Here is a 56367-nt window from a genome sequence, read left to right as displayed (position 1 = left end):
ACACATCCGGTGTCTTACCATCGCTCTCAGGAAGCGGAATTGAAACCGCAAATGCTGTGGGATATAGTTCATAGGCAAGCAGCAAATCGGCTATGGACTTTGCTCCAGGAACGGAGTACTTCCCGTAATCTCCGGCATCATGCCAGCCGCCGCAGCTATCCAGCGTCAGCTCCGGTTGTCCGTATACGATGCCTTCTGCCGTATGGCACGCTCCGTGGGCCCATGGACCGGCAAATTCTCCGGTCAGCTCTACACCGCAGCGGTAATAATAAAAAGCTTTCAAAAGTCCCTGCTGCAGCTCCCCATAGGGCTTGTCCCCGATCACAAAGGAGGCAGATACATGACCATCGTCTCCTTCAAGATGATACCGGCCGGCCGTTCTGACCCCGGAGAAATCTGCCACATGAACGATAGCACCGCTGGGTTTATCCACGATTGCTTTTCCGGACTTACCGGTATACACCATGGCCCCTGTCTCTTCATTGATTACCCGGAAGCCATGCCCTTCTCCGCTGAATATGGCAATTTTTGCTCCTTCTGTGGCATAACCGATTTGATTCACAGCAATGTGACGATGATCAGGCGTACTCAAAGTGTTCATATCTCCTCTATACATATGACTTTATAGAAAATAATCATCCTCTATGTAAAATCTATGCTGCCTCCTGAAACCGCTCCTCACCAGCCCATGTAAAACCCTTTTATTCGCCTAACAGCTTAATGAAACTGGCCGGCAGGTTAAACTGCTGGTTGTTGATCATGATCTGGCGCAGCTCTGCATCGGAATCGTCGCCTTGCGCATCCTTGATTTCCTTAATTTCACGGTGGAGACGCTCCATCTGCAGATCCAGCTCATATGCCTTATCGGCTGCATTCTTCAGTTCACGGGTCAGATGCTCGGGAACAGCTTGGCTGTACTTGTAAAAAATCTTGTGCTCCAGGCTGGCCCAGAAATCCATAGCAATCGTGCGGATCTGCACCTCTACACATACATGCTCCTGGCAGTCTGACAAAAAGACCGGAACCTCCACCAGCAAATGCAGGCTCTGATATCCATTCGGCTTGGGGTTCTTGATATAATCCTTCACGCCAAGCACCTTTAGATCATCCTGCTTCTGCAGCATGGCACTGACCTGATAGATATCGGAGATAAAGGAGCAGGTAATCCGTAGCCCGGCGATATCCTTAATGCTGGATTTAATCGCATCCAGCGACAACTCGCTGTTTTTGCGCAGCATTTTGTTCATAATGCTCTCTGGGGATTTAATCCGCGATTTCGTATGCTCGATCGGGCTATAGTCATGGAGCATCTGAAATTCCTGTTTTAGGATATCGATTTTGGTCTCAATTTCCTCCAGTGCAAACTTGTAAATCATCATAAAACGGGTCAATTCATATTTAATCTGTTTGAATTTCTCGATCTGATCTTGGGTGTTCATCCTCAGTTCTCCTATCTTAATCTTTCATTCATCATAGCTAATCTGCTAGCTGAATTCAAATTCCCGGCAATCAAAAAGGCCATCCCGAACTTCCGCTGTGAAACGGATGGGATAACCTTTTGTCATGTCTCGTTATTGCTCAGGCTATAAAATGATTTCTTCAACCGACAGGCTGCGTTCGCGTGACAAATCCTTGAATACATTATCCACTTTAACAAGCGGCTTGAACATGTCAAGCGGGTTATTCATCACGATCGTCCCGATTTCCCCATTGGAAAGCTGAACATTTTTGCCGACAAAACCTGGAAGGAGATGTCCTGTAAGCGCCTGGACCACCGTTCCGTTCAGCTTGCCGAAGCCCATTTCATGAACTTTGCGCAAGACGGCAACGAGCCCTTGCTTCGGCTGATTCAGCCTGGAGGTAGTCAGCCCCATATAAATATTCGCCACAGTAACAATTTCAGTGTACGGATGAATCTCATTCTTAAGAATCTGGTTCGGATACCCTGTTCCATCCTCAAATTCATGATGCTGAAGGGCCACGAGTGCTGTCTTCTCATCCATCTTGGAGCCGCGGATAATATCATATCCATAGGTGGTATGGCGTTTCAGCTCTTCCTCCTCGGCAGGAGTAAGGACTCCGGCTTTGTTCAATATGGACAGAGGCACTTGGCTCTTGCCGATATCATGCAGGTAACCTGCACGGCTGATCTCATAACGCTCCTCTTTGGAGTGGCCGAGCCAAGCAGCGATATAATACGACAGCAGGCCAACTTGCAGCGAGTGATGATATGTATCAATGTCGTCGCGCTCCAGCAATAATAGCAAGGAAACGACATCTTTCTGCGCATCCAGCGTTTCGAGCAGCGGCTGCAGCGTGTCGTCCACCATGGTTTGAGTGAAGGAGCCTTGGGCCAAAGCTTCCAGGAAAATCGATTCATAATTCTGGATGGTATGGTCGAAATTGTCATTCAGGTTGTGACTGAGTCCGTTTCCGCTCTCAGCATGGCTTATCGTGCGCGGCTCAATATCAACATACTCTATTTTGTGCCGGATCAGGATGGTGATTTCCTCACGCTGAACAACTGTTCTCTTGGGGAGAACGTGCAGGCCTACACTATTGAAAGTGTCTGTCAGAAGACAGTCGCCGTGTTTAAGATCCGTGACATGAACTTTCAAGTCTCAGCACCCCTTTTTATGTATAGGAATATTTCCCTCAATCTTTACTTGATCATAGCCCAAAAGCTGGCAAAGTAACAATATGGTTAAAGTCACGTTCCCTGTACCAGAGTAGGTATATTGAATCCCCGACTTTAGCCTCTTCTACATCCATTTCACGAATCTTTTATAGGTCAGCTTGACCCCGTTCGCTTCTGCCCAGCGGGTCAATTCTTTCATCGACTGGGCGCGGTCATCTATAAAACGAAAGGTTAGACGCATAGGAGCAATCCATTTGCCAACCGGTTGGATGCCCACTACTGGTCCGTCAATTTGGATGGCTTGGATCCTCTGTGCGTAGATGGTTTCACCACGGATTTGCAGCGAATCGGTACCCCATTTGATTTCTGCAGCTGGCCGAAGGGCATTCACAATCGACAGCACAAGGAGAACAATAAGCATAACAAGCAAGACTACTATAATATAATCCACAGTAGAATAAGGACGATATGGATTGTGTGAATTCAACGTCCAAGATTCTATTGTAATAAGTAATATAAATGACAGCATTGTACGCAAACTCAACGGAGTTTTGATTCTGGATACAGGTAATTTGTCCTGCATAATATTTTTCCTTTCACGAATCGGAATGATGGAACCCTATCCTTGAGCAGGTTATACAGCTATAATCGAAATAAAAACCTCGGGAGGACACAAAATGATGTATGAGCATCTTGTTGTTTTTAAATTTAATGAGCAATATACGTCCGAAACCGGAGAACATCTCGTACAGACGCTTATGGCGCTGAAGAATTCGATTCCCGGGATTGTGGAGCTTACGGCAGGTGTGAACAAAACGGAAGAAACGGAGAATATCCATGGATATACGCTGGGGCTTCGTGTGACCTTCAGAGATCAGGAAGCCCTGCGCAAATATGGACCCCATCCTGCACATCAGCATTTTGTGGGGCTGCTTGAGGGGATCATTGAGAATGTCGTAGTGGTGGATTACCCAATTTATTAGAAAAGATTATTAACATCCACCAGAACTTTGCCGATCAGCTTATCTTTGGCTACAAAAGGTGTGCTCCACAGATGGGCATCATAGCTCGTATTCCGGTTGTCGCCCAGAAAAAAATAGTGGTCTGCAGGAACTGTGACCGGCCCGAACGCGTAGTTCATCTTTTCCTGAAGATAAGGCTCTTCGACCCTGTCGCCGTTTCTGTACAAAGCCCCGTCCTTGATCTCAATCGTATCTCCCGGCAGCCCCATGAGGCGTTTGACATACTTTTTCTGTTCATCGCCGGGCACTGGCGGGTTAAATACGACAATATCACCATGCTTCAGTGTGGTTAACCAGAGCATTTTCTCCACCACCAGCCGGTCGTTGATCTGTATCGTCGGAATCATCGAACCGGTTGGGACTTTCATGGCTTCAGCTACATATGTACGGATAAACAATGACAAAATAATCCCGATGGCTATGCTCGGCACCCATTGCTTGAGAAATTTCTTCATATTATATCTTCCTTTCAGTTCACGAATTATATATCAAAACGTTCAAGAATCAGGGCCATTTCGGCCTCAACGTCAACTTCAGAGTACTTGGAAATATGGATCACCAGCAGACCGCCAAAGATTTGCTCCCATTTGCCCTCATATGTTGTAATCCGGTGCTTGAACTCATGGATCTCCCGCGATTCTGCAGCCTCCTTGCTCAGCAGCCAGGCATATCTGGCATAGCCCGATTTCTGCACCGTTTCCACATAGTACGCAATCCCCTGCTTCTCCTCGACCCGAATGATGTCCCCAAGGGCGATGCACGGGTTGAAAATCGGCGTTTCTTCAATACGGTATTTGCCACGCGCCACCGGCGTCACATCCAGAATCTCAATATCCCGGCCAAGCTCATCAAAGCAAATATGCAGTCCCACCTTATCCGGCATTAGGCACACCTCCATTCTTGTCAGACATCATCCTGCCTGTAATTCACTTCATGTTCTTAAGAGATTTGGCGATAATCCCTTCGAACACTTTCCAGGGCAGCAGTGTTTTACCAATCACCAGCAGACGGGAGCCCTTGCCGACTGGGTACCGCAGCCTTGGGGCCTGCATTGCTGTGATCCGTGCTATCAGTTCGGCAACCTGATCCGGTTCGGGTGCGGTCTCGGCGCTCTGCCGGGAATAACGCAGCACATCGGCAAGCTGCTTCTGATAGGGAGAATTCTCGTGGGTATGCATCCCCTCCAACCCTTTGCCCCAGATCGGTGTACGGAATGAAGCAGGCTCCACCAGTACAACCCGAATCCCAAATGGAAGCAGTTCCTGGCGCAGGCTTTCACTGAAGCCCTCCACGGCGTATTTGGAGGCGGCATAAGGGGCATATCCGGGAAATCCGGTCAAACCGCTGACGCTGCTGACATTGACAATCAGGCCCGCCCGCTGACTCCGCATCATAGGCAGAACAGTCTTAGTAACTTCAATTAGACCAAAAAAGTTCGTGTCCATCTGCCGCCGCCATTCATCCATGCCCACCTCTTCCACAAAGCCGCCGACGGCAAAACCTGCATTGTTGACCAATACATCAATTCTTCCGAATATCTCCATAGCCGCTGCTACTGCGAACTTAATGGATGCTGAGTCCGTAACATCCAGGGCCAGTACATGTATCCGCTCTGATACCCCGGCTTCTTCAGCCTGCTGCAACAACTCTCCTTGGCGGCCCAGGTCCCGCATGGTGGCTGCGACTTGGTAGCCTTTGCGGGCCAGCGCCAGGGCAGTCAGCAGACCGAAGCCGGAGGAGGCACCGGTGATGAGGGCGATTTTATTTGCATTCCGCCCGTTTTCGCTGTTCATAATTGCACCTCTTAAAAGTTTTGTAGCTTCGCTTCTTAGATTTCACTTCGTACAAAACTTGCTTCGAAAGCATACACTTTTGTTTTGTGAGCTTCGCTTCTTAGATTTCACTTCGTACAAAACTTGCTGTGACAGCTTAAGCGTAAAACAAATCCGTTACAGCTTCAACTTTTGGATCAAGGGTATGCCCACCCGCCGGAGCAGCAGCCCCAGAAAGGCCCAACCGGAACGGTTCAGCCAGGATGTGCCTTTGTCATACACTGCCGAGAACTCTGTGGCGGCCACAGCTCCGCGGTTGCGTTTGAATTGACCTACCCCGGAGCTCTCATGCAGCAGTTCTCCCCGGCTGGCAGCAAGATCAATCAGCACAGCAGACAGCATCCGGTACAGTCCGGTCGACTGCGGCAGCGAAGTATCATAGCCGAACAGCGGCGCCGTCATCGCACCCTCCCGGCTGTAGAAGCCGAGTACGGCGTCTAGCCTGCCGTTTTTGCGCAGACCGTGTACATGGAGTGTGCGCTTCTCCAGGGCAAGGCGGATGTAGGCTGCGGTGAACTTCGGATTATGTTCTGAATATTTATGGATATACAGCAGCTCATAGAGCTCCACTATGCGGGGGATGTCTTCCTCCGTAATCTGATCGGGTCCTTCAACCGTATAGCCATGCTTGTCCAGCAATGCCCGATCACGCTTGACCAGCCATTTGGCCTTCGACCCCGCAGGATGCTGCAGCAGATAAATCTGGCGGCTCGGCACCCATTTACAGCCATAGCTGCTAAGTGCGTCCATTATCGGCCCGGATGTTTCCTGGCTTAGGGAGCGAAAGAGAAGCGTATAGCCGGGATACTCGCAGCGGAGAAAGTCCAGCACCTTCAGTAACTGGTCCGGATTCACCGGAGGATACAGGTTGGTGGACAGCAGCCAGTTATTGACCTGAACCACCCGGTTGAACCTGGCAGTCCTCAGCAGATGGCCCATTCCCCGCAGAAGAGCAGCCAAGGTTCCCTCCAACAGCTGGTTATTCAGCAAAGCAAGCTCTTCACGGGCATAGCTGACATAATGCGTGTACGGAGAGCAAACATAGGAGTTAGCATACTCGGCTTCATTTACGCTGATCGGTATGGGCAAGCCGTCAACCGCAACCACCTTGACCGCAGTACGCACATTGGCAATAAAATGTTCTACCGAATGCTCCAGCAGGGCTGAAACGTATTGCTGCGCATAGCGGCCATATTCCGTATCCGGCCAGTTCAGTTCCCTAATGCTATCCCTGTCATATTGAAACACTCCATCCTTCAAAGCTTCCAGCTCCTCTCCACCCGCCGCAGCTTCACCGGTCCAGGCGAGAAGCTATATTCGGTGAACTGAAGCTGCGGAGGAATACAGCAGAGCCGGGTGAATAACCGCGAGAATTCCCTGGTTAACAGTGATTCAATATCCTCTGTGCTTCCCTCGCGTGAGCGGTACGAAATCTCCAGATCCAGCGGACTGCGCTGAATAACCCGGTAATGCTCGATCTCCGGTGAAGCTGCCATTACAGCTCGGGTGATAAAATCGGGGAACAGCGTAACCAGCTGGCCGTTCTCCAAATGGGGCAGATACAGAATATCGTCGCATCGGCCTTCAATACGTTCTATCCCCGTAAACAATGAACCGCAGGGACAAGGTGTAGCCAGTTCGGTCAGTATATCATTCAGCCGGTAGCGGATAATAGGCTGGACCTTTCTTGAAAAGTCCGTTACCACCGGCACGAAGCGTCTGGATTCGCGGTCCAGATATTCTTTTTCAATATGAACAATATCTTCATTAAGGTGCAGCGTGCCGTACTCACAGGTATATCCGAGAAATCCCTCCGTACACTGGTAAGCCTGATGCACCTTCTGCCCGAAGGTCCGTTCAATATGCTCCCGGTCCAGCGGGTCCAGAACTTCCGCTACGGAAATCAGGCGGCGCGGCTGAACGCTCAGGCTGCCCGACAGATACGCTTCAGCGAGCAGACGAAGCATGGACGGGGGTGCGATCCAGATGTCCGGACTATACTGCTCCAGCCTGTCGACCAGCTGTACGACTGGCTCCAGCAGATCAAAATACTGAAATTGCAGCCGCCCTTGTCTGACAGATTCATAGAGATTGCTGTTGGCCCGCAGAAAAAAGGCGATCTTCGCCCGTTGCCACAGCCCTCCCGGCAGCAGCTTGGCCAATACGGTTCCTGTCCATGCAGCCTGTTCTTCTTCACTGACAAGAAAGATCCCCCGGCTTCCTGACGTTCCCGACGACAAACCAACCGTAATTCCATGGAGTGTCGGCTTAAAATGACGGCTATTCTCTGCTTCATAAGCCTCGGTGAAAGCTATGTCTTTGGTGATCCCCACTGTATTCAGCGTATCAAAATTATCCATCATGAGCTGCTTCTCAATGATCGGAAATCGGTGCCACTCTGCCGCGGGGATATTGGCCCACAGATCACGGTAATAAGGGGATGCCTGGCGGATCTGTTCCACATGGTGCCGAATCCGCTTTTCCTGCCACAGCTCCAGAGCTTCCCGGTTCTTCCAGCGATGCCGCCGCCTTGTAAGGCCGTAATACCGGAGTGTGCGCAGCAGCCGTCTCATTTCACACCGCCTGTTCCCCAGCGTGCGAGTGCCTCGCGGCAGTGGCTGGGTACAATCCGCAGGTCGGGAAAGTTCTCGTGGATCTGCCGTAAACGGTCGAAATTCAGCCGGTATTCTCTGCGGTCAGACATAATGAGACTGGCTGCGGGATGTGGCCTGCGGTTCTCGCGGAAAGCCCGGCTCGACCATACGGTATCCGCGCAGAGCAGGTAGTCACATCCGCCGTCAGAGACGAACAAGCCGATCATCCCGGCAGCATGGCCTGACATTTCCACTGCCAGCAGACTTCCGTCGCCAAGCAGATCATATGCATCCCTGAAGGGAAGTCCAAAGTCCAGCGGGCGTTTGGGCGAGTGCTCGCCGATAGGCAAAGAACGGGCTGCAAAGTCTTCTGGAAGCAGTCCTGGAAGAAATCCGGCCCTAAGCGCCTTAATGGTCCCAAGCCTGCGAACGGCCTCATATGCCTTCTGTAAATAGATGAACTTCGCCCGGGGGAAGTCCCGGACACCGCCGATGTGGTCCGCATGAAAATGCGACAGCACCATGTAACGGATCTCTTCGGGTGGAATACCAGCTTCCCGGAGACGCTCCACTGCACTTTCTCCTTCCTTGAAAACTACCGGTGTAATATGGCGGTACAGTGAAGCCGGAAGCTTCGCTGTCTCCTGGAAGAATCGGGCACTGTAGCCTGTATCGAACAGGATTGGTCCATGCTGTGGATGTCTCAGCAGCACATATCCTGCCGGAAAAGCCACAGGTCTGACCGTACCGCCCTTCAGCGTCAGTATTTCGGGGTGAACGCAGTATCCTGCGGACAAAATGGACACCGATACAGGAATTGAAGTCATCATTTTTGTTCTCTCCACCATTCCGCGAAGGACTGAAGACCTTCGTCTATAGTTACACGGGGATGATAACCAAGCCGGGCCCGCGCCAGTGAAATATCGAGCGTCTGAGAGACACCGAGGGCCGAAGCCGAATAGCGGGTAAGCATCGGTTCGCCCAGGAATGGAAGCAGCTTATGTACACCTTCCAACATTCCCGCAACAGCATAAGCGGTACGATATGGAATCTGTCTGCTATGCAGTGGCATCTCTAACCGGGCAAACAGCCGCTCAAGGAGCTCCCTGAACATGACCGGCTCGCCGTTGGTGATATTGTAGGCTCGCCCGGCCGCTGACAGCGGAGCGCTGCAGCAGAGCAGCATGGCATCGATGACATTCTCCACGCAAGTTACATCGATTATTGCGCCTCCCCCATCAAGCAACGGCACCCCTTTACCTTCATTAGCCTCCAGCAGCCGCGGAAACAAGGCATTGTCCATTGGGCCGAAGATTGCTCTCGGACGCAGTATAAATGCCGTCAGCCCCTCACTTACGGCCTGCTCAACTACCTGCTCCGCTATTCGTTTGGTTGCCGTATAGCTGTTAGCCGGTTTCGGCGGAAGCGGATCTGCTTCCCGAATGCCGAACCGGCTGTTGCGGCTGGAGTATAGGCTTGGGGTCGATATATGAATCAGCCGCTGGACCCTATGCCGCTTGCAGCCCTCAACCATGTTCCGTGTAGCTGCTACATTACATGTGTAAAAGTCACTATATTTGCCCCAGGGCGAAGAGAGTGCCGCACAATGGAAGACTATATCCATACCCGTACACGCCCGGACCGCAGCTTCGCGCTCCCGCAAATCCTCACATAGAAACACAGCACCAGCCTGTTCAATCTGTTCGCCGGCCTCCCGGTTTCGCCCGAGACCGTATACTTCCCAGCCCAGTTCTACAAGCCTCTGTACCGTATGACGGCCAAGAAAACCGGTCGCGCCTGTTACAAGTGCTCTAGCCATTACTCACCGTTCCATTCTATATCTTCTGTCAGGGCTTCAGTCACCGAAATCTTATTCTGCCTGGCAAGACGATAGGCATGGTAGACGACGCGAAACTGCTCGCGGAAAGGACGCATGTCTTCCTTGCGGAAAATCACATCCTCAGCAGCACGAAATGCCCTGTTCCACCTATTCAGGCCTCCCGGTCCAGGCCGCAGGCCGCAGGCGAGCATGGGAAGTGCGAGCATGGCTTTTTTGCCTGAACGAGGTATGCTGATGCTTCCGTGCTGCGCAAGCAGCTCAGGACCCAGCAAAGCCTGCACCAGCCCATCCTCAGGAGCAAACAGATGAATTCCGCTGGTCGCGCGCGGGTTGCATTCGATCGGGTACAAAACATTGTCCTCCGCCTGGATGAAATCGAAGCCGATCTGGCCGCTGAATCCGGTGGCACGGACAAAACGCTGTATCCACTCAAAAGCTCCCGGATGCTCCAATGGTTCAAAATACACGCTTGCCCCCGCCTTGCCGGTCCGGTACCCGCTGCCATAAGCGGCATGCGCAGCCAGCTCACCTTGATGCACAACACTGTAAGTGCATATGGCCGCTCCCTTGATAAATTGCTGCGCCACCCAGGGAGCGGCGGGACAAAGACCGGGAGGAGCAGCAAGCCTGCGTGATCCGGCAAGGCCTCCCTGCCCTCCGGTGAACTTACCGGGCAAAATGACTTTGGAAGCAAACCTTGAATATGCCGGCTTGTATACCCAGGCCTCGCCCATACGCGCAGCTTCATCCGTCTGGTTATTCCATTCCTCAGGGCTGCTGAGCAGCCGTGTCACAGGGACAGTAAATCCCAGTTCCCGGGCCCAGATCATGAAGTCAGCCTTGTGATGCAAGCGGGCCAGCATCTCCGGCCCCGCACAGAGCACGCGGCAGCCAATGATGCGGTCAAGACTGGCCGAGATATAAAAAATCTCCTCGCACAGCGGAATCAGCACATCAATGTCCAGTTCCTCGACCAGCCTTGCCAGCTCATCAATATACGCCGCCGTACTATGCCTTGGCGGGGGTACACGATAGCTGCGTTCCACGGCCGAAGAAACCCTGCATAGATGATGTCTGGCGCTTTCAGCAACATATACCCGGTGTCCAGCATCCCGCAGCAGCCGGGACAGCTCCAGTGCCACAGGTGCCCTTCCCCCGGTAATGAGCACATTCAACACAGCCGGATTGCCAGTGGGATCAGTAGTCAATAATCATGCCTCCCAGTGACAGGCCTGCCGCAGTGCCAACGAACAATATGCGGTCCCCGCGCTGCACCCGTCCTTGAACGATTGCTTCATGCAGCCCCATGGGGATCGAAGCTGCGATGGTATTCCCGTGTCCAGGAGTATTGTCAAGGAATCTTTCCTCGGCAATACCCAGCTTTTTGCGGAGCAGCCGCATCGCCATTGCACTTCCCTGATGGGGGATAACCAGACGAAAATCATTCATTTGCGTATCTGTCTGCGTCAGCATTTCACTGATAAATTCCGGAAGAAGCTTGGAAGCTTTTCGAAAAATGGCTTGCCCGTCCATATGAAATAAATAAGGCAAGATATTCTCCTTGGTGTATTTTTGGGCATGCAGCCTGGTGCCTCCGCCGGCAATCTCCGAGTAACGCGCACCGCTGCTGTAAGTTTTGAGCGAGGCATGAAGAATCTTCGAAGGATCTCCGGCTGCACTAGGACCGATGACCACCACAGCCGCCCCGTCGCCAAATAGCGCCGCACTTTCCTTGTCCTCATAATTAAGTCCAGCCGAGGCAATCTCTGTAGCTACCAGAAGCACGTTCCGGTATCTGCCTGCTTCCACCATATAAGACATGACGTCCAGACCCACTAGAAAGCTGAGGCACGTTGAGTCAATATCAAATGCCGGGACACCGGAGTCCCCCTGTCCCATCGCCTGCTGGATAAATACTGCCGTACTGGGCAGGGGCTGCTCTTTAGTTCCGCTCGTGCAGACCAGGCAATCGATATCAGAAAAGCTCAAGCCGGCTGCCGCAAGCGCAGCTTCAGCGGCCTTGGCACCCATACTAGAGGCCGTTTCACCCTCTCCGGCATAATGCCGTACGCCTACACCCGTTATTTTGCCGACCCAGCCAGCAGGTGTGCCGAGCATCATGTCCAATTCCTCGTCCATCACCTTCCTTGCGGGTAAATACTTGCCGGTACCCAAGATTTTCACATGTCTAAGCTGCACGCTGTCATCTCCCTGTCTATACTGCTTCTACTGCGGATTTTATCCAATATTGTAAACTATAGAACTATTCTACTAGATTTCTTGAACCAGTTACATTAAAAATAGCAATAGAAGATCAAATAAGCGAACCTGCGTTCTTTTTTTGTTGACGATCCCTTGATTACAAGCTATAGTAAAAGGACAAATTTCATACGATAAGCGGGAGAAGCACCTCGCAGGACAGGCCTTTGCGCCTTTCTTGGGGGTGCTTTTTTGCGTCTATTATCGACCATATTACAGGAGATGATGAGAATGAAAGCAGGAATACGGAAATGGAATGCTGCTTCTGAACAATGGAACGGCGCAGGCTTTTACCGCAGAATGATAGGAATGCTGGTTCTGCTGGCAATGTTCAGCGTATATCTTCCTCATGCTGAAGCTGCATCTGACTGGGACTCCGCCCTGGAAGAGATTCATACGATGTACAGCGATTATACCGGACTCCAGGTGACATTGAAGTCGGAAGGTACGAGAACCCAGACACTCCGCAAGCAGAATAATACGGATCTCGCAGCCATAAATTTGAAGCTGAAGACCGTTGATTCCGTCTTGCTGAACCGGCTGAAGGCGGAAGCTGAAGCCATGAAGAAGAAGCATTCACCGCTATTAGAGGAATACAGTTCGCTCGGCAAGCAGATCACAGCAGCCCGCAAGGCCGGGAATCTGAAGTCGGCAACCCTGCTGGAGATTAAACGGAACAAATTGAAGGCCGCTGCAACCGCCGCCCGGTCCGAAGTCAAGGCGAAGAATACCCTGCTAGCGGAAGCCCGGGCACTTACAGCAGCCAAGCTAAAACCGGCTAAGGATGCCCTGGCTCCCATAGCCGGTCTCAAGAAGCAAATTGCAGCTCAGAATAAAGGGGCCAGCACTGCGCAGGCAGAACGTGCAGAGGCAGATAAACGATACAAAGCCGCTATTGCAGCGGGCGACGCCATCACCGCTGCGGCGGCGATGAAATTGTCTTATGCCCGCATGGGCGAGCTTCGTACGTTCGGGCAGCAATCGTATGCCTGGGAGCAGAAGATCACGCTTGCGCTCCGGGCAGCGGAAGCCAAGCTGCCAAAATGAGCCGGCGGCTGAATGCGCCAGAAGAATGAAGCCATGAAACCGCTGATACAACAGCTTTTCTATGTATAGGGTAGTGTTTCTTTTGCGCTTGGGGCATCATCAGATCAGCTGCACCAGCCAGATAATCGAATGGGCTGCAGGCAAAAGCACAGCCTGACCAAGCAAGGTTCCCAGGAACCTCGAACCCATCAGGAGGACATATATTTTGCCCAGCTGATCCCGGGAATCCGCATTTTCAGTAGCCTTATGGGTGATAATGCCAAGCTGAGGGTCGATGAAGATGGTCAGCATGATGGTAGCAAAACCATTGATCAACCCAGATGCCTGGGAGGCTGTTGTACTGAAAGCTGGTACCAGATGCGCTGCCATCAATGAAGACAGCACACCGACCGTATAAAATCCGGTAACAAATATATTCATGACAATAAAGCGCTTCGGAATGCCCAGATAACGGAAGCTGCGCAGCTTCACTTTGGGCTTGCGGATGTACTTGCGGGTGTTCTTAAGCTGACTGATCGTCACACTGGTCAGCAGCTTGGGTATGGAGCCTTCAATCTCCAGCTTGGAGATAATTCTGCCGGACAGCCCCACGAAGGTGGGGAATAAGGCAATAGCAAGCAATGTACCCAGTGAGGAGGCCAGCATGATGATCCGCAGATAATTTTCCAAAGGAAAGGTGTGATCAATCTTGGCAAGATCAACAAATTTGGCAGTAAGGGGGGCTTGAACCATATTGGCCGTTCTGGACACCAGCACGATGATTCCGGTCAGGGATAATGCAATGGCAATCTTGTTCAGCTTCACACCGGCAAAGCGCACCGAATAAGACAACGTTTCGGCTGTGTGAATGATCATGGTCAGCACGCACACTATGATTAGGTTATTCGTCATTAGGGGATCTCATCTCCATATCTGGCAGCATCTCCCTAAATATATATTCTTTAACCTCTATAATCCAGAAGCAATTTTGTAAGATTTATAGAATAGTTTATGGAATCACTTCATCACAGAAATGCCTGCTCTGCTTGTTAGTTACTTATCCTGGTGTATCATGCGGGGCGAACAAATGCGGTCCAGCGCATAAACGGACATTATCCCTGCCGTATACCGCAGAAGATCAATCCAAAGAAACCCTTTTCCGAGAATCAATCCCCCAAGCACAGAATCACGAACCACGTTGATCCATTCACTCTGATAGAGCTGGCTGAATTCAATCCCGAAACTGAAACACAGGCTCAGGACCAGTGACAGCCATCGTTGCCGCCGGGTAAACAGTACACGACAAATAAAATAAATCATTGATGCCCACAGCACATCTCCCAGATGCTTGGCAGCAAACGGTGGTATCCAGTCACCACATACTCTGGAGCTGAGCCCTAGTACAATGCATATAAGAACAGCACAACCGTATACAATTTTGGCTCTCACTACTTTCATCCCCAATAATCATAATAGCGGGTATTATTCGAAGATGACCCGTTCTTCAGCAGAATCCCGCTTAAAAATCTCCGGTGGAAATGGGATGGCAAGTTCCGGAAGCTTTTCCTCGCTTAAAAACACCAGCTCCTCCGCCTCCCCGTCGATACTTCGGAGCGTTCCCTTGACGATAGAGCATTCAAACACAATAACCGAATATTGAACCCGGTCACCATTGTTGTACTCATATGTAAACTTCTCTCCACCGAATACCCCGATAATCCGAAGCGGGTTCACCATCAGTCCTGTCTCTTCATATACCTCCCTGCGCAGTGCCCTGGATGGTGTCTCTCCGGGTTCAATGGCACCTGCAGGCAACCCCCACAGCTGTTCCCCACCCTTGCGGAGCAGAAGAACCGCACCTTCCTCATTTCTAATAACTGCCGCGACAGACGGCACCATTAACAGTTCACTCCCAACCTTCTCCCGTAGACCCCGGTAATACTCGGATATTGGCATAGTACCCCTCCTGATTGTGGATTAGCAATATTTTAACCGCTGCGGTTCTGAATCACTTTTATCGTTCACCCTTGCGGAAAGAAATTACGGTGATTTTCTCATCCTTCGCATAGCCGTCGCAGTCTGACAATTCAACCTTGTAAAATCCAGCAGCCTCAGCAAGTCCGATTGCCCTGCATACATATTCCGTTTTCCCCGCACTTACGGCCATGCCGTCTCTGGAATTGTCCACGATCCAGTGGATCACTCTGCCGTCGTTATAGAATTCATGAATAAATGGTCGCTATTGTGGACTTCTCTCACTATATTTGACAACATTAGCATGTATTCCTTGTCTCCACAAACAGCAAAGGGACATTATCGGCCCGAAGGCTGACAATGTCCCTTGATTCTCTATATTCATTCGCATACTACTATACGCAAGTTTTAACCTTCCCCAAGCTCCATCACTTTCGAACCACGCCGCCAGGTTCGGCAGGTCCAGAGCAGATCAGCAGTAAGCATCAAAGCCATGAGCGGCAGCAACAGCATCCATATTGCAGATATAGGCTGATACAGCATCTCTACAAGCGGCTGCAAACCATAAATACATATAGTCGCCAGCCCCCACCAGTATAATGAGAATTTCAGACAGATATGTCCCCGCAATTGATAGGCCATACCCGAGTAATCCCACCACTGCTTATGAAAAGCATACTTCAGCAGCCAGCCGCTGGCATACTCGACAGCGGAAGGGATGATAAAAGCCAGAGCAATTAGGAGCGGCAACGGAAGGCTAAGGTCCTTAAGCGCCACCAGCAGCAACGGTGCGAAACCATACATTGGCTTGAAGGGCCCCTTGAGAAAACCCTCCTTGCGAAAAGCCCCCTGGCTATAGAGATTATAGCTTCCTTCCAGCACCCAACCGAAAAAAGAATACAGCATAAAATAGAAAAAATATTCTCCCGCCAGCATCGCACCAGGGGAATCTCCCAGCGAAAGCAGCTGTGATATCGAAATGGTTCCCGCCCCCACCCTATTTTAGGTTTTATTGGGAAGTAGTATGCCCGGTACGGGACGGGAACCATCAAGGTAATTATTGGTTATTTTAGGCAAAACCAGTTGGGATGGCTTCAAGCCCTTTCCGCCGGTTTAAGCTGCTTTCCGTTTGTATGCGCGTACCGCAAATAGATATGCAACCATCAGTATCCCTAAGCACCACGCAAGAGCAACCCAGATATCATTGCCTACCGGCTGACTTGACAATAGAGCACGGATGGTTTCGACGATAGAGGTCACCGGCTGGTTTTCGGCAAAAGCGCGTACGGCTGAAGGCATCGTTTCGGTCGGCACAAAGGCCGAGCTTATAAACGGCAGGAAGATAAGCGGATAGGAAAATGCGCTAGCCCCTTCCACCGATTTCGCGGACAGTCCCGCAATCGCCGCAACCCAAGTCAACGCCAGCGTAAACAGTATAAGTATACCAGTTACGGCGAGCCAGGGCAGGACCCCTGCCGATGAGCGAAAGCCCATAAGGAGTGCTACGAGAATGATGACGACAAGAGAAATGACGTTGGATACCAACGAGGTTAGCACGTGCCCCCACAACACGGCGGAACGCGCAATTGGCATGGAGTGGAACCGCTCAATGATACCCCTTTGCTTATCCAGAAACAGGCGGTAAGCCGTATAGGATATCCCGCTAGCAATCGCAATGAGCAGGATACCGGGCAACAGGTAGTTCACATAATTATCCGTACCGGTTTGGATTGCGCCGCCAAATACATAGACAAACAGCAGCATCATCGCAATCGGAGTAATGCAGACCGTGATGATAGTGTCCATGCTGCGGAAAATATGACGCATAGAACGTCCAAGCATAACGCTCATGTCGCTGAAAAAGTAATTATTCATGGTTACTGACCTCCTTATTACCGATGATCGCGAGGAAGATCTCCTCCAATGAAGGTTGTTTTTCCACATACTCCACCTTTGCGGGCGGGAAGAGCTTCTTCAGTTCCTCAAGTGTGCCACCTGCTATAATTCTGCCCTCATGCAAAATGGCAATCTGATCGGCAAGCTGTTCAGCCTCATCCAAATACTGAGTGGTCAGGAATACCGTCGTGCCACCGTCCGACAGCTCCTTGACCATCTTCCATGCCTCAATACGTGCCTCGGGGTCAAGCCCTGTCGTCGGCTCGTCGAGGAAAATAAGCTGCGGGTTTCCGATCAGGCTCATGGCAATGTCTAACCTCCGGCGCATACCGCCCGAATAGGTGGAAGCCCTGCGGTTGGCGGCCTCAGTCAAGCTGAAGCGTATCAGCAGATCGTCAGCCACTTGACGCGGATTGGGGAGGTGTCGCAGTTTGGCGATCATGATAAGATTTTCCCGCCCGGTCAATATTTCGTCCACGGCGGCAAATTGCCCGGTCAGACTGATCGCATGCCGTACGTTCTCGGGATCTGACGCAACGTCAAATCCGTTAACGGTGGCAGTGCCTCCATCCTGTTTGAGCAGCGTAGTAAGGATACTGACAATCGTCGTTTTGCCCGCGCCGTTAGAGCCGAGCAGGGCGAAAATCTCCCCCCGCTTCACTTCAAAATCGATGCCCTTAAGGACTTCTGTACCCTTAAAGGATTTTCGCAGACTTTTCACCTCAATTGCTTTTTCCATCCCGGTATCCCCCTTTACTTTATTTTATCCGTCCACTTTTTCATGGCCTTGTTCACTTCCTGGTCAGCAGGTTCCTGGTAGATGTCGGCATAGGTTTTTGAATCTTTGATTAGATCGTCGCAGAAAGCGGCTACGTCATTGCCAGTCACTTGGAGCACGCCTTTTCCCAAGGCCGCGCCCTCTTCAAAAAGATCGACAATCCCCGAAAGCAGCCCCGTATCTTCGGTTAATTCGACAGGACCGACCTTAAAGTAATATCGTTGAATCTCTTTATAAACAATCTGATAATCCTTAGGGAGCGCTTTGACACGCGCCACGTGCGCCCGCCACTCTTTTTTACCTTCGATGATATCCCGTATATTCATGGTATCCTCCTCCTATTCACGTAATTTTTTAGCGATATTGTTGTTGAGCTGCTCCCGCCATTTGTCGCGATAAGACTTTGCCTCTTCTTCACCGGCCAGCGCAGAACAGAAGCCTTTGATATCGTCACCCAAAACCTCTTGGACACTCTGACCGTCCGCCGCCGTTTCTTCAAGCAGGCCAAGCACATCGTCAAGAATCGGCATGAGGTTGCGACCGGTGAAATCGGAGTGCGTCCAAAGATTGGCTTTAATTTTCTCCCATGCCGCCTGATAATCAGCCGGCAGTTTTTGGGTTCGCGCTTCAAACATTTTGAATTCTTTAGTCATGTCGCTTCCGGTGATTTTTTCCCAAAAGTTCATTGTTTTCTCTCCTTTAACTCGTTAATTTTTGAGGATACGAACTCCCACTTTTCCCAGAACCTCTGAAGTTCCTCTCGCCCCGCATCGTTGATCGCAAAGAACTTTCGCGGCGGTCCCAGTTCGGAGGGCTTCTTGGTGATCTCCACCAGCTTATTTTTTTCAAGCCGGATCAGGATGGTATACACCGTTCCCTCCACAACATCTGTGAAGCCGAGAGCGTTCAGCTGCCGCGTAATTTCGTAACCGTAAGTTTCTTTGCGGCTTATAATTTCAAGAACACAGCCTTCAAGCGACCCTTTGAGCATTTCCGTTAGATTTTCCAGCACAATCACTCCTTGCTATTCTGTACCACTGGTATGCAGTATTACTTAGTACTGCTATAAAGTAACACGTAGTAGTTGAATTGTCAATAACGTTTGCTCTGAAACGGATTTGACATTCAATTATGCTGCCCGATAAGGAATAATATCAAAAAAAACATAACCCGCGGGTTATGTTTATCATTCTGGAAGCCTTCAAATACGCTCCCTATGGATTAGTTTTTGTCCTGCTGTTCCTTAAGCAGCTGTGTTAACGACTGTCCATCATGCTGCCTTCTTAGCGTCTCCAGCTTCATGTCGCTGCGTACGCCAAAGTCCGAACCGTACTTTTTCTCAAGGTTGCCTACAAGCGCGTCTCCGCGCTTTTGCCGATACCGTCCGTTCTCGTTCCGACTCCGCATTAACGATTCCTCCCCGCAAAATGGATTGCCCAGAGACCTGTGAAATCTGTAATGAACTGGAGAATGAAGGCATGACTTCGATGTACCTATTTTCAGTATACGTTATTAACCATTTGGTTCTCAATATGAATCCGTATCAAAAAAAAACAGACTACCTTCGCGGGTAGTCTGTCAGAAGACAGCATGCTGCTTTAGTTCTTGGGGAGCGGATCAGGATGGGAGGTTTCCGCAGGTTTAGCTACCCAGTCATCGGCCTCCGGCTCAATGTCCACGCCATTTTCCATCTTTTTGCGTTCCGCGAGGGAATCGCCTTGTTTGCTTTCTTTATTGCGGATGTCCGCTTCATTTTTGATATGATCTGACATGTGTGATATCCTCCTTTGCATAATGCTTTGCAGGTTAATGGGTTACTTCAGTTATAGTTACCCATTGAACTGTTTTGCAAACATGCTTTCTGTGAAGATCAGGGATTCCGGTCTGCCATCCGGTCCTGCCAGCGATCAACCAGAGCGTGCGACTCCTTCAGGGCAGCCTCACGGCCGTCAGCGGAAAAAGTCATGATGATGTCCCCCGCTGAACCTGTAGGCTCTCCTTTATTCAACAAGACATACAGTTCACTGTAGGAGCTCTGAACTGTGTATGAGGGACCGATCAACAAGCTCCAATGCTTATAGTCTCCGCTGGCAAACACCATTCCGATGACTGAAGAAGGATCGCCCTTCGCTTCCGCACAAGTCGCTAAGCCAAATTCAGGGGACAACCTGCATCTCTCCAGCACCTTGCCGTTTATTGTTATTTTACCTATGTAACTTTTGGATTTCTCATCAAATACTCCCTTGAGCAGCAGGGTCACAGGCTGAGAGTATTCCGGATTCTTCTCCTTGTAGGCAGTAACTGTAATCTCGCGGTCCACATGAAATACCTTGGGGGCACTGACAAAACCGTATACAATAATTCCCGTCAGGGCGAGGACAGCGATGATGCCGTATAGCCACTTTCTCACCTGTGCCACCTCCATATTCTGAAAAGAATAGCGCTCACGCACCATTTTTTAACCATATATGAAAGGTTATGGAGGGGCAAGGGTTTATTCGTAATACACTCTAAATACAATATCCTGCTCATAGTTTCCGAAGCCATGTCCGAACAGAGTTAATCCGCCTCGTCTTCGGGTGCTGTCCTCCGCGGTCAACCGGAAACTCCACTGATCCTGCTGCCAGCACACATCGTCCAGAGTCACTGCAGAAATCTGCTGTCCGTCTATGTAACTGCCGCCCTTATTGATTCTCAGCACCTTAAGCAGTCCATATTGATTCACCTCTGCATTCCACCAGGATGGGGTCAAGCGCCCCCGCATCATACCGAAGTCGCCGGGACTGGTCCACTTGCCTAATTCAACCCCGTTCAGGGTAAACGTTATATCCGAAGGCCATTTCTCGTTCACATGCGGAGCTTCCGAACCCATCTCCATCGAAATTTCAATTTCCTGCACCGTCTGATCCATAAAAAGATAATTTGGCACCTTGTACTCGACATAACCTTTGGCAAACCAGAGAATCCCGGCATCCACCCGTTCCGGGTCCAGAAAATAGCGCGGGTCATCATAATAGCCGATCAGTTTCTCCGTTGTGGCGATGCCGCATGTAGGTGCTGCCTGCAAATCCGTATATTGTCCGACGGGCACCGATACCTCCACTACTTTTCTGGAAATTCCGCGTGAGCCTGATAGCTTAATCTGTAAAAAATTTGCCGACAAGGAACAATATTTGTAGGTTCCGCTGCCGATTCTTTTCATTTGCGAGCTGACGATCCCGGCCCTTTGCAGCTTGGCGACATGAGAGCTTACGATCGCACTGCTCAGATAGAGGGTAGAAGCAAGCTCCTTGATATGCATTTCCCGGACACTAAGCAGATCAATTATCCGTAACCTTACTTCGCTGGCCAAGGCTTCATACACCTTTAGCGATTCAGCATTCGTTGTTAAGTACATATTCAGCAGCCTCCAAACCATAAGGATTAGCGAATTTATTAATCCTGAATTTTTATATTGCTAAGTATACCGGATGATTCGTATGATGTAATTAATAAAATTAATACTCAATTAATATTTATATTAATTCTGCAAAGGAGCAATTCATTTATGACTATTAAAGCATCTATGATTGTCGACAAAGACTTCCAGCTGGCAGAGGTTGACCCCCGCCTTTACGGTTCGTTCATCGAGCATCTAGGCCGGGCTGTATATGGCGGAATCTATGAACCCGGACACCCTACGGCAGACCAGAATGGATTTCGGCAAGATGTTCTGAATGCTGTCAAGGCACTGAATGTTCCGATTATCCGTTACCCGGGCGGTAACTTTGTCTCCGGCTATAATTGGGAAGATGGAGTTGGCCCCAAGTCAGAACGCAAGCAATCGCTGGAATTGGCCTGGTGGACCACCGAAACCAATCAAATGGGCACGAATGAATTCGCGGAATGGGCCAAGCTGGCGGGTTCCGAGGTCATGATGGCTGTGAATTTGGGCACCCGTGGCATTGATGCCGCCAGAAATCTGGTTGAATACTGCAATCATCCTTCCGGTTCCTATTGGAGCGACCTGCGGATCTCCCACGGGGTAGAAGCTCCTCACCGTTTCAAAACCTGGTGCCTCGGCAACGAAATGGACGGACCTTGGCAAATCGGGGCTAAAACCGCTGTAGAATACGGACGGCTTGCCAATGAAACCGCCAAAGCTATGCGCTGGGTGGACCCTTCGCTGGAGTTCGTTGCATGCGGAAGCTCGGGAAGTGATATGAGCACTTTTGCCGAATGGGAAGCAACCGTTCTCGATCTGACTTATGACAATGTGGATTTCCTGTCGCTGCATACCTACTACAACAATAATGTGGGTGACACCGCCAATTTCCTGGCCAAGTCACTGGATCTGGACCAGTTCATCGACAGCGTGGCAGCGATTTGCGATTATATCAAAGCAAAAAAGAAGAGTAAAAAGAAAATTTATCTGTCTTTGGATGAATGGAATGTGTGGAAATCGCAGGGGTCAAGCCGGATGGAGACGCATTGGCAGGTTGCCCCGCCGGAATTTGAGGATGTCTATAATATGGAGGATGCGCTGGTTGTAGGCTGCTGCCTGATCAGCCTGCTGAAGCACGCGGACCGGGTGAAGATGGCTTGCATCGCCCAGCTGATCAATACCATCGCACCGATTTCGACTGAAAACGGAGGCCCGCTGTGGCTCCAGACCACCTACTATCCTTACATGCATGCTTCTCTTTACGGCCGGGGAACGGTGCTTCATCCGCTCATTTCCAGTCCGAAATATGATTCCAAGGATTTTACGGACGTCCCTTACCTGGAAGCAGTGAGTGTATATAACGAGGAGCTCAGCGAGATTACAGTTTTTGCTGTAAACCGCCATTTGACTGAAGGGATGGAGTTTACCGTGGATCTCCGCAGCTTCGGGAAGACTACAGTCATTCAGCATACCGTTATGGATCATAAAGATCTTCAGGCGGCAAATACCAAGGCAAGTCCGGGCAACGTGCTTCCGCATGACCGGGGAACAGCTTCGGCAGAGGACGGCCGTATCACCGCCCTGCTGTCCAAAGCTTCATGGAATGTAATCCGGCTCCGTGTAGAAAATTAAGAGGCAACTATAAGAGGCAACTTTTAGTGATTTTCCAGGGGTTTTTCAGGGATTCTTTAGTGGAGCTTTAGTGGTACATGACCCAGGCCACTAAAGGCCCCACAATGGAACCTACGATGGCACAGACCGTCATAGCTACCGAGCTCATGGACACTGACTGCTCACCGTACTCCAGGGCTTTTGCTGTACCCAGGGCGTGAGAGGCAGTACCCAGGCCAATGCCGATACCGGATTCACTGCGGATTCTGAACAGCTTGATAATATAGGGTCCGCCAATGGCTCCGGTAAATCCGGCAATCATCACAAATACGGAGGTTAAGGACGAGTCACCGCCGAGGTTGCTGGAAATCTGGATCGCTACGGCTGTCGTAATGGATTTGGGCAATATCGAGAGCACATACAGTTTGGAAAAGCCCAGGCCTGCGGCCATCAGCAGTCCACTGAACATACCTACCAGCAGGCCGATAACCGTCCCGCCGAGAATGGCCGGAAGGTTCTGCCACAGCACATGGCGCTGCTTGTAGAGCGGATAGGCAAGAGCAACAACTGCCGGCCCGAGCAGGCGGTTGATCCATTCTCCGCCGATCATATAGGTGTCATAGGAAATATGGAAGCCAAGCAGGAGAACTACTACTGTAAACGTCGCAGTCAGTGCCGGCAGAAGCACGGGAAGACGAAACCTTTTGTAGAGCATGGACATAAACAGATAGATCCCAACATTCATCAGAACGAAGCCGGCAGCAAGCAAAATATTCATGCTTCGCTCCCCTTTTTGCGCACAACCGTAAGTTTGGTGGGGTTGCTGCGGGCTTCGCGGCGGCCCGTAATCCACTCGCTGGCATGCGCCGTCACAACCATGGTCAGTACACTGCTAATAACCAGTATGCCAATCATCAGCAGCCCGCGGCCGCTGAATATATCCAGGTGGTTCATAATTCCGGCAGTCGCCGGGATGAAGAACATCGGAAGATAGGCCAGAATGAACAAGGATCCTTCTTCAATCAGCTTCACTGGCACAATGTTGAACAGCAATAAAACAAAAAGAAGCAGCAACCCGACAATGCTGCCCGGGACCGGCAAATGCAGCAGTTTCTGCAAGTAATCTCCGGCAAGAAAGAATATGTACAATACTGCAACCTGGGCAATAATACGAATGATTTTCATACTGTAGGAATCCCTTCAATCTTGAGATGATAATCCGTTAAAAAGCTCACTTCAATAGACTATCAGAATTTTCAGCAAGTTTTCAATTCTTTTTCGAAGCTTTTATGTATTTTCAGGACTATCGCACACCAAAAAACTGCTTTGCAGGAAGGCACGTTGCAGAACGGAGCCGCCGGCAGAGCAGTTTTTTCCACTTAGAGCACATTTGACTATATGAGGTTTACACATTTATATTAGGAGATATATTATCGCTTATGAAGTACACACATTATTGTGATGTAGTATACAAAATGATACTGAAGGAGTGGCACTGTTTATGCGTGACCGTAAAGGCGGATTCGGTGAATGTTCAGGGGACGATAAGACCGCCTGCCCTGTTGAGTTCACTCTTGACGTTATCGGCGGCAAATGGAAGGGTGTGCTGTTGTACCACATGATGGAGGATAAGAAACGGTTCAGTGAATTCCGCCGGATCTGTCCTGGAATCACCCAGCGCATGCTGACTCTGCAGCTGCGCGAGCTGGAAGAGGATGGCGTTGTCCACCGCGAAGTCTATCAGCAGGTTCCCCCAAAGGTGGAATACTCCCTGACGGAGTTTGGCCGCACGCTCATTCCTATTATCCGGCTAATGAAGGATTGGGGCGAAGAATATCAGAGCAAACAGCTCTCCAAAGAAAGCAGTCCGGTGGAGAGTGTGTGAGGTGCAGCTTTGGCTGCACCTTTTTTCATAACATCTATATCACGTACACGCAAAGGGATGAACAAGCTATGCAGCCTATGCCTCAATGTGTGGGTTTATTATAAGGTTTCCTGCTCAAAAAATGCCTCTGACTTCTGACGGTGTTCAACGGTTACCTGTCCGGCTATTGCTCTTACCCCTGCCGCAATAATTGCCGCGTCATCGGTAAATCCCAGGCCAATCAGTGCATCCGGAATCGCATCAATGGGGGAAATGAAATAAGCCAGCGCCCCGAAGGCAATTCCTTTAGCCCACAAAGGGGTTTTGGCATCAATGGCACAGTAATACATGGCCACCGCGTCTTTGGTAAACGGGATTTTTCCGGCAAACTTTCGGGTCTTGCTCCAGAAGCCTTTTTTCACAAGCTGTTCATTCTTCTCACTGTATGGGTAATTCTCCACTGCAAGTTCTGCAGGAAGCTTGCTACTGTCCTTCTCCTTCTCCATCTCCATCTGCGAGTTCCTCCTTTAATACTTAGACTGCCTTGCGTTCACCCGGAAAGAGCCTTTATTATAACATATAACCCGGAACGTTCCGTGTAAACAGTCGACAGACCCGAAATCATCCGATCAGCAAAGGAGCGTTATATGACTGCAAAAAAAGTAACCTGGCTGGAGCTCTTCTATGATCTTTTATTTGTGGCCGCCGTGTCCAAAGCCAGCCATGTGCTGCTGCATGTAGAGGACGAAACGCTCTCACTTCCGACACTGGGCAAATTCGTGCTGATTTTTATCCCCATTTGGTGGGCCTGGGTGGGACAGACGCTATTTGTCAACCGCTATGGGCAGGATATTGTCTCTCACCGGATTTTTCTGATTATCCAACTATTCTTTGTGTTAATTATGACGGCCAGCCTGTCCTTGGATTTCGATCAGACCTATTATTCGTTTCTGATAGGCTACGTTGGCCTCCGTGCAATGACTGCAGTACAGTATCTTTTCGTTCGTTCCAAGGAGAATGGGCATCTGAGGGCGACCGCTCATTATTTGGGGACCCGTTTTTGGGTGGGGCTGGTGATTTCCGCCTGTTCCCTGTTCTTCGATTCCTGGGTCCGTTACCTGGTGCTGTACGCGGGGATCGCCCTCGACATTCTCCTGCCATTACTGGGACGAAAAATACTGGTCAAAACTCCGGCCAATACACATCATCTGCTGGAGCGTTTCTCCCTGTTTGCGCTGATTTTGCTCGGGGAATCTGTGGTCAGCATTCTGTCTGTGCTGCAGTCGAGCGTCTGGACCCTGCAATCTGTCGGCTTCGCAGCCCTGACCTTTGTTCTGATCATCGCCATGTGGTGGCAGTACTATGACAACCTGGAGAAAAAAGTGGATAAAAATGTCCATACCGCCGGACAGACGATCATTTACGGACATTTGTTCATCTTTCTGTCGCTATGTATGCTGGCTGCCTCGATCCAGCTGCTGTTCCTGAACAAGCTGCATTATGAACTGATGCTGAATCTGATCTTTGGCTCTGTACTACTCTATTTCGCTTCCACAACCATGGTCTTTCATGTCTACCGGCATAAGCAGCATCAGCTGGGAATCGTTCATCTGGGAGTGCTGACAGCGATCCTCGCCTGCTTTTACATTCTGGACGTGGTGGTTCATGTGCCGAATGTGATGATCATGGGAGAACTGGCGCTGTTCTTTGCCGTCTATGCCAAAATCACAACCTAAAGTCATGTCCTCCTTAACCGGTTAAATAGCTTCTCAAAAGACAAGGGGCGCCACAGCTGCAGATGCTGTGGCGCCCCTTAGTGCTCACACTAACCTCTTCCCGTTCTAGCGTTCCGCCTGACCCAGATGCTTCTGCAAGAAGAGAACCTTCTGGCGGTTATGGTATTCACTCACTTCATGTCCGGAAAATGGATAGTCCATAATCTGCTTATCCGTCTCCAGACGGTTGTAAGCGGCGTATACGGTTTCGGGCATGCATACCGCATCCTTCCAGCCGACAGAGATAAGAACCGGAGCCGTGATCCGCGGTGCCAGGTTCACGATATCGAAGTAAGCAAGCGTATCCAGCACCTGCTCAAGATGCTCAGGATACCTTCTAACATAAGCGCCGATTTCCGTAAGGGAGCTGGTTGAATTCAACACCCCGAAATCCAGCCGGCACAGGTTGGGAATATCTGCGGCCACAGCGGCGACCCGGGTACTTAGCGCACCTGCCAGCAGTGCAATCCCCCCGCCCTGGCTGCTGCCCGTAATCGCAATACGGGACGGGTCTACTCCCGGAAGCTGTGCCGCCGTTTCCAAAGCCCTGACGGTATCCATGGCGACCCCCATATAATAGGAGCGTTCCTTCTCCAGAAGACCCTGGGTAATCCAGCCCTTTACCACACCGCTCTCCATCGGCAGCCGGTTGCCGGTCTCTCCAAGCTGTCCCCTTACATCCACGGCCAGAACGGAATAGCCTAACAGCACCCATGGGGCGTACCGCTCCGGATAGCCTCTATCACCGGTATAGCCGGGGAACGTAACGATACAAGGAAGCCGTTCCCCGCTCTCTCCAGCCTGTGCAGGCTGAATATGCCAAGCATTGACCCTCGTATCGTCAAAGCTCTGAAAGCTGACTTTGTCCACCCGCATTCCCGGGTACGGCGTCGCTTCAGGAACTGAAATCATATCCAGAGGTTTGCCCGCATACTCCGCAAGGATGCCATCCCAAAATTCATTGACTTTCCCCAGTTCCAAAGTCGGTTCAGGCCGGCAGTTCTCCAGTTCCTGCTTGCGCTGCTCTATCGTGTTCATTACATTCTCTCCTATTCTGTCAGCGCTTTACCATTGCAAGTAACTGAAAGCGCTATTAATATAAAGCTAATACTAATACAAATCCATATTTTTCAAAAGGAGTTGTTTTTCATCCGTTACGGAACTTTAGCCCACACCGCAGGCTGTCTGCCGCTTAAAGAGCTTACAGCTGTGCTTCAAGATTACGGAATCAGTTTTGTCCAGTTGGCTTTGTCCAAAGCCATACAGGATATCGACACCTCTACCGGAAAGCTTAGTCCGGGGCTTGCCAATTATATCGGCGAACAGTTTGACCGGGCGGGTATCCGTATCGGTGTGCTTGGCTGTTACATCAATCCGATTCATCCCGACCCGTCTATCCGCCGGCAGGAGATCGAACGGTTCAAGGAGCATTTGCGGTATGCCCGGCTGTTCGGCGCACCGATGGTCGCTACGGAGACCGGTGAGTTAACCACTTTTGCAGAATTTGAGCCCCATCGGTATGAGGAACTGGGCTGGGAGACCCTCCGGTCCACCGTTCTGGAACTGGCCGAGGAAGCAGAAAAATGGGGAGTGTTCCTTGGGCTTGAGCCTGTAAGAACCCATACCTTATCCACTCCGGCCAAAATGCGCCGGATTCTCGACGAGGTCCCCTCCAGCTCCATAGGCGTAGTCTTTGATCCCTGCAACCTGATCGGAGATCAAGTAGAGCAGCAGGATGAGATCGTAGACGAAGCATTCAGCCTGTTCGGAGACCGGATCATCCTTGCCCATCTGAAAGATATGTATGCCGAGGGTGCCCGTATCCGTCATGGTCAGCCCGGCCGGGGATTATTCCATACGGCAGAGTTCCTGAATAAGCTCCAGGCCCGCAAGCCGATGATCGATGTCTCGCTTGAGGATATTCAAGGCCCGGAAGTCCGCAAGACAGTAGCCCTGCTGCAGAGCCTGAGCAGGCATCCCTCCTAATGCTTCCAGTTCAGTAGCTGTCTGCATTCTCTTCTTAATGTGGGCTGAAGAATTAGTACCTTCAGACCTGGTACTTTTCAGTTTCCGCTGAATAAAATAGTATTCATAATCTGTATTCGCTATTTTGCAGCTTCATTGTAGAAGGGAAGAGATCATCGATGAGGTTTACGTTCCCCATTCTAACCTTGTGCCATGGCGGGGCGCAGCGCATGCTGGTAGAACTCACCAACGGGCTCACCGCCCGGGGCCATGAAGTCGTGATCCTCATGCCTTCCGGTGGCGACATCTCCTATAATGTCCACTCCCAGGTGCTGCGTACGGATCATACGGTGCTGAGAGAGTCCGATTTTCCCGTCAGTGATATGATCGTATCCAATTTCTATACGACTGTCCCGGTATCGGAGGCTGCAAGTCAAAAGGGTAAAGGCATGCATATCCGTCTATCTTTATGTTACGAACCGCTTTTTCTGCCGGAGAACGAGGTATCTTTCCCAACCTATCATATCACTGACAAGCTGCTTGTATTATCCCGGTGGCAGCAGGAATTAATAGCGCTGAGCCATGGCATAACCGGAAGCATTGTGCCTATAGGCATCAGTACGGCGTTTCGCAACCAGCATATCCGCCATATGCTGCAGGAGCCGCTCAATATTACGGCCATCCTGCGCAAGGAAGAGAATGGATTTGCCTCGCACCGTGAGCAGGACTATCTGGTGAAACAGCTTGACATCGTCAAACATAATGCACCACAGGTGAACATCAACTTCATCTGTCCGCCGGATGAATTCTATAGCTCGGTATCCTTGCAGCAGATGAATGACGGTGGAAAATACCGCTTTTTCACCCCAAAGAATGATGAAGAGCTCTGTTATCATTATAACGGAGCTGATATTTTTGTCAGCGCCAGCGCCTTCGATGCCGGTTCTCTCCCAGGACTGGAAGCCATGCGCTGCGGGGCTGCTCTGGTATCCGTATACTCCGGGGGGAATCTCCAGTATGCCCGTCACGGTGATAATTGCCTGCTCTCCTACCGCTATGAGAACCGGCTCGCTCAGGATGTGGTGCGCCTGATCTATGACACTCCGCTCAGAACCCGTTTAGCAGAACAAGGGGAAGCTGATTCCTTGGCCTGGACCTGGGATAACAGTGTAACTAGTCTGGAGCAGGCGGTAATGCGGTTTGTACAGGATATTCCCCAGAATGAGTCAACCCGAACTCCATTATTGCGCCGATTGGCCGGCTATAAATTGCACAAAGGCCAGTAGCCAAATTAAAATGCAGCAGCTGCGTCCGGTTTCACGGATTTCGCAGCTGCTTGTTTGGCGTAACCCGTGACGTTTATACATAGGCAATGCCTTCATGAATGGTTTACACTAAGATTAAGTACAATATAGTTTCGGAGGTGAGACCATGCATAGGAATGAAGGTCGTTTGACAGCTGCAGGGTTTGAGTATAAATATATGGTTAGCGGAGACTCCATCTCGAAAGGTGTAGTCTATGATGAAGGCAGAAGCAAATATGTTATCCTGGAGGATAACTACGTCTCACTGCTGCAAGGGAAGCTGAAGGGAGCATTGCGCAACACCGCCAGGTTTGGCAATACGCTGCTCAAAGGCTTCGGGAATCTGAAACGGGATGTGCTGAAGGAGAAGCCGGATATGGTGCTCATTGAATACGGGGGGAATGACTGCGATTTCAACTGGCAGGACATTGTAAGTCATCCGGAGGCCGAGCATAATCCCAAGACCGATTTCACGGCATTCGAAAGTATGCTCCGGGATATGATCGACTTCCTGAGAAATCAAGGGATCATGCCGATTCTAATGAGCCTGCCACCTCTAAATGCAGATAACTATTTCAAATGGGTCAGCGGAAACAATCCGGCTTCGGAAGAGAGCATTTTGAAATTCCTCGGCAGTGTCACGAAGATCTACTGGTGGCAGGAAAGATACAATTCCACAATCATCAAGGTCGCGGAGAGTACGAAGACGAAAATCATTGATGTCCGCGGCGCATTCCTTCAGCAGCCGGATTATACGGAATTCATCTGCCGCGACGGGATTCATCCGAACCGGGCAGGACACCGCATTATCTATGACAAGGTTCTGGAGTTCATCTCCAGCAGCGAACCTCAGCTCCTGCTGGACAGCAAGGGACAGGCTCTGCACAGCCATTAGAAAAACACCATAGACAAGGCCCGGCCCGCAGCATAATCGAATATGCTGCGGTTTTTTTTGCGTTCAGGAACGTTTACGGTACACTCCGGGAGCTACACCGTATCGTTCACGAAAAACTCTATGAAAATAAGTATAACTGCCAAAGCCCGTTTCCTCCGCAATCCGCTCCAGCGTATAGTTGCTGTTGTCCATCAGCTGCAGGGCCATCGCCAGGCGGATTTGCCCGGTGTACTGCATAATCGAATAGCCAAACTTCGCTTTGAACAGATGAACCGCCCGGGTGACACTGACACCTGCGTGGCGCGCAACATCCTCCAGCCTGATCAGCGAAGTGGCATGCTCTTCTATGTAATTCTTCATCTTCAATCCGAGCAGCAGCGATGCCGACGGACCCACGGGCGCTTCGGCAATTGCGCGGTCCAGCAGAAGGCAAAGTGCTTGGAACAGGGCTTCGAGAATTTCCGGGCTGCCTCCGTCCAGCCGCCGTTTCTCCAGAATCAACTGCTTCCAGACGCTCTGCAGCTTGCCGTCCTCAGCGATTCGCGTCTTCTTGGCCCGCTCCTGCTTGTTCCACCAGTGGTCCACCCACTCCCCCGTGCACATGACGTAATAATCCGCGCTGAAACCCAGCGGACTCTCCTTCTCGCCTATTCTCAGATCGTATACTTCACCGGGACGGAACAGCAGCAGGTCTCCGGGAAGCACGGTAACCATCTCACCATCAATTAGCGCCTCCGACTCCCCCTCGGCCTGAAGCCTTATGATATAAGTATCCAGTCCCTCACGGAAGGGTTGCCAGAAGGGCTGGATATGCCGGGAGAAGGAGCTGAGGTGAATATGAACACCGGGTGATTCCATGGTCTTCCTCCTTTCAGTTATAAGCCTAACGACCAGATCGTTGAGGTTCTTAACCATATAGTTTCTTCAAATACCACTAGAATACCTTCTATAATCAAGAAGAAACGGCGATGCCGTCCTAAATCAAAAATCAACAACACTTTCAGGAGGTTCTGCACAGTTATGACTATAACCCATTCAACCGTTCGCGTCATTCAGACAGCCAAGGAGACCGGAGACCGGTTAACCGAACTGGAGGCTCTGGCCTTTCAGCCGGATTCCGCAGAGAAGGAAAATGAGCTCATTAATATTTATGAGGATCTGGAATACCAGGTCATCGAGGGGTTCGGCGGAGCATTGACCGAGGCTTCAGCTGTAACTCTGGCCAAGCTCAGTCCAGGGAAGCAGCAGGAGATCATCGATGCCTATTTTCACCCCGAACATGGGATCGGTTACACCCTGTGCCGTTCACATATCCAGAGCTGTGACTTCTCCAAAGGTAACTATGCATATGTCGAAGGTACCGACCCTGAGCTCTCCTCCTTCAATATTTCCAGAGACCAGGAATCGATCCTGCCGCTGATTCAGCGGGCTGCTTCTTCTGTCGGTGACAGCTTCCGGCTGTTCTCCTCCCCGTGGAGTCCTCCGGCATTCATGAAAACCAATGGTGAAATGAATAACGGTGGCAAGCTGAAGCCGGAGTACAGACAAGCCTGGGCAAATCTGTTCGTGAAATACATCCAGTCCTATGCTGAAGCAGGAATCGATATTTGGGCGGTCAGCGTGCAGAATGAAGCCAAGGCTGCACAGATCTGGGACTCCTGTATTTACACTGCTGAAGAGGAAAAGGATTTCGTGCGCGATGAACTCGGCCCTGCCTTAGAAGCAGCCGGCTTGTCCCATGTCAAAGTTTTGGTCTGGGATCACAATAAGGAACGCGTGTACGAGCGGGCGAAAACCGCTTTTGAAGATCAGGCTGCTTCTAAGTACATTTGGGGCATTTGCTTCCACTGGTATTCCGGTGATCATTTTGAAGCGCTCAGTGCAGTTCATGACCGTTTCCCGGACAAAAAGCTGTTCTTCAGCGAAGGCTGCCAGGAAGGCGGCGTTCAACTTGGCTCCTGGAATACAGGAGAACGTTATGGTCATGACATCATCGGCAACCTGAATCATTGGATGTCCTGCTGGACCGACTGGAATATCGTCCTGGATGAACAAGGAGGTCCGAACCATGTAGGCAACTTCTGCGATGCTCCAATTATCGGGGACACCACCAAAGATGAAGTTATTTACGAGAGCTCCTACTACTACATCGGCCATTTCAGTAAATATATCCGTCCAGGCGCAATCCGGGTCGGCAGCTCCAAATATACCGACAAATTGGAGACCACTGCCTTCCGCAATCCGGACGGAACCTATGCCGTTATTGTGCTGAACCGCACGGACAGCCAACTGCCGTTCACGCTGCGGTTCAAGGGTGAGCTGGCTGAGAACATTATCCCGGCTCACGCGATTCAGACACTGCTATTCCAGTAAAGCAGAACAATCCCACTTGAGGCCTGATCTCAAGTGGGATTTGTGTGTTTGGGGAAATCGGCAGTCAGGTTGGGCGGAGCACTTCAGGAAGGCAAGCCACTCTTATTCGGCCTGATCTGAAAATGGCTCATGCTCAACATATTTGTTACCGAGCAGGTTTTTGAAATAATTCCGGTTGAACAGCATGCTGGGATGGGTGGGGTGATAACGAAGTGCCGTTTCATTGAACCGGTTTGCCTTCTCATGTTGTCCGAGCCGATCATAACATAAGGCCAGCTGCAGATTCGGGAGCCAGGTGCTATAGGTTTCATTCCGCATCCCCATGGAATCACTGTTCCGTGGCAGCATTACAGCCAGCTCATACCAGTAGATTGCCTGCAGCAGCTGGTTCTTCTCCAAGTGCCATGCCGCCAGCCTGCAGCAGAATTCGGGCCGTGGCTTGTCAACTTTCAGAGTCAGGCAAAGTGCTTCAAAAGCCCCCTCCTTATTCCCCAGCCGTTCCATGCACTCAGCCAGACGAAGGCAGGCTTGGTAATTATCCTCGACCCAGCCCAGGCCCCCTTTCAGAAAAAGATTGTAGTATTCGCAAGCTTCCTCATTCCTCCCGTGGTCGCGTAGCTCATTGGCGTAGTAGAACTGGTCGCGTGGTGAGAATACCTCCCCGGCAGCGGCCCGTTTCTGGTAGATCCGCAGATTACGGTCCGTAAAAGCTTTGTCTTTATCATGGGTGATACAGACATCACTGCTGAAGGATGGCCCATAGACCTCCAGATACTCATGCACCGGCCCTATCCACTTGAAATTACAGCTGCGGCGGACCAGCCGGTTGCGGCGGAGTGACGTAATCACATGGCCTGCGGAATCGAAGGCCAGATTATACGGCATATTTACACTGTCGACATGCTCCGGAAGGCTGTGCTTAAGTGCTCTAAAAAGCTCCTGATCTCTGCCTTTCAGATAATCATCAGCATCCAGCCACAGAATATAATCCTTGGTGGCCTTGCTGAAGGCAAAGTTACGGGCCGCCGAGAAATCCTCAATCCAGGTAAAATCATAAATTACCGCACCAAAGGACGCGGCGATTTCTTGGGTCCGGTCTGTTGACCCCGTATCAACGATAATGATCTCATCCACGATGGATGCTACCGAAGATAAGCAGCGGGGCAGGCTGTTCTCTTCGTTGCGGACGATCATGCATAAGCTGATTTCAATCATGGCAGCCTCCTAAACGTTATACTTCTATATGGATATGCGGATGGAGCCAATTGGAACCCCTCCTCTAACCCACAGCTCTCTTTGGCCTGCGCCAATTTTTTGGCGTAATATTTTTTACCAAAAAAAGAAACTTTTCCTGGAATGCAGGGGTCAATACAGTAGAGAACAAGGGGGGACAGCATGTCTATCGTAACGAATGAATCGGCCACCATGACCGCCGCCGCATTACAGACACTGATGGAGCATTATGGCGAAGATGTATGGAACTATGCCTATTACCTGGCACGCAGCAGAAGCGCCGCCGATGATATTGCCCAGGAGACCTTCATCCGGGCCTACAAATATATGAATACCTTCCGCGGTGAAGCCGCGGTCAGAACCTGGCTGCTGCAGATTACCCGAACCCGTTGGCTCACCTACCGGAGCAGCAGCTTTATCCGGCGGGTAACCCTGCAGGATCACATTGGCAAAGATTCTTCCAGCCCGTCTGCCGAAGAGGTGTTTTTGCAGCAATCCCTGAGCAGTGAGGTTTGGAGGATAGTCCTGAAGCTGCCCCGCAAGCATAGAGAGGTGCTAATGCTCTACGCCCACTATGGGCTGAGTATGGAGGAATTATCCGGACTACTGGGAATCTCGCTCTCTGCGGCCAAATCGAGACTGCACCGGGCAAGGCAACAAGCGAACGAATGCTGGGAGAAGGAGCTGGGAAGATCATGAGCACATCACCTGAGGATTGGGAAAAACAATTGAAGGAGAAGCCTTTTGACGGTACACAATTCACGCCGCAAATGAGACAGAATGTCGAAGAACACCTGAGAATACAGCAACACAAGCGGTTCAGAGGCTGGAGCTACGCAGCTGTGATGCTGCCGCTAGCCGCAATAATCTTATGGCTGGGTTACAGCAGCTGGGAGCCCGGCAAATCTGCCCAATCCACCATTGCGGCTGTCACTCCGGCTGTCACTCCGGCCGTCACTCCACAGGACAACGGAGTGTTGGAGGACGCCCCGGCGGGCAGCACTCAAAGGAGCCCTAACAAGGACCGGACAGTTGGTATTGCCAGCAACTATGCAGCAACGGTCTCCTTCCCTTCTTCGGAAGAGGGGCAGTCAGAAATATCCCTCCCGCTAACTGCTATGTTCTCCGTTCCAGCTCTGGAGGGCGGCGAGACCCATGTAACTTTACCGCCGCTGCCAGACATGACTTACCCGCTTCCTCCGGACATGGAAGGCAAACTTCAGGCGGCACTCATCTTCCGGGCCGATACCGGCAGTGCATATATCCTGCTGGCACCTGCAGGCTGGACCGCATCGGCTATCACCGGAGCCAACGGCTCCTATGGTGTCACCTTTGAAGATCCGGAAGATCCGCAGCGGACCTTGCAATATTCGGATAACGCCTGGGGATGCCAAGGCTGCGCCGTGGGTGATATCGGCACATATATCCCCGGCAAAGCCGATTGGGCAGATGATTATGGAATGACCATTGCCCCCCGGGAATTCACCCGGCAGCAGGTGATGGGAGCCGAAGGTCCGGATGCCCGGACCGTGCGGTATACAGTAGCTGCGGAAGCAAAGGGGTATCAGGCGGATGGAGCCGCCTACTATGAGGAGGGGGAATGGGGTTACCTTTTCCGCAAGCTGGAGCTGACCGCCTCACCCGGCTCATTCGGACAAGACATGATCGATACCATATTGAGTTATTTCACAACTTATCATGGTCCTCTTCTCCTTCCTGCTGTCCAGAATACAGAATCTGCCGCAGGCGATACGGGAAATACAACAGAGTCTCTATATCTGGCTCTGGAACAGCGGGGGATGAGGCTGAGCCGTGTACTGGACACCGAGGAGCATTTGTTCAAAAAAGAGCTGGCAGGCAGATGGCCGGATGAGCTGCTGATCGACAAGACCGATACTCCGGTGCGCCCGGACCGCCTGTCCGTCTATACCTACGATAATGCCGGGGAATGCGCCGCCGGGCTGGATGCGCTGAAGCTTGCGATTAACCGGACGACCTACGACGGAGGAGCACGGATTTACCCTCATGCCTTCAGAAACGGAAAATTTCTTGTGGTGTACTGGATGGGCGGTGACAACGCCGAGCCTTACCAATACGACAAGGCCATCAAGACAGCGCTAAGCAGCCTGGACAGTGATAAGGAATAGACCTGTCTATCTAAACCTTACACGGAGTGCGGACACCGGGAATGATTTTTGTTATAATGTCGTAGAGTTGCGCAGTACCTATTCATATACCAGAAGGGGACGTTCGCTTTGTCAAAAATCATTAAGACCCTAACCATTGCCGGAAGTGACTCCAGCGGAGGTGCCGGTATCCAGGCCGACCTCAAAACCTTTGAGGAGTATGGCACTTACGGCTTCAGCGCATTGACGACTATTGTTACGATGGACCCGGATAAAGGCTGGCATCACAATGTCTATCCGATTGATGCAGCTATCGTGGCGGAGCAGTTGAAAACAGTGTTCGCAGGCGGTCCTGTAGACGCCATGAAGACCGGAATGCTGGGCAGTGTAGATATTGTGCTGGTTGCGGAAAAAGCGATCAAGGACAACCTTCAGACCAACGTGGTCATTGATCCGGTTATGGTCTGCAAAGGAGAAGATGAAGTTCTCAACCCGGAAAGCGCAAATGCCATCCGTGATCTGCTGCTTCCTTTGGCTACGGTGGCAACACCCAATCTGTTCGAAGCCGGTGTCCTTTCCGGGCTGGGCAAGCTGACCTCCATTGACGAGATGAAAGAAGCCGCGCGCCTGATTCATGGGCTTGGCACGAAGAATGTTGTTGTCAAGGGCGGCAAAGCACTGGGCGGCGACCTGGCGATCGATGTGTTCTTCGACGGCTCCGAATATACCGTACTGGAAACAGCCAAAATCGAACCAGCCTATAACCACGGTGCGGGCTGCACCTTTGCGGCTGCCATCACAGGCGGCTTGGCAGGCGGCTTGTCTGTGCATGATGCTGTCGCAAAAGCCAAGGATTTCGTCTCCGCAGCCATCCGCAGCGGTTACGCATTCAACCAATATGTCGGCCCTGTCTTCCACGGCGGCTACCGGCTGGAGCGATAACACCCCGAGAGGCCTTCACTAGCAATACATCTATGTGCGGGAGCGGATTATTCTGCACAGCTTTTGTAATACTTAAAGAATGGCAGAACATAAGGGCGATGCCCTTTTAGTTCTGCCATTCTTATTATTCATCTATAGATGAGATAAATGCCCAGACAAGCGAATGACTATTCAAATCCTTCCTCAATCGGGAACTCGCTATCCTTTCCCGATGCTCCCATCACAAAGCAAACAAGCGGCACCGCTGTGCCGCTCCTTGCATATATAGCCCATTTTTTGCGAAAATTTACTTACCAGTGTTTTCCTCGGCAATATGCTTCACGAATTGAAGGATCTTATCCTTAGGCTTATCTCCGCCCAACACTCCAATATCTATCGATTGGGTGTTATGGTTGATCGGCAGAGAAGACACGAATTTCGAGTCTGTAATATCTACAGCGTAGAGCTCGTTCACGGTACTCTCCCCTAATTTCCCCCATTTCAGACGGGGATCATCCTTGGCGATCTTGCCATCCCCCAGAATCGGCTCCAGATTCTGAAAGCCATCCTGGCCGCCGATCCATTTGAGTGTAGCTTCATCCAGAATCAGAATATCCGGTGAGTTGGCTGCCAGCTCGACTACAGCCTTTTGCATATAGTTCATATCCAGTGTATCAGAACCTTCGCCGGTCTTGGGAAGGTATACAATGCTGGTGTCCACCCGTTTCCATTCAGGATACTCATTAACAATCGCCTGGTTCAGAGCGTCCATCTTGCCGTCCTTGTCCTTCACACCAAAATTGCCGATGAACATAATTTTCGCATCAACCGGCGGCAGGGAGGCCAGATATTTTCTGTGCTGCCAGTTGTTATACAGCGCATTACCAGCGAAGACAAGTACGATTACCGCGATAATAGAAATAATGACATGTGTTTTATAGAGCCGCATAAAGCGTTCCCATTTCCGCGCTCCACCGGCAAGACTGCCGTATTTAGCCAGCCGCTGATCTTCAGCCTCCTGAATTTCCTGCTGGTCTCTGGAATCCAGTATAAATTTGATGGCTTGAAAATCCTCTTCATACGCTGCGATTTCCGCTTCATTGGTCAAAGAGCGCCGCCGTCTAAGCAGCAGATCGAACCTTTTGTCCAATTCCTCTCTGGTTACGGTCTCAGGCAACCCTAACCTTTCATAGGCTTGTTTCAGTTTCTCGTTCACAATCAAGTCTCCTTTGGGTTGATGCCGGTCCTGCATTTCGCCGCTGCCGGAACAGTCTGGAATCGTTGTGGCTTCTACTTCTCTATTTTATCAGACATGCACCTACTTTCTCCAGTCGACTCCATGATAATGAACTCCCGTTCCGTTTCTCCGTTCTTGTTCAGGAAAGATGTAGTACGCACAAAGCCTGCTTGAGTATAGAGTGTGAACGCTCTTTGATTAAAAGCAGCAACAGTTAATCTAAAGCCCGAGGGTGCATACGTCGCCTGACCAAATGCCAAACCCGCTTGCACAAAGCCGAGCCCCTTCCCCTTTCCTGTCAGATCCGGCCTCATCCCCAGCCCGATATCCAATACATCGTCGCCTATGTACAAACCCTGCAGCCTGCCCCCTGGAACCTGAGCATTTTGTCCATAACAAAAGAATCCAACCAGCTCACCCTCAGTGGAAAGCACCGAGAAATACGTTCCGTCCAACATTTCTTGTATGTCTTCGGGATCATCTGTCATATTATAGATAGAATATGGCGGTTCATAGACCCAATTCACAATTTTCCGGGCTTGCTGTTCATCCATTGCTGCGATGCAGTAATCATTTGCCATGCCTCTGTTCAAGCTCCTTACCTCCACGTTAATGTTTATGCCCCTCTACATTCTATCCCAATCGAAAAGAGGCTTCCCCATGCTAACAGCTATTTTTATCCTTTTTTACCTCTATGCTCTGCTTCATCTGGTCACAGGGTTCGTTCAGCTTAAGTCTAAGCGAATTCCCGTCAAAAATGCAGTTTTTTTTATCACTGGCGGATTAGTCATTTTGTTAACTCCAAGCCATCAGGCCATCAGAAAAGCTCCAACTCTATATTTACAAAAAAACCTTCCTGTGCGCTGCTCCGGAGGAACAGGCACAGGAAGGGAATCTGCGAATCCGGGAATCGTATCATACAATGAAACTACACTCGATGATTAAGAAGTATAAGTCCGTCCAAGCCCAAGTTCCGTTAACAACTGACGGTAAGCAATTGAGGTTCGGTCCGCCGGAATATGTGCTTCTGCCTGCAGATCAAGCGGCAGATCCTCCGGAGTCTGCGACTCCACCATTTCTGCGTCTTCTGCGAAGACCTGCAGGTTGAAGTTGATCGTATCCTGTACCGGTGCGCTCTTGTCGAAGTTTCTGGAGATCGGACAGAAGAGCCGGGTATATCGCGCAGATACCGGGGAAGCACAGTTAAGAATTTTGAGTCTGCCTTCATCCGGAAAATAGACGGTAAGCGAAGCCGCAAACGGCGGGAACACACGGAATTCGCGCAGCCACATGAAGCCTTCCGGTGCCGGGTTCTCCTGGCCTTTCCCGTAATTGCTGACCGTGCTCCAGTATTCCGCAATCAGTTCGCTGCCTTCGCGTCTAACCTTGTATTGGGGAACCTCAGTGTTGTTGCGGTCACCGAAGGTTGCCGTATGCACATAAGCGAAATGTGAGACATCGAGGAAGCCTTCCATCTGGCGGCCGGACGAACCGGCAATATCGAAGCTCGGCGGCAAAATATTCATATAGTCCGGATCCTCCCACCCGGGGAAGGCTGGAATTTGCTCAGTTGATGAACCCAGGCAGGTCCAGATCAAGCCGTAGCGTTCAATGGCCGGATACACAATCAGCTTCAGCTTGGGTGAGATTTTGGAGCTGGGATGAGCCGGAACGGCGGTACATTTCCCTTCACAGTTATAGCGGAACCCGTGGTACGGGCACACAATTTCGCCATTCTCTACCCAGCCCTTGCTGAGAGGTGCTCCCCGATGGAAACATAGATCACGCGCGATGACCACTTTACCCTCACTTCGGTAGCATACCAGCTTCATATCCAGCAGCTTCACTGCGAGCGGTTTGTTCTGTACCTCATCTGCTATGGCGACCGGGTACCAATATTCAGCTAAGACCCGCCAGTCCTCAGGGGAGAATGTGCAGTCACGGGGAAGCTCGAGTTCATGCACCAGTTTCTTGTTTTCCTCAATCATGTTCGTTCCACCTCTCCACTCCCGATAAACTCCGTTAAGGTAATTTATTATATGTTAGATTATATAACTTATTGTGTATATTTTAATCTTGTTCCCCTAAAAAAATCAATCTAAAATCGTCTGTTTTTGGATTCCCGACTAAAAACACGATTTAAATGTTATGCATTATGACATAAAACATAACATAGTAGTCTTTGCACCTGCCACTCCTGCAGGCCGTGAAACCCAAAAAATCCTGCCAGTAATACATTCTCACGTGGAGAATCCATTACTGACAGGATTATTCCTGACTTCATATCCAACAGTCAAAAGGGATCAACTGCTCTTAATCACACCTTTTTTAAGAATAACATTACCGTAAAGCGCCTCTTCACCGGTGATTACAATAGCATAAGCACTTTGTGAGCGGGTATAGAAAGCAAAGCGTTCCTCATGGGAGATCTGCGCATCCTCATCAAAACCAGAAATGATTTCCTTATACGTATCCCAGATTACAGGGACTGTAGGATCTCCCGGAACGACACTCATGAGCGCAGCCTGATGATCCGCATAATGATCCAGCGGGAGCAGCTCCAGAACCGCAGCCAGCAGCTCAGGAATGCCTAAGCCGTCACAGCGGATCACCCGGGAATGCAGCGCATGGCCGGGAAAGTTGGCATCTGCGAGCACCAGCTCATCGCCATGGCCCATCTCCATCATGATTTTCACGAGTTCGGGGGAGAGCAGCTTGGGGATTTTCTTCAGCATGTTCAGATCCCCTCCTTACATTCCATAGAAGGACCGCAGCGCCACCAGCTCTTCAATCCGGTTCGGCGGCAGCTCACGTTCCCCGTTAATCATGCGGGTTAAAAAGGTCAGCTTGGCGGTGTATTCCAGCCGCTCCATGTTCATATATGCACCCATTACATCCTTGCCCCAGGACAGTGCGCCATGGCTTTCCAGCAGCACGGCTGTTTTCTTGCCCAGGAACGGCATGATGGAATCAGGAACTTCCTCCGTAGAAGGTGTGCCGTATTTAGCCAGAGGAATATCACCCATAGCGATAACGGATTCCGGCATCATCATTTTGTCGAGTGCTTCCCCTTTAATGGCAAAAGCAGTACCAAACGGCGGGTGCGCATGCACTACCCCGTTCATCTCTGGAAGCTCCCGGTATATCCGCAAATGCATTTTGACTTCTGTTGAAGGTCTGTAGCCTTCGTGTGCTTCTAGTATCTCTCCCTCGAGATTGACTTTGACCAGCATATGCGGCTCCAGATAGCCTTTGCTGACCCCAGTTGGTGTAGCTAACACTTCATTTCCGCTCAAACGGGCAGAGATGTTGCCGTCATTCGCGGCTATAAAATCCTTGTTGAACAAGTTCCTTCCGATATCGCAAATTTGCAGTCGCAGTTTCTTTTCCAGCTCATCCATGGTTTATTCTCCTCTATTATCATTTATTGGTCGATAGACCGTCAGGGTCTCGGAAGCTGCTACAATCTCTGCGGCCCGGCTGAAATCCAGTTCGCCCAGGGCTGCCAGCTGCACCAGCAGATTGCCGAGCGCACTGGCTTCGACGGGACCGGCTATAATTTCTCTTCCGGAAGCGTCCGCCGTCAACTGGCAGAGGAGCTTATTCTGAATCCCCCCTCCGACCATATGAACTTTACGAACCTTTTCACCAGTAATTTCTTCCAGCTCCCGGATCGCAGCCGCATAGGACTTGGCGAGGCTCTCCAGAATCGTGCGGACCATCGCCCCTTTGGTCTCTGGGACCCGTTGACCGGTACTCCGGCAGTATTCAGCGATACGTCCCGGCATGTCTCCAGGCGTACTGAAGACCGGATCATTCGGTTGGATAAAAGATTGTGCCGCCCCTTCGTTCCCGGCAAGTGTGGAAAGCTCCCCGAAGCTCAGCACTTCACCCGCTTCCGCCCAGGTCCTGCGCGTTTCTTGGAGCAGCCACAGGCCGGTAATGTTCTTAAGCAGCCGGTTCCCGCTGCCATAGCAGCCTTCGTTGGTGAAGCCATATTTATAGCTTGCCGGGGTTAGCACGGGAGCCTTCGTTTCCATGCCAACGAGTGACCAGGTACCGCAGCTGATAAACGCCGCCCCATCCTTCTCCATATATGGAATGGAGGCTACGGCGGAAGCTGTATCATGTGAGGCACCGGCAATAACGCGGATGGGTCCGCAGCCCAGCTCAGCGCAGAGCTCCGGCAGCAGCCTTCCGATGGCCGTTCCAGCCTCAACACGAAGCGGAATCAGACCCGCCGGAATTCCCAGCCTGCCGAGAACCTCAGATGAAGGGTCGCCAGTACCGGCGTCCAGCAGTCCGCTCGTACTCAGGATGGTTCTCTCCGCAGAAGCAGTTCCAGACAGCAGGTACAGGAACAAGTCAGGCATCATGAGAATATGGTCAGCACGCTCCTGAAGCAGCGGGTTCTCCTGCAAATCCGCAAACAGCTGATAAAGGGTATTGATCGGGTCCGGCTGATTGCCGGTAAGCCGGAACTGCTCCTCAGGCGGCAGCAGCTCCTCCAGGCGATTACGGTATTTCCCCATCCGCTGATCCCGGTAATGATGCGGAGAATCAAGCAGCTTCCCGGCATGATCCAAGTAGCCGTAATCTACTCCCCATGTATCCACACTGAGGCTTGTTATTTCTCCGTGAGCCTGGCACACCAGCTTGATTCCCTGCTTGATCTCCTGAAGCAGAGCCGGGACATTCCAGTATAAATGTCCGCTGTCCTGCACCGGCGTGTTGGCAAACCGGTGAACCTCCTCTGTCACCATGCTGCTTCCGTTATAAGTACCGAGGATCACTCTTCCCGAGCTTGCCCCGAGATCCACTGCCAGCAGTTTTATCCGCTTGCCCATTCCATTCACCTGCCCGCTTCCAGAAGTTAATATAGGGGTCCAAAGTTGCGGCAGGCCCGGTAGTCCGCAGCCTCGAGACTCTCCGTCCCGAACAGTGACCAGACACGCGGCCGGAAAATCCGCGACTCCTCCACATTATGCATACTGACCGGAATGCGGAGCATGGATGCCAGTGTAATCAGATCTGCACCAATATGACCGTAGCTGATTGCTCCGTGATTGGCTCCCCAATTATTCATCACGTCATACACCGAGCTGAAAGAGCCGGTTCCGGTGAGAATAGGGGCGAACCAGGTGGTCGGCCAGGTAGGATCTGTACGTTCATCCAGCGTGCGGTGCACCTCTTCAGGCAGCTCCGCAGTATAACCTTCCACCAGTTGCAGGACAGGCCCCAGTCCTTTGACCAGATTAAGCCGCGCCATTGTTACAGGCATTCCGCCCTTGGTCAGATAATCGGTAGAGAAGCCGCCCCCTCGGAAATATTCCTGTGAAGCCGCCCGGAACTCCGTTGCCTTCAGAGTAGCTTCCACTTCCTCATCTGTGATCTCCCAGAATGGTTTGATTACCGGCTTGCCCTCTCTCGTCTGTTCACCTGCACCGTCTAGTGCAGCAGATCCGGAATTGATCAGATGGAGCAGGCCGCCAGCTGCCTGGTCTTGCAGCTCGTATCCGGTCACACGCTTCACGGCTGCCGGACTCCAGTAGGTGCGGACATCGGCGAAGATCTGCGCCGTATTCGTCAGCAGATAATTGAACAGCATGGTCACGCCGTTCAGGCTGTCATTCTCCGTAGCCAGAATATAAGGAGCGCGCTTGCCGTTCCAGTCGAAGGAGGAATTCAGGATCGTCTCCATGAAATCACCATTCGGGAAGTGGTCCGTCCATTGACGCTGCCCCTGGAAGCCGGCGGCAAGCGCGTTGTGGCCTTGAGCCTCTTCTTCAAATCCAAGCTCTGCAAGCAGCGGATTCCCGACCATCAGATCACGGCCGATAAGTGCCATCTTGACGCAGGTTTCCCACTGGGCTTCCTTCTCTTCGCTGCTAAGCTGGAGATGTCCAGGGTTATTATCAGGGCCGATCCGGCAATTCTCCTTCGTCCATTTCAGCGCTCGGGCAAATTCCTCCTGATCGTAAATACCTTCCTCGAAACGGCGGACGAACTCGGACATATCGATATATTCATTGCGCATGCCCAGGTACTCCTGAAAGAACTGGTCATTCACAATCGAACCGGCGATGCCCATCGATACCGATCCCATCGACAGGTAGGAGGTACCCTTCATCAGAGCAACGGCAAGTGCCGATTTGGCGAACCGCAGCAGCTTGGTCTGGACATCAGCCGGGATATCCTCGCTTCCTGAATCCTGCACATCCTCCCCATAGATCCCAAAAGCCGGAATGCCTTTCTGGGCATACGCTGACAGCACAGCAGCAAGATAGACCGCGCCGGGTCTCTCCGTACCATTGAATCCCCAGACCGCATTCGGAATCGCCGCATCCATATCCATCGTTTCCGAGCCATAACACCAGCAGGGTGTTACTGTAATGGATACCCCTACATTCGCGCCTGAGAATTTGGCCTGAGCGGCTGCAGCTTCCTTCACTCCACCAATCGTGGAATCCGCAATTACACATTCCACAGGTGAGCCGTCAGGGTAATGCAGGTTTTCCTTCAAAAAGGCAGCGACCCGCTCCGCCATACCCATCGTCTGGACTTCCAGTGATTCACGCACACCGCGGCGTCTCCCGTCAATCGTCGGGCGGATTCCGATTTTGGGATAATGAGTTGTCATGCCAAATAACCTCCTCCGAATGATAAGAACAATAAAAGCGTTTGCATATGCTCTATCATAAAATCATAAACCAGGTATGTCAACATAAATCCACACATTTATAGTGAGTTTATGTGGTTTTATCAATATAAATGTGGAGTCTTATGTGGATTTTCCTTTTATTTATCCCTCGGATTATAGTAAAATAGAAATAAAGATCAATCATGCCAGGAGGTCCGCCTTAGTGAGAGCATTTGAACGCCGTGAACTCATTATCAATAAGCTCTACCGTAACAAAAAAGTCCATGTCGCTGATTTGGCGCAGGACTTCAATGTCTCCGAAGAGACGATCCGCAGAGATTTGGAAAAGCTGGACAAGGAAGGCATCGCTAAGAAAAGCTATGGCGGCGCCATCCTGAATGTTCACACCAACGAGGACCCTTCCTATTCCCATAGACATGCGGTCAACCTCGAGGCCAAGCGGGCCATTGCCGCGAACGTCCTGGAGCTTATTAATGATGGTGACAGCCTGATGACCGACACCAGCTCAACCGCTTTTGAAGCACTGAAGAAAATTACCGAAGTCAAAAAAAACCTGACGATCATCACCAATTCACTGGTCGTCCTGTCCGAGTTCCAGCATTCCGGGCACAAGCTGATCTCCACAGGCGGCGTGCTGGGAGCTGAAACCAACTCCTTTGTCGGGCCGAGCGCCTCCCACACCATCCAAAGATATAATGTGGACGTCGCATTGTTCAGCTGCAAGGCACTTTCAATGACAGGCGGACTAAGCGATTCCAACGAAGCCGAAAGCGAACTCAAGATTCTTATGCGCCAGCAGGCCAGCAAAGCGGTACTTCTCGCAGACTACTCCAAATTCGACCGGATTGCTTTTATCCGATTGTTCGGCTTTGACGAGATAGATTTTATCGTTACAGACGAGAAGCCCTCGGAGGAATGGAGCATGTTTCTGAACAAATACCAGGTCTCACTTCTCCACAGTCCCGCAGAATAATCCGGCTACAGTGGTACGAAGCTCCTTTTCACATAAGTTTCTTGTCCTTTCCATTCCTTTGCTTCACATGATGACCTATAATTAAGGGAAAGATGATCTTTGAGGTGTGCGATGAACGAAGACAGAAAAGGCAAATATGATAACATTGATGAGCTGATGGCTGTATTTCAGCAGTTCTCCAAAATCAACTGGCAGAAGAACAACCCCACCCTGCTGAAGCCCAGTGAAATTCGTGTGCTGGTTACGATCAAATTAGGAACCGAGAAATCCGGCAAGCCAGTGCTTACGATCTCTGATATCAGCAAAATGCATAAGGTCACCTCCCCCACTATTACCCAAATGGTGAACAGTCTGCTGGCACAGGGTTATGTGGTCCGCACCAGTGATGCCCTGGATAAAAGGGTCAGCGGGATTGCATTGACTGACAAAGGCGAACGCTGTGCCGACGCCGCTGTTGACAGAATACGCGACACGTTCAAGGGGATGATTGACTATCTCGGCAAGGAACGGAGCGAAACGCTTATCGAGCTTTTGAATGGGGTCTATCACTATTTCGAAGAAATCAACGGGCAGCTTGAGGACTGATAACCTATATTTTTAGCACAAAAAAACAGCAAGTACAGGGCAAGCCCTATACTTACTGTTCCGGGTTACTGCTGATCCGGCCGGTCTGGAAGCTGCATCAGATAGCTGTTCGACATGTTCAGCAGCCGCTCCGCAGCTTCGAACTGCGCTTCTGTGGAGCCGCCTTGGGTCACCGAATTATCATTTAGACTGTAGTTGCTTCCATCCTCGTAATCATTCCCCGTCAGATAGATGCTCGTGTTATTCACGAAGGAACCTGTAGGCAGGAAATGCCGGAACGGGATCAGGTTGGACGTGGAGTTCAGCAGATCCTCACCGAAATGCAGCTGGTTTTGCAGCGGCACTCCCAGCAAATTGGACACTGTTGGCAGGATGTCAATCTGTCCGCCTGTCCGGTCAATGACCGGAGGCAGTGAGCCACTTGGCGAGTGAACGATGAACGGAATATTGAACATATCCGTATAACCGTATTCATGTCCGATCATTTCTTTCAACAGATCCTTCTCATCATTGCCAAGCGTATACATCGGCACACCCTGGTGATCCCCGTAGAATACAATCAGGCTGTCATCCCACAGTCCGCTGGTCTTTAGTTCCTCCAGAAATTGCCCCATCGCATAGTCCGCATAATTCTGAGCCTGAATATAGTCACCCAGCAGCGTCCCCTGATAACGTTCCGGCAGCTTCATCTTGAACTTTTCCTCAGGAAGCCGGAAAGGATGATGTGCACTCATGGAAATGACCATTGCATAGAACGGCTGATCCTTGGCATCAAGTACGGCCAGCTCGGGTACTGTTTTGGCGAAAAGCACCTCATCCGAAGACCCGAACGCGATATGGTCATCATCCCCAAAGAATGACTGGTCATAATATTTATCAAAGCCTATCGCTTTGTACAAGTCTTTGCGGTTCCAGAATTCCACACTGTTCGTATGGAAAGTAGCCGTAAAATAACCGTTCGCACTCAGCAGCTTCGGCAGGCTGGGCACGGATTTTTTCATATAGGGCGATGATGTTGCAGGTTCGTTCTTCGGCACATAAAATGAGGAGTTCACCACGAACTCGGCATCCGAAGTTGTACCCTGACCCGCATTGGTGTAGAAATTGTTGAAGTACGTATTGCTGTGCGCCAGCTTGTTGATGTTCGGCGTAATCTCCTGACCGTCAATGGTCAGTCCGATCAGGAAGTTCTGGAACGATTCCATCTGCACCACGATCAGATTTTTGCCCTTATCGGCTCCCAGGTACTTCGGTGACTGCGGTGTTTCAGTACCCTTAATCGTATTCACCGCCTGCTGGGTTATCTCCTTGCTGTCAATAAGCTCTTCCCTCTCTGTGCTGTCCGCAAACAGCGTATACACCTCGTAATTCAGGATCCCCATGCTTTCCGCTTTTTTGATCTCGTTCATGCTTGCGTGGTTGGGCCAGATATTGAAGAAGCACAAAGCGATCGAAACGGCGGTCACGGCAAGCAGAACGGGTCGGCTGAGCCGGTACGTGCCTCTTTCCTTCCACTTGGCAATATATTTGGGACGGAACATCAAGAGCAGGAAGAAGACAATGTCCACAAAGATAAACAGATAATACGGTGTGATCAGAGAATACGTGCTCTCTCCGACCTTGGTAACCTTATCCGCTTGCTGCAGCGCATGGTAGGTGGCAATCACGCCATAATACTTGTAATACATCAGGACGGAAAAATAAATAACCGTAATGAACAAATTGGCTATCATATAATACAAGATCTTCCGTTTGGAAGACAGCCATTCAATCAGACTGAACACAATAATGAAAAAAGGAATTTCGGTAAAGACCATACTCCAGTTCGGACCGTCGCTGAACACGACAAACCAGGCCACCGCACTTTTGAGCAGAAGCACGAAGCTGAACAAGAGAATCGGCCGATTTAAAATGCTATTCAATGATTTCTTCATGAAACAATTCATTTCCTTTCACAAAAAATTAATCCCCTTTGATGCGGTAGTGGATAACCCTCTTCTGCAATCTGCCGATAACAACCGCGTCCATGAAGCCTACAAAGATTCGGTTGAAAGCACCGTAACGATAACCTCCGTCCCTTCCCCCCTGATGGCTCACCGACACCTCAATCACGGAAAAGCCGTTCATCTTCGCGAGCGTCGGCAAATACCGGTGCATCCCGCTGTATAAATGGAAGCTCTCCGCCACTTCACGTCTCATCAGCTTCATGGGGCACTGCGCATCATACAGGCTATCACCGGTGAGAAAATTCCTTATCCCGTTGATGAGTCTTAGCAGCGTCCTTCGGAGCAGCGGGCCTTTACGGTCCATCCGCTTGCCATTCACGAAATCCACCCGTTCAATGAAGGGCATCAGCCTGAAAATGTCCCTGGGATCAGTCTGCATATCCGCATCAAGCAGAGCGATAAGCTCTCCGCCGGAGGCTTTCATTCCCGCCCAGATCGCTGCCGTCTGGCCGCAATTTTTCTCGAAATGGATGACCTTCACCGCTGAATCGGACCGGGCGATCTCATCCAGAATGCCAACACTGCGGTCCCTGCTGCCGTCGTTGACGAACACAATCTCATAGCTTTCTGTCCGGCTCTCCATTGCATTCTTGATGCTGTCATAGAGCTGACGGATACTGTTCTCTTTATTATATAGTGCTGCGACTACAGATAGTCTGATCAAACCGAACCACCCCGGTACATGGATCTCTCATTTTTCTAACCACATGGACTTCTCCGACAACTGTATCAATACCACTACTGCATTAAATCACAAAGTACTTAGGTTATCAACCTATTTTTGTGTGGGATATACGTCCTGGGTTAATCCAAGTTTTTTCACCAGCGGCTTGATCGACAGTCCTTGGACCAGTAATGAGAACAGCACAACACTGAACGTCAGTACTAATATATCCTGCCTTCCTTCAAAGGACATAGGCAGACTCAGGGCAAGTGCAATGGACAAGCTTCCCTTCAAGCCGCCCCAATTCAACACACTTTTCCAGGAACCCGGGAAGTTTCTAAGAGCAGCAAGGCTTGTGTAGAGCGCTATCGTTCTACCCAGCAGTACGATCACAATCGCAGCGAGAATAAGCCCCCACTTATCGGAGAAGTTAATATTCTTAATTTCCAGGCCAATCATCAGGAAGATCAGGGAATTCGCTACGAGGGTGATCACATCCCAAAAGGAATTAATGTTCGTCTTCGTAGTCTCTGACATGCCGACCCGTGCTCCATAATTGCCAAAGATCAGCCCGCTTACCGCTACAGCAATAACACCCGAGACCTCAAAATGCTCTGAAATGAAATAGCTCCCAAAAAACAGCAGCATGGAAAAGCCAATCTCCAGCGGAAAGTCATCATACAGGCGGATCAGCTGGGAAAATATATAGCCCATAATGGCACCGATCAGAATGCCCCCCAGTGCAAACTTCAGAAAGAGCAATATTCCGCTGCCGATTCCCGCCCAGCCCATCTCCATGTAAGACAGCAGGTATATGGATGAAATCTGGAACAGCACAACCGCAATACCGTCGTTAAACAGCGATTCCCCTTCGATGATGGTCACAATATTCTTGGGGACGCCCAGTGATTTGAAGATCGAAATCACGCTGATGGGATCCGTTGCGCTCATCAACGCTGCAAAGGTAAAGGACACGATCAGCGGAAGTCCCAAGCCCCAATATACCGACAAGCCAATAATGAGAAAAGACAACAAGGTTCCGCCAAAAGCCAAAGCCAGCACCGGCTTACGCTGATCCATCAGATGGGAAAAAGGCAGCTTGAGGGTTGCGTCTCCCAGGAGAATAGGAAGGAATAATGAGATAATAATTGCCTGAAACACGTGAGATTGTGTAATAAAAACTTCTGCATCCTCCAGTACAGGGACACGAACCAACCCCAGAAAAAGTCCTACCATGACCAGTGCAATAGAGTATGGTTGATTGACCTTTTTTGCAACCGCAATAACGCCGATGGATATAGCAAGCAGGATCAGGACCTGGATAAATGTTTCATCGAAGTGATTCATACGGCACCCCATTTTACAATTTTCGAACCCACACCAAGTTTCTTAGATTATACTTCAGTACATCTATCGGATACACTTATTCATTCTTAGAACCGGACTGATTCGTCCCGTTCTTCTCCAATACCGGCTTCAGGTCATCCTGCACGCTTCCCTTCCATAAAGGCACACCGGAGCGGTAAGCCGCCCGGCCATTCAGATGACCGGCAACCGGGGAGGTGATGAAGACAAACACAATCGCCAGCAGCAGCTTAATACTGACTATATTTATATAGAAGAAAAAAAATAGAAAGGCTCCTGTCAGCACACACAATACGCCCAGCGTAGCACTTTTGGTCGCGGCATGGGACCGTAAGTAGACATCCGGCAGCCGGACCAGCCCAAACGCGCCAAGCCCGCAAAACACTGCACCCATTAGCACCAAAACCCCAATCAGCAGCTCACCGATCAAGCTCATCACCCCCCTGCTCAATAACCGCATCTCTTTCAATATATCTTGCTAATGCGGTTGTTCCGATAAAGGTCAGAATCCCAATCACAAGGACAATTTCAATATAATCCTCAGTCTTCTGCTGTATGCTCAGCACCGCAATCACCGCCAGCAGATGAATACCGATGGTATCAAGGGCAGCAATCCGGTCTGACCGGGTCGGTCCCTGAACCAACCGGTACAGGCAGGCCAGCATGGCTAATGCCAGAATAATCAGCGCAAGTTGAAGCAGGACAGAAATCATAGCCGGGTCACCTCCATAATTGCTTTTTCAAAGGTTCCCTGGATCTGGCGGGAGAGCTGGCCGGCATCTTCAATATCCATGGCATGAATATAGAGGATCCGGCCGCTGCCCGAGACTTCCAGTGTAAGCGTCCCTGGTGTCAGACAAATGAGGCAGGACAGCAGCGTAACCTCAAAGTCAGAGCTCAGTGCGGTTTCATAAGCGAAGATTCCCGGACGGACTGTCAGTCTGGGCCGGAGAATTTGCCGGATAACCGCGAAGCTGGATAACACCAGTTCCCGCAGGAACAGCGCCAGCAGCTTCATAATGGACCACACGCGTTTCAAATAGAGCGGTTTGGGCAGGAAATTGTGCAATACCATCAGAAGTCCGCACCCCAGCAGATAGCCAATGACAAAACTTGAGCCTGAGCCGTCACCGATCAGCATCATCCACAGAAACGCAGTCATCAGGTTTAATAAGATTTGAACAGCCATCTTCATCTACTCCTTCAATACAGCTTCAATATAGAGCCAGGGGGAACCAAGCACTTCCCCTGCCTGAGATACATACGTATTCACCCATTCCGCTCCAAGGCCCATAACGATGACCAGAACGAAGAGTCCGGCTGCTACCGCCGTTCCGCCTTTTAGATTTACTTTGGGCAGTTCCCTGTCCGGTGGATTACCCCAGAAGGCCAGCCTGAATACTTTGATCAGTGAGTACAGCACAAGCAGACTGGAGCCTAACCCGATAAGAGATAACGTCAGCATACCCGAATCCAGTCCTCCCCGGATGATCAGCACTTTGCCGGGAAAGCCGCTGAAGGGCGGGATACCGGCAAGCGTTAGTGCCAGCGCGAAAAAACTCCAGCCCAGCAAAGGATAACGTTTGATCAGCCCCCCCATGCTGGATAACCGATCCGTGCCCGCAGCGGCAATGATCAGCCCTCCCAGAATGAACATGAGACCCTTGCCCAGCATATCATGCAGCAGATAATAGACCGTTCCATCGAGCGCATCCGGTGTTCCCGCGGATAAGCCGAAGGCAATAAAACCCACACTGATAATGACGTTATAATTCAGGATGCGGGGGATATCATTATAGGCGACAGCACCCATTGCGCCCAGAATCATGGTAGCTGCCGCCATCCAGGCGATCCAGCCGTTCGTAAAATGAGGATCACTAGTAAAAATAAGCGTAAACGTCCGAATAATCGCGTACAGCCCCACTTTGGTCAAAAGTGCTCCAAATAAGGCACGGACCGCGGCAGGCGGCGCACTGTAAGAACCGGGGAGCCAGAAAAAAAGGAACAGCCCGGCCTTCAGAGCGAAAACAGTCAAGAACAGCACAGCGATCACATTCAGAACACCGCTTTGTCCGGTCTCAGCTATACGCTGGGACAATTGAGCCATATTCAGTGTACCCACTGCCGCATACAGATAGGCAACAGCCGCTACAAAGAGCGTTGAAGAGACAATGTTGATCAAGAGATATTTTGCAGTTTCCCGAAGCTGATGCTTCGTTCCGCCCAGGGAGATCATCGCGTAAGACGAGATCAGCATGACTTCAAAAAAGACGAACAAATTGAAGATGTCACCTGTCAGGAATGAACCGTATACACCTACGAGCAGAAAATGGAAGAATGAATAGTAATAGAACCTTTCCCGCTCCGGACCAATGCTGGTGAAAGAATAGAGCAGAATCCCCAGACTCACGGCTGAAGCCGTGAGTACTAACAGCGCTGCAAACATATCTCCCACCAGGACAATGCCATAAGGCGGAGCCCAGCCGCCCATATGTAAAGTCTGTATCCCCTTCTCGTGGATACGGGAAACCAGTACACAGGATAGAACGAGATTCAGAATGCCGCTGAATATGCTTATGAACCGCTGCAGCAGCACCTGTTCTTTCAGAAACATCAGAATAACAGCGGTGCACAAGGGAATAAGAATCGGCAGAACCAAGAGATTATTCATTGTTCCTCCTCCCGGACAGAATCCATGTCATCCGTCCCGTGTGCCTGATAAGCACGGTAGGCAAGCACAAAGAAGAAGGCTGTTACACCGAAGCTGATCACGATGGATGTCAGAATCAGCGCCTGCGGCAATGGATCTGCATAGGCTTCCGCCTCGTTACCTAGTAAGGGTGCTGCCCCTTTTTTTAGTCCGGCCATAGTCAGAAGAAGCAGATGGACGCCATGAGTAAGCAAGGAAGTACCGAGTACAATCCGCAGCAGGGTTTTGGATAAAATCAAATACACACCGACCGTAAATAAAATACCAACCGCTACAGCCATCATCCATTCCATTTTACTCATCCCCTCCTATGGTAAAGATAATGTTCATCGTCACGCCGACGACCGCCAGATAGACTCCGAGATCGAACAGAACGGCTGTCGCAAGCTCTGTATCCCCTAGCAGCGGCAGATCAAAATGGCCAAAGGAATGGCTCAGGAATGGCGCTCCAAAAGCAAAGGAACCAGCCGCTGTTAGTATAGCAATCAGCAGCCCCACCGCTGTGAGAATACGGTAATTGACCGGAAGAAATTTGCGGACGGGTTCAATTCCCAGTGAAATCGCCATCAGAATCATGCCGGCAGACGTCATCAGAGCACCAATGAAGCCGCCGCCCGGATGATTATGTCCGGCAAAGAATAAATACAGCGAGAAGGTAAGAATGATTAACACTATTCCCTTGGACATCGTACGCAGAATCACATCATTGCTGCGGAACGGAAACCAATAGGCTGCCGGTTTGGTTTTCTTCGCCTGCATTATAGCCCCTGGCTCCATTCTCAGATTAACCAGTCCATAAATTCCAAGGGACGCCACGCCAAGAACCATAATTTCGAACAAGGTATCGAAACCTCTGAAATCTACCAGGATAACATTCACTACATTTTTGCCGCCGGCCAGGGAATAGCTTTCGTTCAGGAAAAATTCCGAGATCGGAGCAAATGGGCAGCTGCCCATCGCCGCCAGTGCTACCAGTGTCATCGTCAGTCCGACACCTGCAGCGAGGATAAGATTCAGCCATTTGAAGGAAGCTTTCTCCTTCTCCTGCTTCAGCTTCGGCAAATATTTGAAACACAGCAGGAACAGGATCACCGACACCGTCTCCACAATCATTTGTGTCAAGGCAAGATCTGGAGCACGGAAGATCACAAACAGCAAGGTTACCATGTAGCCCACTGCACCTGTGAATAGAATGGCATTGACTCTCGACTTGGCAAAGGGGACAGCGATGGCGGCAACCAACATGACCGCAACTACTGCCACTTCGTATATGGAGATTGGAGCGTAATCCTTCATTCCCAGGGTGATCCCCTGTGCTCCTAGCAGTGTACTCCCGAGAGCAATAATGAAAAACCCGAAGATATACAGCAGATAATTCCGGTTGCTACCAGTCATATACAGATTGGTGATGCGGGCTGACCCGCCTTCTAAGGCGCGAAGTCCAAGATCATACATGCGGTTAAGCGAATCCCTTCCACTCCACTCACGATCCAGTATCCGCAATCTTCCATAGCCTCTATACAACAGCATACCGGCAGCGATCACACCCAGAGTCATGAAGATTTCCGGTGTCCAGCCATGCCAGAAATGAATCGGGACATGGAGACTCATCTCCGGCGGCAACAGCCCGTATTGAATCGAAGCTACTGCCGGTTCAATTAAGGATGAGCTCAGCAGGTCCGGGAAGAAGGCAAAGAAGACAGCCAGGGAAACAAGCAGTACCGGGGAGAACAATAGCCCCGGCGGAGCTTCATGCGGCACTTTATCCAGCTTCTCGGGCTGCAGCTTGCCGGTGAACGTTTTGAAGACCAGAATCATGCTGTACACAAAGGTAAATACGCTCGCTATCCAGGCAATGACGGGAAAAAGCACAAGCCAGGACTGTGTACTCCAAATATCCAGCTCACGAATATCCATCACGGCGGTGAAGAACATTTCCTTGCTCAGGAAGCCGCTGAACGGCGGAAGCCCGGCCATGGAAAAGGCTCCAATGAGCGCCACGGAAAAGGTGACCGGCATGAGGGACATTAAGCCTCCCAGCTTGCGCAGATCCCTTGTATTCGTCTCATGGTCTACAATCCCAACCACCATAAACAGGGTTCCCTTGAACACGGCATGGTTGATCAGATGAAAGACAGCTGCCGCTGTGGCCATCGAATAGAATACTGACTCCTCTGTACCGGAGAAAAAGGCTGCGGCAGAGCCCAGTCCCAGCAAGCACATGATCAAACCCAGCTGACTGACGGTAGAAAAGGCAAGCATGGCCTTCAGATCCGTTTGCTTGATAGCTTTGAACGAGCCATACAAGAGAGTAACGAGTCCGACCAGTGAGACCAACCAGAACCACTCCAGGTTTCCGGCAAATACAGGAGTAAGCCGTGCAACCAGATACAGGCCGGCTTTGACCATCGTTGCCGAATGGAGATATGCACTGACCGGAGTCGGCGCCTCCATCGCATCAGGAAGCCAGATGTGAAACGGAAATTGCGCCGATTTGGTAAAGGCCCCCAAAAGGATCAGCAGCATGGCCGGAAGGAACATCAGTTCCGCAGACAACTGGCCGGCTTGCACGATAATCTCACGGATGCTGTAGGTTCCGCTCATCACATAGAGCAGGTTGAATCCTGCAAACATCGCCAGTCCGCCGAACACGGTGATCAGCATCGATTTGAGTGCTCCATAGCGGGATCTTTCCCGGCGGTGCCAGAAGGCAATCAGCAGAAACGAAGTAATACTGGTCAGCTCCCAGAACCCGTAGAGCACCATCAGGTTGTCAGACAACACTACACCAAGCATCGCTCCCATGAACATAAGCA

63 protein-coding genes (2 of these 63 running past the window's edge) are annotated in these 56367 nt (G+C 50.7%); 14 read left to right on the top strand and 49 right to left on the bottom strand.

Annotated elements, in window-relative coordinates; genetic code table 11:
- The 4 genes from A3848_RS12300 to A3848_RS31715 form a co-directional block, all read right to left on the bottom strand.
- Nucleotides 1–592, bottom strand: the 5' portion of a protein-coding gene (locus A3848_RS12300; protein ID WP_083612108.1) for a glycoside hydrolase family 9 protein. The gene continues 1034 nt to the left of window position 1, outside the view; only the first 592 of its 1626 coding nucleotides appear in the window; the start codon lies at nucleotides 590–592; the stop codon falls past the left edge of the window.
- A gap of 109 nt (nucleotides 593–701) precedes the next feature.
- Nucleotides 702–1439 (bottom strand): GTP pyrophosphokinase, encoded by a 738-nt coding sequence (locus A3848_RS12295; RefSeq protein WP_074085222.1) that lies wholly within the window; start codon nucleotides 1437–1439, stop codon nucleotides 702–704.
- A 144-nt stretch (nucleotides 1440–1583) separates the two neighbouring features.
- A complete protein-coding gene (locus A3848_RS12290; protein ID WP_074085221.1) occupies nucleotides 1584–2618 on the bottom strand; it encodes an HD-GYP domain-containing protein in 1035 nt (344 codons plus the stop codon).
- Nucleotides 2619–2762: 144 nt separating this feature from the next.
- On the bottom strand, nucleotides 2763–3059 hold the full coding sequence (locus tag A3848_RS31715; protein ID WP_143192387.1) for a hypothetical protein: 297 nt from the start codon (nucleotides 3057–3059) through the stop codon (nucleotides 2763–2765).
- Between the two features lie 256 nt (nucleotides 3060–3315).
- Between A3848_RS31715 and A3848_RS12280 the strand changes: the two genes are divergently transcribed.
- Complete coding sequence (locus A3848_RS12280) at nucleotides 3316–3621, top strand: Dabb family protein (protein ID WP_256702330.1); 306 nt, start codon at nucleotides 3316–3318, stop codon at nucleotides 3619–3621.
- Here A3848_RS12280 and lepB read toward each other — a convergent pair.
- From lepB to A3848_RS12235, 9 genes are all read right to left on the bottom strand, one after another.
- The gene (gene lepB, locus A3848_RS12275; protein ID WP_074085219.1) at nucleotides 3618–4115 is read right to left on the bottom strand and encodes a signal peptidase I; all 498 of its coding nucleotides are present in this window, start codon (nucleotides 4113–4115) and stop codon (nucleotides 3618–3620) included. The two genes, A3848_RS12280 and lepB, sit on opposite strands and share 4 nt — an antisense overlap.
- Nucleotides 4116–4141: 26 nt before the next feature.
- Nucleotides 4142–4543, bottom strand: coding sequence for a DUF4265 domain-containing protein (locus A3848_RS12270; RefSeq protein ID WP_074085218.1), 402 nt, complete (start codon nucleotides 4541–4543; stop codon nucleotides 4142–4144).
- Between the two features lie 43 nt (nucleotides 4544–4586).
- A complete protein-coding gene (locus A3848_RS12265; RefSeq protein ID WP_074085217.1) occupies nucleotides 4587–5453 on the bottom strand; it encodes an SDR family oxidoreductase in 867 nt (288 codons plus the stop codon).
- Between the two features lie 156 nt (nucleotides 5454–5609).
- Nucleotides 5610–6752, bottom strand: coding sequence for a GNAT family N-acetyltransferase (locus tag A3848_RS12260; protein WP_083612104.1), 1143 nt, complete (start codon nucleotides 6750–6752; stop codon nucleotides 5610–5612).
- Nucleotides 6749–8065 (bottom strand): F390 synthetase-related protein, encoded by a 1317-nt coding sequence (locus A3848_RS12255; protein ID WP_074085215.1) that lies wholly within the window; start codon nucleotides 8063–8065, stop codon nucleotides 6749–6751. The genes A3848_RS12260 and A3848_RS12255 overlap by 4 nt, the downstream gene beginning before the upstream one ends.
- Complete coding sequence (locus tag A3848_RS12250) at nucleotides 8062–8916, bottom strand: MBL fold metallo-hydrolase (protein ID WP_074085214.1); 855 nt, start codon at nucleotides 8914–8916, stop codon at nucleotides 8062–8064. Before A3848_RS12250 ends, A3848_RS12255 begins: the two co-directional genes overlap by 4 nt.
- Complete coding sequence (locus A3848_RS12245; RefSeq protein WP_074085213.1) at nucleotides 8913–9905, bottom strand: NAD-dependent epimerase/dehydratase family protein; 993 nt, start codon at nucleotides 9903–9905, stop codon at nucleotides 8913–8915. The genes A3848_RS12250 and A3848_RS12245 overlap by 4 nt, the downstream gene beginning before the upstream one ends.
- A complete protein-coding gene (locus tag A3848_RS12240) occupies nucleotides 9905–11134 on the bottom strand; it encodes an ATP-grasp domain-containing protein (protein ID WP_083612102.1) in 1230 nt (409 codons plus the stop codon). Before A3848_RS12240 ends, A3848_RS12245 begins: the two co-directional genes overlap by 1 nt.
- Nucleotides 11124–12125, bottom strand: a complete 1002-nt coding sequence (locus A3848_RS12235) for a beta-ketoacyl-ACP synthase III (RefSeq protein ID WP_074085212.1) — start codon at nucleotides 12123–12125, stop codon at nucleotides 11124–11126. Before A3848_RS12235 ends, A3848_RS12240 begins: the two co-directional genes overlap by 11 nt.
- A 291-nt stretch (nucleotides 12126–12416) precedes the next feature.
- Between A3848_RS12235 and A3848_RS12230 the strand changes: the two genes are divergently transcribed.
- The gene (locus A3848_RS12230) at nucleotides 12417–13232 is read left to right on the top strand and encodes a hypothetical protein (RefSeq protein ID WP_083609790.1); all 816 of its coding nucleotides are present in this window, start codon (nucleotides 12417–12419) and stop codon (nucleotides 13230–13232) included.
- Nucleotides 13233–13331: 99 nt separating this feature from the next.
- On the opposite strand, the gene A3848_RS12225 is transcribed toward A3848_RS12230, so the two are convergent.
- The 14 genes from A3848_RS12225 to A3848_RS12170 form a co-directional block, all read right to left on the bottom strand.
- Nucleotides 13332–14123: a lipid II flippase Amj family protein gene (locus tag A3848_RS12225; protein WP_074085211.1), complete on the bottom strand. Its 792-nt coding sequence runs from the start codon at nucleotides 14121–14123 to the stop codon at nucleotides 13332–13334.
- 141 nt (nucleotides 14124–14264) lie between these two features.
- Nucleotides 14265–14660 (bottom strand): ribosomal maturation YjgA family protein, encoded by a 396-nt coding sequence (locus A3848_RS12220; RefSeq protein ID WP_256702329.1) that lies wholly within the window; start codon nucleotides 14658–14660, stop codon nucleotides 14265–14267.
- 33 nt (nucleotides 14661–14693) lie between these two features.
- The gene (locus tag A3848_RS12215; protein WP_074085209.1) at nucleotides 14694–15167 is read right to left on the bottom strand and encodes an NUDIX domain-containing protein; all 474 of its coding nucleotides are present in this window, start codon (nucleotides 15165–15167) and stop codon (nucleotides 14694–14696) included.
- 58 nt (nucleotides 15168–15225) lie between these two features.
- Nucleotides 15226–15399: a hypothetical protein gene (locus A3848_RS32290; protein ID WP_178381984.1), complete on the bottom strand. Its 174-nt coding sequence runs from the start codon at nucleotides 15397–15399 to the stop codon at nucleotides 15226–15228.
- A gap of 194 nt (nucleotides 15400–15593) precedes the next feature.
- Nucleotides 15594–16091, bottom strand: coding sequence for a putative ABC transporter permease (locus tag A3848_RS12210; protein ID WP_256702327.1), 498 nt, complete (start codon nucleotides 16089–16091; stop codon nucleotides 15594–15596).
- A 207-nt stretch (nucleotides 16092–16298) separates the two neighbouring features.
- Nucleotides 16299–17060, bottom strand: a complete 762-nt coding sequence (locus tag A3848_RS12205) for an ABC transporter permease (RefSeq protein WP_074085207.1) — start codon at nucleotides 17058–17060, stop codon at nucleotides 16299–16301.
- Complete coding sequence (locus A3848_RS12200) at nucleotides 17053–17820, bottom strand: ABC transporter ATP-binding protein (RefSeq protein ID WP_074085206.1); 768 nt, start codon at nucleotides 17818–17820, stop codon at nucleotides 17053–17055. The genes A3848_RS12205 and A3848_RS12200 overlap by 8 nt, the downstream gene beginning before the upstream one ends.
- A gap of 14 nt (nucleotides 17821–17834) precedes the next feature.
- Nucleotides 17835–18185 (bottom strand): DUF1048 domain-containing protein, encoded by a 351-nt coding sequence (locus A3848_RS12195; RefSeq protein ID WP_074085205.1) that lies wholly within the window; start codon nucleotides 18183–18185, stop codon nucleotides 17835–17837.
- Between the two features lie 12 nt (nucleotides 18186–18197).
- Nucleotides 18198–18545, bottom strand: coding sequence for a DUF1048 domain-containing protein (locus A3848_RS12190; protein ID WP_074085204.1), 348 nt, complete (start codon nucleotides 18543–18545; stop codon nucleotides 18198–18200).
- Nucleotides 18542–18850: a PadR family transcriptional regulator gene (locus A3848_RS12185; protein ID WP_279629243.1), complete on the bottom strand. Its 309-nt coding sequence runs from the start codon at nucleotides 18848–18850 to the stop codon at nucleotides 18542–18544. Before A3848_RS12185 ends, A3848_RS12190 begins: the two co-directional genes overlap by 4 nt.
- A 230-nt stretch (nucleotides 18851–19080) precedes the next feature.
- A complete protein-coding gene (locus tag A3848_RS12180; protein ID WP_074085202.1) occupies nucleotides 19081–19266 on the bottom strand; it encodes a hypothetical protein in 186 nt (61 codons plus the stop codon).
- 191 nt (nucleotides 19267–19457) lie between these two features.
- Nucleotides 19458–19631: a hypothetical protein gene (locus A3848_RS32285; protein ID WP_178381983.1), complete on the bottom strand. Its 174-nt coding sequence runs from the start codon at nucleotides 19629–19631 to the stop codon at nucleotides 19458–19460.
- A 98-nt stretch (nucleotides 19632–19729) separates the two neighbouring features.
- Entirely contained in the window at nucleotides 19730–20269 is a 540-nt protein-coding gene (locus A3848_RS12175) for a hypothetical protein (RefSeq protein ID WP_074085201.1), read from the bottom strand.
- An 84-nt stretch (nucleotides 20270–20353) separates the two neighbouring features.
- Nucleotides 20354–21256: an ArsR/SmtB family transcription factor gene (locus A3848_RS12170; RefSeq protein ID WP_074085200.1), complete on the bottom strand. Its 903-nt coding sequence runs from the start codon at nucleotides 21254–21256 to the stop codon at nucleotides 20354–20356.
- A gap of 150 nt (nucleotides 21257–21406) precedes the next feature.
- Between A3848_RS12170 and arfA the strand changes: the two genes are divergently transcribed.
- Nucleotides 21407–22915: an arabinosylfuranosidase ArfA gene (gene arfA, locus A3848_RS12165; protein WP_074085199.1), complete on the top strand. Its 1509-nt coding sequence runs from the start codon at nucleotides 21407–21409 to the stop codon at nucleotides 22913–22915.
- A gap of 67 nt (nucleotides 22916–22982) precedes the next feature.
- On the opposite strand, the gene A3848_RS12160 is transcribed toward arfA, so the two are convergent.
- On the bottom strand, nucleotides 22983–23672 hold the full coding sequence (locus A3848_RS12160) for an LrgB family protein (RefSeq protein WP_074085198.1): 690 nt from the start codon (nucleotides 23670–23672) through the stop codon (nucleotides 22983–22985).
- Nucleotides 23669–24079, bottom strand: a complete 411-nt coding sequence (locus A3848_RS12155) for a CidA/LrgA family protein (protein ID WP_074085197.1) — start codon at nucleotides 24077–24079, stop codon at nucleotides 23669–23671. The genes A3848_RS12160 and A3848_RS12155 overlap by 4 nt, the downstream gene beginning before the upstream one ends.
- 316 nt (nucleotides 24080–24395) lie before the next feature.
- On the opposite strand from A3848_RS12155, the gene A3848_RS12150 reads away from it, so the two are divergent.
- A complete protein-coding gene (locus tag A3848_RS12150) occupies nucleotides 24396–24779 on the top strand; it encodes a winged helix-turn-helix transcriptional regulator (protein WP_074085196.1) in 384 nt (127 codons plus the stop codon).
- A 98-nt stretch (nucleotides 24780–24877) separates the two neighbouring features.
- On the opposite strand, the gene A3848_RS12145 is transcribed toward A3848_RS12150, so the two are convergent.
- Nucleotides 24878–25270: a YkvA family protein gene (locus tag A3848_RS12145; protein ID WP_083612100.1), complete on the bottom strand. Its 393-nt coding sequence runs from the start codon at nucleotides 25268–25270 to the stop codon at nucleotides 24878–24880.
- Between the two features lie 135 nt (nucleotides 25271–25405).
- On the opposite strand from A3848_RS12145, the gene A3848_RS12140 reads away from it, so the two are divergent.
- Nucleotides 25406–26494, top strand: coding sequence for a low temperature requirement protein A (locus A3848_RS12140; RefSeq protein WP_074085195.1), 1089 nt, complete (start codon nucleotides 25406–25408; stop codon nucleotides 26492–26494).
- 105 nt (nucleotides 26495–26599) lie between these two features.
- Here the strand turns inward: A3848_RS12140 and A3848_RS12135 are convergent, their stop codons facing one another.
- Entirely contained in the window at nucleotides 26600–27571 is a 972-nt protein-coding gene (locus tag A3848_RS12135) for an acetylxylan esterase (RefSeq protein WP_074085194.1), read from the bottom strand.
- A gap of 102 nt (nucleotides 27572–27673) precedes the next feature.
- Between A3848_RS12135 and A3848_RS12130 the strand changes: the two genes are divergently transcribed.
- The 3 genes from A3848_RS12130 (at nucleotide 27674) to A3848_RS12120 (ending at nucleotide 30697) form a co-directional block, all read left to right on the top strand.
- On the top strand, nucleotides 27674–28519 hold the full coding sequence (locus A3848_RS12130) for a sugar phosphate isomerase/epimerase family protein (protein ID WP_083606710.1): 846 nt from the start codon (nucleotides 27674–27676) through the stop codon (nucleotides 28517–28519).
- Nucleotides 28520–28677: 158 nt separating this feature from the next.
- Nucleotides 28678–29784, top strand: coding sequence for a glycosyltransferase family 4 protein (locus A3848_RS12125; protein ID WP_083606708.1), 1107 nt, complete (start codon nucleotides 28678–28680; stop codon nucleotides 29782–29784).
- A gap of 145 nt (nucleotides 29785–29929) precedes the next feature.
- On the top strand, nucleotides 29930–30697 hold the full coding sequence (locus tag A3848_RS12120; RefSeq protein WP_074085192.1) for an SGNH/GDSL hydrolase family protein: 768 nt from the start codon (nucleotides 29930–29932) through the stop codon (nucleotides 30695–30697).
- Between the two features lie 63 nt (nucleotides 30698–30760).
- Here A3848_RS12120 and A3848_RS12115 read toward each other — a convergent pair whose 3' ends face one another.
- Complete coding sequence (locus tag A3848_RS12115; RefSeq protein ID WP_074085191.1) at nucleotides 30761–31555, bottom strand: AraC family transcriptional regulator; 795 nt, start codon at nucleotides 31553–31555, stop codon at nucleotides 30761–30763.
- 162 nt (nucleotides 31556–31717) lie between these two features.
- On the opposite strand from A3848_RS12115, the gene A3848_RS12110 reads away from it, so the two are divergent.
- Nucleotides 31718–33070, top strand: a complete 1353-nt coding sequence (locus tag A3848_RS12110) for a glycoside hydrolase family 30 protein (protein ID WP_074085190.1) — start codon at nucleotides 31718–31720, stop codon at nucleotides 33068–33070.
- 102 nt (nucleotides 33071–33172) lie between these two features.
- Here A3848_RS12110 and A3848_RS12105 read toward each other — a convergent pair whose 3' ends face one another.
- Nucleotides 33173–34285, bottom strand: coding sequence for a glycosyltransferase (locus A3848_RS12105; protein ID WP_074085189.1), 1113 nt, complete (start codon nucleotides 34283–34285; stop codon nucleotides 33173–33175).
- Nucleotides 34286–34465: 180 nt separating this feature from the next.
- Between A3848_RS12105 and A3848_RS12100 the strand changes: the two genes are divergently transcribed.
- From A3848_RS12100 to thiD, 3 genes are all read left to right on the top strand, one after another.
- Complete coding sequence (locus tag A3848_RS12100; protein ID WP_074085188.1) at nucleotides 34466–35002, top strand: RNA polymerase sigma factor; 537 nt, start codon at nucleotides 34466–34468, stop codon at nucleotides 35000–35002.
- Nucleotides 34999–36450 carry a DUF4850 domain-containing protein gene (locus A3848_RS12095; protein WP_074085187.1) on the top strand — a complete coding sequence of 484 codons (1452 nt, stop codon included), beginning with the start codon at nucleotides 34999–35001 and terminating at the stop codon, nucleotides 36448–36450. Before A3848_RS12100 ends, A3848_RS12095 begins: the two co-directional genes overlap by 4 nt.
- A gap of 108 nt (nucleotides 36451–36558) precedes the next feature.
- Nucleotides 36559–37371, top strand: coding sequence for a bifunctional hydroxymethylpyrimidine kinase/phosphomethylpyrimidine kinase (thiD, locus tag A3848_RS12090; protein WP_074085186.1), 813 nt, complete (start codon nucleotides 36559–36561; stop codon nucleotides 37369–37371).
- A 286-nt stretch (nucleotides 37372–37657) separates the two neighbouring features.
- Here the strand turns inward: thiD and A3848_RS12085 are convergent, their stop codons facing one another.
- The 7 genes from A3848_RS12085 to A3848_RS12050 all read right to left on the bottom strand — a co-directional run bounded on the left by A3848_RS12085 (nucleotide 37658) and on the right by A3848_RS12050 (nucleotide 45227).
- Nucleotides 37658–38566, bottom strand: coding sequence for a hypothetical protein (locus A3848_RS12085; protein ID WP_074085185.1), 909 nt, complete (start codon nucleotides 38564–38566; stop codon nucleotides 37658–37660).
- 74 nt (nucleotides 38567–38640) lie between these two features.
- A complete protein-coding gene (locus A3848_RS12080) occupies nucleotides 38641–39168 on the bottom strand; it encodes a GNAT family N-acetyltransferase (RefSeq protein WP_083612112.1) in 528 nt (175 codons plus the stop codon).
- A 360-nt stretch (nucleotides 39169–39528) separates the two neighbouring features.
- On the bottom strand, nucleotides 39529–40575 hold the full coding sequence (locus A3848_RS12070; protein WP_074085183.1) for an aromatic ring-hydroxylating oxygenase subunit alpha: 1047 nt from the start codon (nucleotides 40573–40575) through the stop codon (nucleotides 39529–39531).
- A gap of 315 nt (nucleotides 40576–40890) precedes the next feature.
- Nucleotides 40891–41322 (bottom strand): L-fucose mutarotase, encoded by a 432-nt coding sequence (gene fucU, locus A3848_RS12065; protein WP_074085182.1) that lies wholly within the window; start codon nucleotides 41320–41322, stop codon nucleotides 40891–40893.
- Nucleotides 41323–41337: 15 nt separating this feature from the next.
- A complete protein-coding gene (locus tag A3848_RS12060) occupies nucleotides 41338–41988 on the bottom strand; it encodes a class II aldolase/adducin family protein (RefSeq protein ID WP_074085181.1) in 651 nt (216 codons plus the stop codon).
- 3 nt (nucleotides 41989–41991) lie between these two features.
- Nucleotides 41992–43434: a rhamnulokinase gene (locus tag A3848_RS12055; RefSeq protein ID WP_074085180.1), complete on the bottom strand. Its 1443-nt coding sequence runs from the start codon at nucleotides 43432–43434 to the stop codon at nucleotides 41992–41994.
- Between the two features lie 26 nt (nucleotides 43435–43460).
- Entirely contained in the window at nucleotides 43461–45227 is a 1767-nt protein-coding gene (locus A3848_RS12050) for an L-fucose isomerase (protein ID WP_074085179.1), read from the bottom strand.
- A gap of 223 nt (nucleotides 45228–45450) precedes the next feature.
- On the opposite strand from A3848_RS12050, the gene A3848_RS12045 reads away from it, so the two are divergent.
- Entirely contained in the window at nucleotides 45451–46221 is a 771-nt protein-coding gene (locus tag A3848_RS12045) for a DeoR/GlpR family DNA-binding transcription regulator (protein ID WP_074085178.1), read from the top strand.
- A 111-nt stretch (nucleotides 46222–46332) separates the two neighbouring features.
- Entirely contained in the window at nucleotides 46333–46806 is a 474-nt protein-coding gene (locus tag A3848_RS12040) for a MarR family winged helix-turn-helix transcriptional regulator (RefSeq protein ID WP_074085177.1), read from the top strand.
- Between the two features lie 65 nt (nucleotides 46807–46871).
- On the opposite strand, the gene A3848_RS12035 is transcribed toward A3848_RS12040, so the two are convergent.
- The 9 genes from A3848_RS12035 to A3848_RS11995 all read right to left on the bottom strand — a co-directional run.
- Nucleotides 46872–48740 carry an LTA synthase family protein gene (locus tag A3848_RS12035; protein WP_074085176.1) on the bottom strand — a complete coding sequence of 623 codons (1869 nt, stop codon included), beginning with the start codon at nucleotides 48738–48740 and terminating at the stop codon, nucleotides 46872–46874.
- Between the two features lie 28 nt (nucleotides 48741–48768).
- Nucleotides 48769–49476: a glycosyltransferase family 2 protein gene (locus tag A3848_RS12030; protein WP_074085175.1), complete on the bottom strand. Its 708-nt coding sequence runs from the start codon at nucleotides 49474–49476 to the stop codon at nucleotides 48769–48771.
- 111 nt (nucleotides 49477–49587) lie between these two features.
- Complete coding sequence (locus A3848_RS12025) at nucleotides 49588–50823, bottom strand: cation:proton antiporter (RefSeq protein ID WP_074085174.1); 1236 nt, start codon at nucleotides 50821–50823, stop codon at nucleotides 49588–49590.
- 76 nt (nucleotides 50824–50899) lie between these two features.
- The gene (mnhG, locus tag A3848_RS12020) at nucleotides 50900–51277 is read right to left on the bottom strand and encodes a monovalent cation/H(+) antiporter subunit G (RefSeq protein ID WP_074085173.1); all 378 of its coding nucleotides are present in this window, start codon (nucleotides 51275–51277) and stop codon (nucleotides 50900–50902) included.
- The gene (locus A3848_RS12015; protein WP_074085172.1) at nucleotides 51261–51554 is read right to left on the bottom strand and encodes a Na(+)/H(+) antiporter subunit F1; all 294 of its coding nucleotides are present in this window, start codon (nucleotides 51552–51554) and stop codon (nucleotides 51261–51263) included. The genes mnhG and A3848_RS12015 overlap by 17 nt, the downstream gene beginning before the upstream one ends.
- Complete coding sequence (locus A3848_RS12010) at nucleotides 51551–52030, bottom strand: Na+/H+ antiporter subunit E (protein ID WP_074085171.1); 480 nt, start codon at nucleotides 52028–52030, stop codon at nucleotides 51551–51553. Before A3848_RS12010 ends, A3848_RS12015 begins: the two co-directional genes overlap by 4 nt.
- 6 nt (nucleotides 52031–52036) lie before the next feature.
- Nucleotides 52037–53512 (bottom strand): Na+/H+ antiporter subunit D, encoded by a 1476-nt coding sequence (locus A3848_RS12005; protein ID WP_074085170.1) that lies wholly within the window; start codon nucleotides 53510–53512, stop codon nucleotides 52037–52039.
- Nucleotides 53509–53844, bottom strand: coding sequence for a Na(+)/H(+) antiporter subunit C (locus tag A3848_RS12000; RefSeq protein WP_074085169.1), 336 nt, complete (start codon nucleotides 53842–53844; stop codon nucleotides 53509–53511). Before A3848_RS12000 ends, A3848_RS12005 begins: the two co-directional genes overlap by 4 nt.
- A gap of 1 nt (nucleotide 53845) precedes the next feature.
- On the bottom strand, nucleotides 53846–56367 hold the 3' portion of the coding sequence (locus A3848_RS11995) for a Na+/H+ antiporter subunit A (protein ID WP_083612096.1). Its footprint extends 337 nt past the window's final position; only the last 2522 of its 2859 coding nucleotides appear in the window; the start codon falls outside the window, past its right edge; its stop codon occupies nucleotides 53846–53848.

Origin of the sequence: Paenibacillus sp. P32E (assembly GCF_001909085.1) — a bacterium.
Taxonomy (GTDB): Bacteria; Bacillota; Bacilli; order Paenibacillales; family Paenibacillaceae; genus Paenibacillus_AQ; species Paenibacillus_AQ helianthi.
Note: the sequence above shows the minus strand (reverse complement) of the source record. Positions and strands in the feature narration are given on the sequence as shown.

What these genes read in the sequence shown, in the direction of transcription:
- A3848_RS12295 (WP_074085222.1), bottom strand. Translation starts at nt 1,439, where the DNA reads ATGAACACCCAAGATCAGATCGAGAAATTCAAACAGATTAAATATGAA.
- fucU (WP_074085182.1), bottom strand. Translation starts at nt 41,322, where the DNA reads ATGCTGAAGAAAATCCCCAAGCTGCTCTCCCCCGAACTCGTGAAAATC.
- A3848_RS12205 (WP_074085207.1), bottom strand. Translation starts at nt 17,060, where the DNA reads ATGAATAATTACTTTTTCAGCGACATGAGCGTTATGCTTGGACGTTCT.
- A3848_RS12160 (WP_074085198.1), bottom strand. Translation starts at nt 23,672, where the DNA reads ATGAATATTTTGCTTGCTGCCGGCTTCGTTCTGATGAATGTTGGGATC.
- A3848_RS12050 (WP_074085179.1), bottom strand. Translation starts at nt 45,227, where the DNA reads ATGACAACTCATTATCCCAAAATCGGAATCCGCCCGACGATTGACGGG.
- A3848_RS12125 (WP_083606708.1), top strand. Translation starts at nt 28,678, where the DNA reads ATGAGGTTTACGTTCCCCATTCTAACCTTGTGCCATGGCGGGGCGCAG.
- A3848_RS12095 (WP_074085187.1), top strand. Translation starts at nt 34,999, where the DNA reads ATGAGCACATCACCTGAGGATTGGGAAAAACAATTGAAGGAGAAGCCT.
- A3848_RS31715 (WP_143192387.1), bottom strand. Translation starts at nt 3,059, where the DNA reads ATGCTTATTGTTCTCCTTGTGCTGTCGATTGTGAATGCCCTTCGGCCA.
- A3848_RS12155 (WP_074085197.1), bottom strand. Translation starts at nt 24,079, where the DNA reads ATGAAAATCATTCGTATTATTGCCCAGGTTGCAGTATTGTACATATTC.
- A3848_RS12245 (WP_074085213.1), bottom strand. Translation starts at nt 9,905, where the DNA reads ATGGCTAGAGCACTTGTAACAGGCGCGACCGGTTTTCTTGGCCGTCAT.
- A3848_RS12010 (WP_074085171.1), bottom strand. Translation starts at nt 52,030, where the DNA reads ATGGCTGTTCAAATCTTATTAAACCTGATGACTGCGTTTCTGTGGATG.
- A3848_RS12225 (WP_074085211.1), bottom strand. Translation starts at nt 14,123, where the DNA reads ATGACGAATAACCTAATCATAGTGTGCGTGCTGACCATGATCATTCAC.
- A3848_RS12150 (WP_074085196.1), top strand. Translation starts at nt 24,396, where the DNA reads ATGCGTGACCGTAAAGGCGGATTCGGTGAATGTTCAGGGGACGATAAG.
- A3848_RS12070 (WP_074085183.1), bottom strand. Translation starts at nt 40,575, where the DNA reads ATGATTGAGGAAAACAAGAAACTGGTGCATGAACTCGAGCTTCCCCGT.
- A3848_RS12190 (WP_074085204.1), bottom strand. Translation starts at nt 18,545, where the DNA reads ATGAACTTTTGGGAAAAAATCACCGGAAGCGACATGACTAAAGAATTC.
- A3848_RS12140 (WP_074085195.1), top strand. Translation starts at nt 25,406, where the DNA reads ATGACTGCAAAAAAAGTAACCTGGCTGGAGCTCTTCTATGATCTTTTA.
- A3848_RS12040 (WP_074085177.1), top strand. Translation starts at nt 46,333, where the DNA reads ATGAACGAAGACAGAAAAGGCAAATATGATAACATTGATGAGCTGATG.
- A3848_RS12110 (WP_074085190.1), top strand. Translation starts at nt 31,718, where the DNA reads ATGACTATAACCCATTCAACCGTTCGCGTCATTCAGACAGCCAAGGAG.
- A3848_RS12115 (WP_074085191.1), bottom strand. Translation starts at nt 31,555, where the DNA reads ATGGAATCACCCGGTGTTCATATTCACCTCAGCTCCTTCTCCCGGCAT.
- lepB (WP_074085219.1), bottom strand. Translation starts at nt 4,115, where the DNA reads ATGAAGAAATTTCTCAAGCAATGGGTGCCGAGCATAGCCATCGGGATT.
- A3848_RS12105 (WP_074085189.1), bottom strand. Translation starts at nt 34,285, where the DNA reads ATGATTGAAATCAGCTTATGCATGATCGTCCGCAACGAAGAGAACAGC.
- A3848_RS12200 (WP_074085206.1), bottom strand. Translation starts at nt 17,820, where the DNA reads ATGGAAAAAGCAATTGAGGTGAAAAGTCTGCGAAAATCCTTTAAGGGT.
- A3848_RS12255 (WP_074085215.1), bottom strand. Translation starts at nt 8,065, where the DNA reads ATGAGACGGCTGCTGCGCACACTCCGGTATTACGGCCTTACAAGGCGG.
- A3848_RS12215 (WP_074085209.1), bottom strand. Translation starts at nt 15,167, where the DNA reads ATGCCAATATCCGAGTATTACCGGGGTCTACGGGAGAAGGTTGGGAGT.
- A3848_RS12145 (WP_083612100.1), bottom strand. Translation starts at nt 25,270, where the DNA reads ATGGAGATGGAGAAGGAGAAGGACAGTAGCAAGCTTCCTGCAGAACTT.
- A3848_RS12055 (WP_074085180.1), bottom strand. Translation starts at nt 43,434, where the DNA reads ATGGGCAAGCGGATAAAACTGCTGGCAGTGGATCTCGGGGCAAGCTCG.
- A3848_RS12005 (WP_074085170.1), bottom strand. Translation starts at nt 53,512, where the DNA reads ATGAATAATCTCTTGGTTCTGCCGATTCTTATTCCCTTGTGCACCGCT.
- A3848_RS12120 (WP_074085192.1), top strand. Translation starts at nt 29,930, where the DNA reads ATGCATAGGAATGAAGGTCGTTTGACAGCTGCAGGGTTTGAGTATAAA.
- A3848_RS32285 (WP_178381983.1), bottom strand. Translation starts at nt 19,631, where the DNA reads ATGTCAGATCATATCAAAAATGAAGCGGACATCCGCAATAAAGAAAGC.
- A3848_RS12185 (WP_279629243.1), bottom strand. Translation starts at nt 18,850, where the DNA reads ATGCTCAAAGGGTCGCTTGAAGGCTGTGTTCTTGAAATTATAAGCCGC.
- A3848_RS12180 (WP_074085202.1), bottom strand. Translation starts at nt 19,266, where the DNA reads ATGCGGAGTCGGAACGAGAACGGACGGTATCGGCAAAAGCGCGGAGAC.
- A3848_RS12210 (WP_256702327.1), bottom strand. Translation starts at nt 16,091, where the DNA reads ATGCTGTATTCTTTTTTCGGTTGGGTGCTGGAAGGAAGCTATAATCTC.
- A3848_RS12250 (WP_074085214.1), bottom strand. Translation starts at nt 8,916, where the DNA reads ATGATGACTTCAATTCCTGTATCGGTGTCCATTTTGTCCGCAGGATAC.
- mnhG (WP_074085173.1), bottom strand. Translation starts at nt 51,277, where the DNA reads ATGAGCTTGATCGGTGAGCTGCTGATTGGGGTTTTGGTGCTAATGGGT.
- A3848_RS12035 (WP_074085176.1), bottom strand. Translation starts at nt 48,740, where the DNA reads ATGAAGAAATCATTGAATAGCATTTTAAATCGGCCGATTCTCTTGTTC.
- arfA (WP_074085199.1), top strand. Translation starts at nt 21,407, where the DNA reads ATGACTATTAAAGCATCTATGATTGTCGACAAAGACTTCCAGCTGGCA.
- A3848_RS12170 (WP_074085200.1), bottom strand. Translation starts at nt 21,256, where the DNA reads ATGTACTTAACAACGAATGCTGAATCGCTAAAGGTGTATGAAGCCTTG.
- A3848_RS12080 (WP_083612112.1), bottom strand. Translation starts at nt 39,168, where the DNA reads ATGGCAAATGATTACTGCATCGCAGCAATGGATGAACAGCAAGCCCGG.
- A3848_RS12135 (WP_074085194.1), bottom strand. Translation starts at nt 27,571, where the DNA reads ATGAACACGATAGAGCAGCGCAAGCAGGAACTGGAGAACTGCCGGCCT.
- A3848_RS12100 (WP_074085188.1), top strand. Translation starts at nt 34,466, where the DNA reads ATGTCTATCGTAACGAATGAATCGGCCACCATGACCGCCGCCGCATTA.
- A3848_RS12265 (WP_074085217.1), bottom strand. Translation starts at nt 5,453, where the DNA reads ATGAACAGCGAAAACGGGCGGAATGCAAATAAAATCGCCCTCATCACC.
- A3848_RS12000 (WP_074085169.1), bottom strand. Translation starts at nt 53,844, where the DNA reads ATGGAATGGATGATGGCTGTAGCGGTTGGTATTTTATTTACGGTCGGT.
- A3848_RS12195 (WP_074085205.1), bottom strand. Translation starts at nt 18,185, where the DNA reads ATGAATATACGGGATATCATCGAAGGTAAAAAAGAGTGGCGGGCGCAC.
- A3848_RS12060 (WP_074085181.1), bottom strand. Translation starts at nt 41,988, where the DNA reads ATGGATGAGCTGGAAAAGAAACTGCGACTGCAAATTTGCGATATCGGA.
- A3848_RS12230 (WP_083609790.1), top strand. Translation starts at nt 12,417, where the DNA reads ATGAAAGCAGGAATACGGAAATGGAATGCTGCTTCTGAACAATGGAAC.
- A3848_RS12280 (WP_256702330.1), top strand. Translation starts at nt 3,316, where the DNA reads ATGATGTATGAGCATCTTGTTGTTTTTAAATTTAATGAGCAATATACG.
- A3848_RS12025 (WP_074085174.1), bottom strand. Translation starts at nt 50,823, where the DNA reads ATGAATCACTTCGATGAAACATTTATCCAGGTCCTGATCCTGCTTGCT.
- A3848_RS12270 (WP_074085218.1), bottom strand. Translation starts at nt 4,543, where the DNA reads ATGCCGGATAAGGTGGGACTGCATATTTGCTTTGATGAGCTTGGCCGG.
- A3848_RS12015 (WP_074085172.1), bottom strand. Translation starts at nt 51,554, where the DNA reads ATGATTTCTGTCCTGCTTCAACTTGCGCTGATTATTCTGGCATTAGCC.